The organism is Dokdonella immobilis (assembly GCF_900115085.1).
GTDB classification, from domain to species: Bacteria; Pseudomonadota; Gammaproteobacteria; order Xanthomonadales; family Rhodanobacteraceae; genus Dokdonella; species Dokdonella immobilis.
Genome location: NZ_FOVF01000012.1, coordinates 57,672 through 102,601, shown reverse-complemented (window position 1 = coordinate 102,601; position 44,930 = coordinate 57,672). Strand labels below are relative to the sequence as shown.

The window sequence follows — 44,930 nt, the reverse complement described above, 5'->3', positions numbered from 1 at the left end:
ATAAGTTATTCGATTCCCTTCACCGTCAGCGCGACACGGGTGACAACGGGTCAGACCGACCTGGAGAAAACCTGACTAACTTTCCGGCCGTCACAGCGTGCTTCGACTGATCCTCGAACACCGACGACACCGATGGACGAACGAGGTCTCCGGGTGCGGTTTATACCCTGGTCCGAGTCGGCATCCGCGACTCAACAAGACCGTTTGAGGAAATGCAGTCTGACATCGTTTGGTCTCCGCATCGCACTGACAAATCAGCACGGACCAAAGGAACAACTCGATGACCAGCAAACGCCTAAGAGCTCAGGGCCACAGCCTCACTCACCCGGAGTTGACGGGAAGTCTCTTGAGGACTGGTTAGGGGCGAAGTAGACCTGCACGCTCTGCCACTTGTACATGTAGAACGCGCCGATGCCAACAACCAGCAAGCTGGGAAGAACATACGCTAGCATGCCGACATACGGACATGGTGCTACGAACGCGAGGCCCAGAAAAACCAAATACACAGCGCGAGCATATGGCTGTCTTGAAACCAGCGTCCATGCGGCGAATGGGCCAACGATGCCTAGCAAGGAAGCGAGTACGCCCGCGCCGCTGCTCCACCACTCAGTGTAAGTGACGTGCCGACCTTGTATAGCGTATGAGTCAATTGGAATGACTGATATGACTAAGAATACGAAGCAACATGCCGCATGCGCAGTGAGGAACTTTAGAAGTCTTGGCATGCTGCTAAAGTTTGCCCACATGGCCTAGCCCCTAACGCCAATTCGATCCCACAATGGGATCTATTCCATAAGCCTATCACGGCAAACTGCGCAAATGCCCGGAGAATTTCCTCATGCAAATCAGCGACATTTGCTGACCGAGCGGTCTAATCCATCAGCCTAATCCTGGGGTTTTTCTTCTGGCAAGTTGACGCCCAGAAGATGATGCACTACGCGCGGTTTCCCATCCCATGGCCTAGATGATTGCCCAATGCGGCAGATCCCGAAAATGCGCCTTCATTCGGATCGCCCCGCTCGGTCAAGACCGAATCGGCGGCTGCATGAATCGCACTGCTTCGGGCGATGAAGGACGTGGGAGTCGAAAGGAACTCGGATCGGCGGGATACTTGTCGGCATATTTCCGGCAAGCCCCACATGCTCAATATCGTCCTCCACCGCCCCGAGATCCCGCCGAATACCGGCAATGTCATCCGCCTGTGCGCGAACACGGGTGCGCGGCTGCACTTGATCGGTCCGCTTGGCTTTGCATTGGATGACGCCAAGCTGAAACGCGCCGGGCTCGATTATCACGAGTACGCGGCATTGACCGTGCATGAGGATCTCGGGGCCTTCCTGGCGGCCGTGAAGCCTGCGCGCGTGTTTGCGGTGTCGACGCGGGGAACGGTGCGCTATGACACCGTGCATTACGACGAGGACGATGCCGTGATGTTCGGGTCGGAGACGAGTGGCTTGCCGCAGGCGGTGCTCGAGTCGGTGCCGATGGGGCAGCGCATCCGGTTGCCGATGCGGCCGGAAAACCGCAGCCTCAATCTGTCGAATGCGGTGGCGGTGGTGGCTTATGAGGCGTGGCGGCAGAGGGGGTTTGCGGGGGGTGGGTGATTGCGGGCTGGCGGCGAGGAGCGGATAGGAGGGAGGATCTGAACAGGCGAACACGTCGCGTCAGGAGACGTGAAGCGAAGGGCCCCTCATCCGCCTCCAGCACCTGAACTCGCACCCTCCATGGTGCTCGCCCCTGCGGGCAGCATTCGCGGCGCAAAACGGCAATCCTGCCGTTTGGTCTCCCGCGGGCGGGAGAAGGGAAAAGCGCGGCGTTGGTCCCGGGTAGCTCAAGATGGCCGCGGGGAGGCGTCTCGAGGGTTGTGCTTGATCGTGCGATCGCCTCGTGGGGTGATGCCTTGGGTCTTGGACGGAAAGGCATCGCGCCTGAAGGCGCTCCTACGAGAGGCGGACGAAAGTCTTGAGGGCGGGTGGAGTGGGTTCGCACCGGCGTCGGCGGTGGCCGAAACGCGGGGAGGGAATTGCGAGTCAGTCGGGGTATTCGGGTTTCTGCTCGCGCGCGAGCAGGGCGCGCAGGCCTTCTTCGGGGGTCATGTCCTCGTGCAGGACATGTTGCACGTGTTCGGCGATCGGCAGTTCGATGCCGACGCGCTGGGCGAGGCGGACGACCTCGTCGACCGTGACGATGCTCTCGACGACCTGGCCGATCTCGGCAATGGCCTGTTTGAGCGGGACGCCGCGACCCAGGGCGATGCCGAGGCGGCGGTTGCGCGACAGATCGCCGGTACAGGTAAGGACGAGGTCGCCGAGCCCCGCGAGGCCCATCAGGGTTTCGGGCTTGGCGCCGAGAGCGGTGCCGAGGCGCAGGATCTCGTTCATGCCGCGCGTGATCAGGCCGGCGCGGGCGTTGAGGCCAAGTTCCATGCCATCGGCGACGCCGGTGGCGACCGCGAGCACGTTCTTCATCGCCCCGCCGAGTTCGGCGCCGAGGATGTCGGTACCGGTGTAGGCGCGGAAGGTCGGCGCGTGCAGCAGGCGGGCCAGCTTCCTGGCGAACTCGGGGTCGTTGGACTGCACGGTCAGGGCGGTCGGCAGACCGGCAGCGACTTCCTTGGCGAACGAAGGGCCGGTGACGACAGCGGCCGGATGGCCCGGCAGGCGCTCCTCGACCAGCTCATGCAGGAATCGACCGGAACCCGGGTCGAAGCCCTTGGTCGCCCAGGCAATCCCGACACCGGGACCGACCCACGGCGTGATCGTGTCGAGCAGATCGCGGAAGGCGTGGCTCGGCACGGCAATCAGGACGATGCCGGCATCGCGCACGCAGGTTTCGATGACGCCGGTGATGCCGAGCGCGTCGGGAAATTTCATTTCCGGGAGGTAGCGCGTGTTCGCGCGCGCCGTGGCCATGTCGACCACGGCCTGCGGCGAGCGCCCCCACAACGTGGTGGGGACGCCATTGCGAGCGAGCAGCACGGCCAGCGCCGTGCCCCACGATCCGGCGCCGAGGACCGCAACCGGCGTGCTCATCGATCGGTGGCTCAGGAGTTGAGCGTGGTCGGGCTTTCGGCCGGGGCTTCGGCGCGGCGACGCTGCTGTTCGGCGTAGATCGCATCGAAGTTGATCGGCTGCAGGAACAGGGGCGGGAAGCCGCCGCTCTGGACCAGGTCGGAGACGATCTGGCGCACGTACGGGAACAGCACGTTCGGGCAGTAGGTGTTGAGCACGCCTTCCTGCGAAGCCGCATCGAAGCCGGCGACGCCGAAGATGCCGGCCTGATGCACTTCGCACAGGTAGGCGGTGTTTTCCTCGATCTTGCAGGTCACGGTGACGCTGAGGACCACTTCGAAGATCGAATCGGCGAGCGTGTTGACGCGCTGGCTCAGGTTCAGTTCGACCGCCGGCTGACCCTGCAGCTGGAACACCTTCGGTGCGTTCGGCACTTCGAACGAGACGTCCTTGGTGTAGATCTTCTGCAGGTTGAGCTGGGCCTGGATGGCGCCGCCATCCGGGTTGGGATTGGCCGCGCCGTTCGCGGGGGAATTCTCTGCCATGTTGCGGTTGCTCCAAGAAAAGCGGGGAAAAAAGGACACGGATTATCCCATGCCGGGCAGGGCAACGCACGCTCCGACCCGATGCGGCGATCCGCTGGAATGCAAACGAAGGCCCGGTTCGCGGCTCAGGCGCGGCCCTTGGCCAGCGGCAGCTGGGCCTCGCTCCACGAGCGCAGGCCGCCTTCCAGCGTGTAGACCTGGGTGAAGCCGGCCTTCTTCAGGCGCTTGGCGGCGAGGCCCGAGGTTTGGCCGGACTTGCAGTAGACCGCAACCGGCAGCTCACGGGCCTTGGCCAGGTCCTTGTTCTCGGGATCGAACTGGCTCATGGCGACGTGGCGGGCGCCCGGGATATGCCCCTGCTCGAAGTCCTGGATGCTCGAGACATCGATCAAAAGGGCGTTGTTGCGGTTGATCAGCTGGGTCAGTCCGGCCGGCGTGAGCGCCGTGTAGCCGCGGGTCAGGCGGCCGAACTCGAGGGCGACGAGGGCGACAAGCACGCCGATGAAGCCGAACGAAAGGAAGGGATGATTGCCGATGAATTCGGGCAGACGATGCAGGATTTCGGACACGGTGTTGGCTTGGCCTGAGGCAGCGCGCGCTGGGTGCGCCGGGATGAAATGGGCGCCGATTGTCCGTGAGCAAGGGTGCCGCATGCAAATCGCGGCACTCTTGCGGGGCGTCACTCCGCGCCGGACCCTGGCCCCGAGCGGGGGGCCGGGGCGGAATCGCCGTAGCGACCGGCTCCAGGCGGCCGCATCCGGATGACGACTACTTCCCTTCGCGCTTGACCCGCTCCGCAACCAGGGCCACGGCCGGCATCGTCGCGTAGACCTCGGCGGGCGGATCCTGGTTAGCCAGGACCACGACCGTGTACGGCGATCCCTGCACGAGCAGCAGGTGGGTGCTGACGCCCGGGAACCCGCCATCGTGGCCGACCGCGGTCTCGCCGTAGATGTCGGCGATGCCCATGGCGTAGCCGTAGCCCCAGCCGTCCCCGGCCGGACCGTGCGGCGTGGCCATGTCCTTGAGCCAGGCCATGCTGACCAGACGACCGCTGCGCAGCGCTTCGGCAAAGCGGACGAGATCGTCGGCGCTGGAGACGGCGCCGCCGGCCGGGCTGCCGATGTCGGCCTCGGCGATCTTCCAGTCCGGGGAACCTTCCTTCGTGTACGGCGTGACCAGGGCGGGGCCGGCGAGCGGGACATTGTTGGCCGAGCTGTGCAGCATGCCGGCCGGCTCGAAGATGTGCTTGCGCAGATAGTCCGGATAGCTCTCGCCGGAGACCTTTTCGACGATCGCGCCGGCCAGGGCGAAGCCCGCATTGCTGTACTCGCGTCCGTTGCCCGGTACAAAGCTCGGTTCGTCATTCGCATACAGCGGCACGAACTCGTCTGCGCGGCGAACGCCGTGCTTCATCATCGCCGGCGTGCGCTTGTCGAGGAAGTCGCCCATGCCCGAGGTGTGCGACAGCAACATCGCCACGGTGACCTTCTCGCGCACGGTCTTGTTCGGATAATCGGGAAAGAACTTGCCAACGGTATCGTCGAGGGCGAGCTTGTTGCGGTCGGCGAGCTGGCCAATCGCCACGGCCGTGAACATCTTGCCCATCGAGCCGAGCGTGAACAGGCTCGATCCGGTGAGCGGGGTCTTCTTGGCGCGGTTGGCAAATCCGCCGCTGGCGCGGGCGATGACGGTGTTACCGCGGGCCACCGCGACGATGCCGGAAAACAGGCCCGCGCCGGTGAGGCGCGCCACCATCTGTTTCACTTCGCGGGCTATCGCAGCGTCATCGAGATGGGCCGGGAGGGAAGCCTCTTCGGGCAATGCGGGCCGCAGGCCGCCGCGATCAAGCTGACCCTCCGCATTGGCGATCAGCACCCCTTCGAACCATGCGCCGGTCTTGCGACCCTGCATCCTGAGGGTGATCGACAAGGGCTCGGAACTGGCCACGGCGACCGGATCGAGGCCCCCGTTCGCCGAACAGGTCGCGAACATGTCGGCGGCGCGCGCCTCGGCGGGCATGCGCCCGGCACCACCCGAGGACAGATGCTGGCCGATCCACGCCGTCATGCGGGCGAGGTCGGGGTCGCGACACTGCGCGATCCAGTCGCTCATCAGGTGCCCGGCGGTCGTTTCGGGCAAGGCGACCGGTTGGTCGGTCGCGGTTTGCGCCGACACGGCGCCTGTTACCAGGATCAGTGTGGGAAGGAGAAGGAGCCGGGCAAACGCAATATGGTGGGGCCTGATCATGGCAATGAGTTTCCTTGACGGGGTGCGCGCGATGCGATTCCAGAGGCGAGCGTGTGCGGCGCAAGCCGGACACGTACGGGTTCGAAGAAGGAGATGCGCGAACTTGGCGCCTGGTTGCAGCCTCCTGCGGACGATCGCGATGTCGAATCGATCGCGACAGGGCCCAGCAATCGAGTACCGGTACCGACGGCTACCGCTCAGCGGTTCGTCAATTGCAATTCGATGCGCCGGTTCTTCGCATAGGCCTCGGGCGTGTCGGCGGTATCGATAGGCTGGAACTGGCCGAAACCATTGGCTGACAGGCGATGGGCCGGAATGCCCTGGACGACGAGGTATTTGACGATGGCCACGGCGCGCGCCGTCGACAGCTCCCAGTTCGACGGGAAGCGGTCGGTGTGGATCGGCCGGCGGTCGGTGTGGCCGTCGATGCGCAGCACCCAGTCGATCGACGAGGGGATCTCGGCCGACACTTCACGTACGGTCGCGGCCAGCGAATCGAGCCGTGTCTGCGCCGCCGGGCCGAGTTCGGCCGAAGCCGAATCGAACAGGATGTCGGTCGGCACGATGAAACGGTCGCCGACCACCTGCACGTCGGTGCGGTCGCCGAGCGCTTCGCGCAGCTTACCGAAGAACTCCGAGCGGTAGCGCTCGAGTTCGCCGACCCGGTTGGCCAGGGCGATGTTGAGCTGCTTGCCGAGATCGGCGATCTTCAGATCCTTGGCCTGGATGTCCTTGTTGGCGATGCCGAGGGCCGCCTCGAGCTTGCCGAGCTGTTCGCGGATCGCCGCCATCTGCCGGTTCAGCAGTTCGACCTGGGCGGTCGCGGCATTGCCGAGCTCGGTCTGCTTGACCAGGTCGTCCTGGGTCGTATCGAGTTGCGTGCTCAGGCGCGCCACCTCGGCCTCGAGATCGTGCTTGAGCGCGGTCAGGGCGGCGATGTCGGCGCTCAGGCTGGCCGCCTGCGTGTTCGCCGCGCTCAGTTCGCTGCTCAGCTGGTCGCGCTCGGATTGGGTCGTGCCGAGCGAAGCGCTGAGCTCGGTCACGCGTGCGTCGAGGGCGTGCTTCTGGTCCTCGCTCAACGAAAGCGTGCGCGCGAGTTCGGCAACCTGGGCATTCAGCGCATCGAGCGCCTTGTTCTTGCCGGCCAGGGTATCGGAGAGCACGAACTGGCCGATCGCGAAGATCAGCAGGACGAAGATCATGACCATGATCAGCGAGGTCAGCGCGTCGACGAAACCCGGCCAGATGTCGAAGGCGCGCCGACGCCGGCGCAGGGCGGCACTCATGCGCGCGGCTCGCGACCTGCGCCGACCGAAGCGGCGATCGTGCGCGAAAGCAGGCGCAGTTCGCTGCGCAGCTCATCGGACAGGCGCGATTCCGAAGGCGGATGGCTGGCGATCTGGCGCAGCACGCCCTTCAGTTCGTCCTGCACCTCGGCAGCGGCCTGGCGTTCGCGCGCATCGCGCGCGAGCAGGTCGTTGAGGCGACCGAGCTGGGTCGAGATCTCGGCGAACTGCTCGTTGCTGCCGCGGCGTTCGCGTTCGTTCTCGACGATCGCGCGCTGCATGCGTTCGAGGCCGTCGGCGGTCTGCTCGAGCAGTGCCTGCACGTAGGCCGGCACCGAGGCATCGCCTTCGAGCGCGCTGCCCGAGGACAGATGGGTCATGCCCGACAGCCATTCCTCGAGATCGTTGTAGAAGCGGTTCTGCGCATGCCCGGCCTGGAGGTCGAGAAAGCCGATCACGAGCGAACTGGCGAGGCCGAACAACGAGGTCGAGAAACTGGTCGACATGCCGCCGAGCGGCTCCTTGAGGTTTTCCTTGAGCGCGCTGAACATGGTCAGGGCGTCGTTGCCGACATTCAGCGTGCCGATCGTCTCGGAGACCGAGCGGATCGTCACGAGCAGGCCCCAGAAGGTGCCGAGCAGACCGAGGAAGATGGCCAGGCCAATCAGGTAGCGCGAGAGATCGCGTGATTCCTCGAGGCGCGACTGCACGCTGTCGAGGATCGTGCGCATCGATGGCGCCGACAGGGCGGCCTTGCCGCGCGCGCGATTGCCGAGCATGCGCGCCATCGGCGCGAGCAGGCGCGGCTTGCCTTCGACCGTGCGCTCGGGATTCGAGCGGCGGAACGATTCCATCCAGTGTGATTCGCGACCGAGCACGATGACCTGGCGCAGGTTGACCACGATGCCGGCGACGAGCACGGTCAGGATCACGCCGTTGAAGAACGGATTGGCCGAAAAGATCTCGAGCAGACGGTGTCCGACCAGGGCCGCCAGGGCCGCCACCAGCACCAGAAAGGCGGACATCCAGAGCAGGGCACGGTTGAATCGGGACATGAGGGCCTCGGTTTGCGGGGGATTCGGTTACACGGATGCAGCGAGGCGGCAATGCGTTGTGCACGCTCGCGCCCGGCTACCATGCCACGCGCGCGCTGCGCGCTGCATGCCGGTTGCCGCTTTCGACCCTTGTCGTTGCGGATTGGTTCAGCGTCGCGGCTTGGCCCGGTGGGTCGCGGTTGCCGTCCACGGATCGTCGGGCCAGGGATGTTTCGGGTAGCGGCCCTTCAGTTCCTTTTTCACTTGCGGATAGGTGCGCTCCCAGAATCCACGCAGGTCCTGGGTCACCTGGATCGGGCGTCCGGCCGGCGAGAGCAGGTGCAGGGTGACCGCGACGCGGCCATTGGCGACGCGCGGCGTGTCGGCCAGGCCGAACAGTTCCTGCAGCTTGACCGCGAGCACCGGCGGCGCACCGGCCGCATAGCTGACCCGGCGGGCGAGTCCACTCGGCACCGTGATCGTGGTCGGCGCCTGTTCGTCGAGGGCGCGGCGCAAGGCGTAGTCGAGCTGCCCGGCGAGCGCGTTCGAGAGTTCCTCGGGGCGCAGCGCATCAAGGCGCCGCTTGCCGTCGAGGGCCGGTGCCAGCCAGGTTTCCAGCGTTTCCAGCAAGCGCGCGTCGGAATAGTCGGGCAGGCCGAGTTCGGGCGTCTGCGCGCGCAGGAATTCGACGCGCTGGCGCAGCTCGCTGGCCGCGTCGCTCCAGGGCAGCGCATCGAGTCCGAGCTCGCGGATCGCGGCGAGCAGGGCCGGCACGGCATCCTCCGCGCGTGCCGGCACGCTGCGCCGCTCGAGCACGATCGCCGCAAAGCAGCGTTCCTCGAAGGCCTCGACCGCGCGCGACTCGCGATTCCAGCGCACGCTGCGGCGGGTCGCGAAGCGCTGCGGAAATTCGCGCTCGAGGGCGGCTTCGTCGAACGGGGCGGCGGCCAGGATCAGGCTGTCGCGTTCCTCGAAGCGCAGGTCGATGACGACCAGCCACGGTTCGCCGTACAGGCTGCTCTCCTCGAGCAGGCGCGCGCCACGCCCGTTGGCCAGCTGGTAGCGACGCGGATTGGCCGGATCCTGGCGGGCGACGCGATCGGGGAAGGCGTGGATCAGCAGGTCACCGAGCGCGGTCGATCCAGCATCGGCGCGGTTCGATGCCGGCACGCGCGCACGCCGTCGCCAGGCATCGGCCGATTGTGCGATCGCTGCCAGGGCGCCGCGATCGGCGCCGAGTTCACGCGCGGTCGTGGCATCGCGCTCGCGCCAGGCGCCGAGTGCGCGCTGGCGCAGGCGGAAGTCGTCGTTGCGCGAGGCCTCGCCACGCAGCGGATTGCGCGCCTCGATCAGGGCCACCGCGTCGCAGGCCAGGGCGCGCTGGTCCGGCGCGGCGCGCACTACCGCGGCGGCGAGACGCGGATGGGCGCCGAAGGCCAGCAGCTCGCGTCCGAACGGATTGATCGACGCATTCGCCTCCAGTGCACCGAGGGCGACCAGCAGTTCGACCGCCTGCGCCGATGCGCCGGGCGGCGGCGGATCGAGCCAGCACAACGCTTCGCTGCCCCAGGCCTTGAGTTCGAGCATCAGCTGCGAAAGCTCGACCTGGGCAATCTCGGGTGTGCGCGAAGCATCGAGGCGGCGGCTCTGCGGCCACAGGCGATAGGCGCTACCGGGACCGAGCCGGCCGGCGCGTCCGGCACGCTGATCGGCCGAGGCCTGCGAAATATTTACAGTCTGCAATCGTGAGAATCCCGAACTGGGATCGAAGCGCGGTTCACGGGCGAGGCCGAGGTCGACCACGGCGCGGATGCCGGGCAGGGTCAGGCTCGACTCGGCAACGTTGGTGGCGAGGACGACGCGCCGCGTGCCGGGTGCCGCAGCGGCCAGCGCGGCATGCTGCTCGGCCAGGGCCAGTTCGCCGTGCAGGGCGATCGCTTCGGCGGCGATCCCGGCCAGGGCCTCGCGGGCGCGCTCGATCTCGCGCCGACCAGGCAGGAACACGAGCACGTCACCGTCGCTTTCGGCGAGGGCCTGTTCGACCGCACGGCGGAGATGGGCGATCCAGCCGCGCTCGGGCCAGGCTTCGCCCTGGCGGGCCGGCGGGTGCCCGATGCGCACCGGGTAGCTGCGTCCGGCGCTGCTCAGACGCGGCGCCTCGAACCAGCGCGCGATGCGCTCGCCGTCGAGTGTGGCCGACATGATGACGAGGCGCAGTTCGGGGCGCAGGTTGGCCTGCACGTCAAGGGCCAGTGCGGCGCCGAGATCGCCGTGCAGGTGGCGTTCGTGGAACTCGTCGAACAGGATCGCGCCGACACCGGGCAGTTCGGGGTCGTCCTGCAGCAGGCGCGTCAGGATGCCTTCGGTGATGACCTCGATGCGCGTCGCCGGGGAGATCTTCGACTCGTGGCGTATCCGGTAGCCGACCGTCGCGCCGACGGCCTCGCCGCGCGCGGCAGCCATGAACTCGGCCGCCGCGCGCGCGGCGATGCGGCGCGGTTCGAGCATCAGGATGCGGCGGCCCTCGAGCCAGGCCTCATCGAGCAGGGCCGGTGGCACCTGCGTCGTCTTGCCGGCACCGGGCGGCGCTTCGAGGACGAGCCGCGTGTTCGCCGCCAATAGTGTGCGCAGCTCGGGCAGGACCTCGTCGATCGGGAAGCGCGGTGCGGTCAAGGCGTGTGGCTGTTTCAGGGGACGCGGCATTCTCGCCGATCAGCGCCACGCGCGTCGCCGGTTTGGACTTTGAGGCGAGCGACGGCGAAGCGCGAGTAGTTTGCGATGGGAGGCGCGGGGCTTGATGGTGGTCGATGTGTTGCGTGCACCGTGTCAAAAACATCGAGCCTGAAGGCTCTTCCTGCGAAGGGCGTGTGTGGGCGCGGGTTTTGATGACTGTCGACGCGTTTCCGCTTCGTTGTAGGTTGGTGGTGAGCGCAAGCGAACCCCAACGTCGCGATGTTGGTTCGTTGCGTGCATGGTGTCAAAAGGCATCGAGCCTGAAGGCTCTTCCTACAAAGAACGCGCGTGGATGGAAAGCGGCTTTGACCGCGATACGTTCTATCGCAGCGTGACGAAGTACATCGCGCGTGAACGCGCTCCTACGAGAGCGACAGGAGCGCGAATGGGCGGCGCGGGCGTCGGTGGCCGGCGACGCGCTACTGCTTCGTTGTAGGTTGGCGGTGAGCGCATGCGAACCCCAACGTCGTCATGTCGACGGATCGCGTGTGGGGGCTTGTTGGGGTGCGCTGCAGCGAACCCTAACCTACGAGCCTTGCATGGTGTCAAAAGGTATCGAGCCTGAAGGCTCTTCCTGCAAAGAACGCACGTGGACGGAAAGCGGCTTTGGCCGCGATACGTTCTATCGCAGCGTGACGAAGTGCATCGCGCGTGAATGCGCTCCTGCGAGAGCGGCAGGAGCGCGAATGGGGCGCGGCCTTCGATGGTGGTCGATGCGTTGCGGCTTCGTCGTAGGTTCGCGGTGAGCGCAAGCGAACCCCAACTTCGTGATGTTGGTTCGTTGCGTGCAAAGGTTGTTGGGGTGCGCGTGGAGACCTCGCGGGCTTCGATGGCGCTCCTCGCTGTACTGCCTCGTTGCTGGTGACTTCCGCTCAGCGCCGCAGTGCGGCGTTGAGCGAATAGGTGCCGATGATCTCGGCTTCTGCCAGCACGTGGCCCTCCATCGCCCGGCGCACGTCGCCGATGTCGAAGCGACCGTCGAGGCCGAGACTCGGGATATCGAGCGCGGCGACGCGGAAGTGGTAGCGGTGCAGGCGTTCGTCGTTCCATGGCGGACACGGACCGTCGTAGCCGTAGTAGTCGCCGGCCATGTCGGTATCGCCTGCGAACCAGCCGGTGTAGTCGTTGATGCCCTGCTTCGAACCGGGCGGACCGAACGGTTCCTGCTTGCCGTGCGGGACCACGCCCTCGGCGCAGCTGCCGGCGCCGAACTCGCGGAACTCGGCCGGAATGTCGACCATCAGCCAGTGGACGAATTCGGTCCGCGGCAGGTCGGAGCGCACGCTGCGTCCTTCCTGATTGACGTCGTCGCCGACGCTCGGCACGTCGACGTCGATGCAGGTCAGCACGAACGAGCGCGTCGCATCCGGCACATCGCTCCAGGTCAGATGCGGATTGCGGTTGTCGGCAAAGACGCAGGGTTCGCCGTCGGGCCCGGGCTTGCCGAAGGCAAACTCGGACGGGATCGGCTGCATGTCGTGGAAGCTCTTGCTGCGGATATGCATGCGTGCTCTCCGGTCTCGATCAGGAAGCGGGATTCTCGGCTTCGGGCAGGCTGGCAAAGGCGTCCGCCAGGGTCTGCGCATAGGTCTTCCAGTAGCCGTCGGCGAAACGGTTCGGCAGTCCGCCCGGACCGCTGTCCACACGCGCTGCCATCGCCCCGGGCGTAAGCGAGTCGACGCCAACGAAGCGGGCCAGTTCAGCGCCGGCGCCTGCCGGATCGGCCAGCACCTGCTCGGCATTGACCACGAGACACGGCAGTCTTGCGTGATCGGCGACGAATCGGGTGTGGGCCACGGCGCGACCGAGCCAGCCGGTGCAGGCATCGAAATCATTGAGTCCGGCATACGGCAACCAGCCGAAGGCCAGCCAGTTGAGCAGGCAGTCGCGCGCATCGCGATCGACAATGATGACCCGTGTGCCGGGCAGCAGGCGCTGGGCATAGATGATGTGGTGGGCATCGAAACGCGGAATCCAGTCGACCAGGGTGCGGCTCGGGTCGACGCCGCGGGCACGCAAGGGCGCCAGGTAGGCCTCGCGCTGTTCCGCAATCATCCCGGCCGGGATGTCGCCTTCGGGCACCGCCACCATCGCCGTGTCGAATCCGTCATTGCGCACGCCCTGGATGCGGTCGCGCAGCACGGTCAGCCCGGGCTGGTCGGCGAGCAGGGCGGCGATCCGCTCGACACCGCTACCGGGCACGCCGAGCAGGAGGATCGGCGCCTCGGCCCAGTCGGCGGCCTCGCTGGCAGCCGTCGCGGCCGCGGCTTCGGCCGGCAGCGCTTCGAGTTTCGGCAACATGCCGGGCAGGCCCGCCTGCGACTCGCGGAAGTCCTTGACCGCCTCGGCGGTTTCGCCGACGCGATCATGCAGCTGCCCGGACAGGTTCTGACAGGTGCGAACGACGTCCTTGCCGGCCTTGCGCAGGTTGATGGTCGAGAGCAGTTCGCGGGCGCCGGCGTCTTCGCCCCGGCGCATCCGCGCGCGCACGCGCACCAGGGTCAGGTTCGGATCGGAAGCGGCCAGCTTGACGGTGGCTTCGGCGAGCTCTGCAGCGAGCTCGAACTCGCCGTTGCGTTCGCGGGCCCGCACCAGTTCGACATTCGCTTCGGCGTTTTGCGGATCCCGCTCGCGCAGGGCCTGCCAGTCGGCGGCCGCTTCGGCATGCCGGCCCCGGGCCTCGTGGATGCGCGCCCGGGTCGCGCGCCAGCGGAGTTGTTCGGGGAATCGGGTGATGCGCTCGCCAAGCAAGGCCATCACTTCCTCGCCGCGTCCGAGCTTGCCGGTCGACCAGATCAGGGCCTCGAAGCAGTTTTCGTGCTCGGGCTTCAGGACCAGGGCGCGCTGATAGGCCGCAATCGCCTCCTCGTGCTTGTCCTGCATGCGGGCGGCATCGCCCATGCCGAGTTCGGCCATCAACTCGAATCCGCGGACGCCGTGGAGGGCACGAAAATACGGTTCCGCCTCGGCGGCGCGCTTGTCGTGTATCAGCAACTGTCCGAGCGCATGGCTGGCATGCGGCAGCCCGGGCTTGAGGCGCAGCGCATTGCGGAAGGCCTGTTCGGCGAAGGCGGTCATGCCGCGCTTGGCGAACCCGCGGCCCAGGGCATAGGCGATGCCGGGATCACTCGGCGCCAGATCGGATGCGCGGGCCAGGTACTTCAGGGCATTCTCGTCGTCGCCACGGTCGAGCGCGAGGCTGCCGAGGCCACTGAGCGCCTGCGGATCCTCGGTGACGCGCAAGGCGGTACGGAAATATTGTTCTGCCAGTTTCGCATCGCCCTGCATCATCGCGATGTGGCCGAGCGCGGTATGCGCGCCGGCCAGGTTCGGATCGAGCGCCAGGGCGCGCTCGTAGGCATCGCGCGAGCCCTCGATATTGCCTGACTCGAGCTGGATCGAACCGAGCATGAGCAGCAGCTTCGGTTGTTCCGGAGCGAGTTCGTGGGCGCGCTTGATCAGCTGGGCGCTTTCGGCCAGATCACCGCGCAGGCGGCGCACGGCGCTGAGGCCACGCAGGGCCTCGCTGCTGTCGGGATTGGCAGCCAGTTCCTCGCGATAGCCCTTTTCGGCCTCCTCGAGACGGCCCTGGCGATGGTGTTCGATGGTTTCTCTGAGCATGTTCTTCTATCGTTGGGCGCCGTTTGCGGCGCACGGAAAACGCCAATTATGCCGCATGGCGCCGTGTTAGGCTTCCGCGCCGTGCTGAAGCGGTCGCTGCGGGCGGCCGCGGGGGGAACCAGGAAACGATGAGCGGCAATCAGGATCTCACCACGTTGCTGCGGGCGCGGACGCCGCTGCTGGTCATAGAATCGGCCGAGGAAGGCCGGGTCATCGAGAGTTTCCGGCACGCGATTGCACAGTCGCTGCGGCCCCTGTTCACCTGGAGCATCACCGATGGCCTGCGTCGCATCGACATGGACGACGATGGCGAGCACGCCGTTCCCGACGCGACCATGACCCTGACTTCGATCAAGCAGCGCACCGAGGCCGGCGTCTTCCTGCTGCTCGATTTCCAGCCTTATCTGCGTTACCCGATGACCCTGCGCCTGCTGCGCGAGATCGTCCTGCGCCAGGCCGCGGCCGAGCACACCCTGGTTCTGGTCGGTTCGAAGATCGAACTGCCGGACGACCTGACCGCCCTGGCCACGCCGTTCCAGATGGCCTTGCCGGACGCCCAGGCCATGGCTGCCCTCGTGCGCGAGGAGGCCTTCGCCTATTCGCGCGAAAACAGCGGCCGCCGGGTCGAGGTCGACGCCGATGCGGCGCGCACGATCGTGCGCAACCTGGCCGGGCTGACCCATGCCGACGCACGCCGTATCGTGCGCAAGCTGATCTACGCCGACGGTGCGCTCGGTCCGGCCGACATCCCGGGCCTGGCCCAGGCCAAGTTCGAACTGCTCGACCGCGAGAACCTGCTGCACTTCGAGTACGAGACCGCGCGCTTTGCCGATGTGGCCGGCCTGGCCCGGCTCAAGCGCTGGATCCAGCAGCGCGAACCGGCATTCGTCGGCCGCAAGCAGACGGTCAGGCTCGATCCGCCCAAGGGCATCCTGCTGCTCGGCGTGCAAGGCTGCGGCAAGAGCCTGGCCGCCAAGGCGGTCGCCGGCGGCTTCGGCGTGCCCCTGCTGCGCCTCGACATCGGCACGCTCTACAACAAGTACCACGGTGAGACCGAGCGCAACCTGCGCGCCGCGCTGAAGAACGCGGAGATGCTCTCGCCGTGCGTGCTCTGGCTCGACGAGATCGAGAAGGCGCTGGCGACCGAGGGCAGCGACGACGGCGTTTCGCGGCGCGTACTCGGTTACCTGCTGACCTGGATGGCCGAGCGCAAGGGCAAGGTCTTCCTCGTCGCCACCGCCAACGATGTCAGCGCGCTGCCGGCGGAACTGCTGCGCAAGGGCCGCTTCGACGAGATCTTCTTCGTCGACCTGCCCGGTCCCGAGGCGCGCGCCGAGGTGTTGCGCATCCATCTCACCAAGCGCGAACTGAATGCAGCGGATTTCGATCTCGACATGATCGTCGCCGCCAGCGACGGCTTTTCCGGTGCCGAAATCGAGCAGCTGGTGGTCGCCGCCCTGTACGCGGCGGCCGCGGAGGATCGCCCGCTCGACACTTGGCATCTGCTCGACGAAGCGAAGCTGACCCGACCGCTGTCGGTCATGATGGCCGACCGCGTGTCGGCCCTGCGCGAATGGGCGCGCGAGCGCACGGTGCCGGCCGATTGAGCCCGGTTTACGGGTATCGTCGCAGCGAGCGAAAGTCCGCAGCGCATCGAAGCTCAGCGAAACCCGCGCCATCCACCCGGAACGTCTGCAGGAAGAGCCTTCAGGCTCGATGCCTTTCGTCATGTTGCTGGGAGGGCATCGCGGCTGAAGCCGCTTCCAACAACGAAGCAGCAACGCGGGTACGGTGAGCGAAGCCGGCGTAGTCTCAACGCGCGCTCTTCGTGGGAAGGGCTCGAAGGTCGGGGTAAGCGCCAGCGCACCCCAACCACCTTTGCACGTAACGAACCAACATGACGATGTTGGGGTTCGCATACGCTCACCACCCACCTACAACGAAGCGGGAACGCGCCGACATCCATCGAAACTCGAGCAGCATGATCGCGTCAAGAACGATCGAAACCCCGATCAGGTGCCCAGGGCAGCCGTTTCGGTGCCGGCCTCAACCTCGATCCCGGGCGCCTGGAGGTGGCGCAACATGCGCTCGGCGATGTAGTCCTCGGTCCAACTGGTCAGCGAGAGGCTGCGGATGAAGCCGCAATGGCCGCCGCCCGGGGCGATGTCGAGTTCGACGCATTCGGGTAGCTCGAGCTTGCGGAAATCGGCGACCGGGATGATCGGGTCGTCGACCGAGGTCAGGATGCTGGTCGGTACTGTCAGCGGGGCGAGGCGGTCTCCGGCGATCGAGTAACCGTCGAAATAGTCCTCGAGCGTGGCGAAGCCGGTATGGCGCAGGACCAGCGAACGGGTCAGTTCGCGCAGGTTGCCGCGCATGTCGTCGGCGGTGAACAGCGCCGAATCGGGAAATGCGCGCTGCTTGAGGCCGAGCGAACGCCGCCATTTGCGCAGGAAATAGGCTTCATAGAACCACGGTGCCTGTTCGATCGCGTCCATTGCATCGCGCGGACTGATCGCCGGACAGACCGCCAGCGCATAGGCCAACGGGATGCCGGCCGCCGGTGCGCGCAGGGCCACGCGCAGGGCGAAGTTGCCGCCCAGCGAGAAGCCGGCGATGCCGAGCGGCAGTTGCGGAAAGCGTTCGGCCACGGCCTTGACCGCGCCGACCACCTCGCCGATGCGGCAGGAATGGAACAGCTCGCGATTGAGGTGGTGGGTGGCGCCGTGGTCGCGGAAGTTGAGGCGGAACACATCGTAGCCTTCGGCAAGCAGGCGCGATCCGGTGTGCAGCAGATAGCTCGATTGCACGCTGCCTTCCCAGCCGTGCAGCAGCACGACCAGGCCACGCGCTTGCTCGCGAGCCGTCTGCGCGGTATGCAGGCCGAGCAGGCGCACGCCGTCGCCGCAGTCGAGCAGGTGCTCGGTCGCAGTGCGTTCGAGACGCGACAGGCGACGGCGAAAGAGCAGCCGGCGCACCCCGCTCGAGGCCAGTACCGATTGAACGTGCGCATTGCGCAGCAGGCGCGGCGGTCGATAGTCGGTCGCGTTCACAGGTCACCGTAGCCGAGCGTGCGGACGATGCGCGCACGGCTCTCTTCGGCCATGCGCCGCCTTGCCTCGGGCGTCGCTTCGACGCACTCGAGGAAATGCACCTCGGCGTCCATCGAGGGATTGCCGAGGATCCGCAGCAGGTTGGTGAAGAAACCCTCGTTGGCGCCGAATGGCATCGAGAGATCCTGGCGGCCGTGGCGTCCGTAGCGCAATGCCACCGGTTGCACCGGCACTTCGGCATCGAGGGCGGCCTGGAAGATGCGCGCATGGAATGTGCGTACCTGGTCGCCACGTCCGGTCCCGCCTTCGGGAAAAATACCGACCGGCTCGCCCTGGCGCAGGCGCTCGACCACGCGGCCCATCACCGCGGTCATCGAATCGGAGTTGCCGCGACGGTGGTAGATGGTGCCGGCGCGCGTCGCCAGCCAGCCGACCAGGGGCCACTGGGCGATCTCGCTCTTGGCCACGAAGCTGATCGCGCGCTGGCTGTGCATGAGCTCGATGTCGAGCCAGGAAACGTGGTTGGCGACATACATCACGGCACCGGACTGCGGTGTGCCGAAGGCGCGGACGCGGAAGCCGAACAGGCGCACCAGGGTGCCCGACCACCAGCTGATCATGAACTGGTCGAAGCGCCGCCGGCCGACCGGAATGCGCGCGACCAGCGGATTCAGGGCGATCACGGCCAGCGGCAGGGCGAACACGATGTGGAGGAGCACGAACGGGGTGCGCACCAGGTAGCGCAACGGACGCATGGCGTCCCTGCGAGCGGTCTCCCCTGTCCTGTCGGTGGCTGAATTCATCGAACCCCAATCCTACCGGATGCCCGGGCATGGTCGCCGATAGGCATTGATCGATTGCTCTAAAGCGTGATGGCGCTGGCCTGTCAGGATATCAATGACGCAGGATCGGGTGGATTTCTGGCAGGACCGGCGGCGCCGGATGGGGCCAGGGAGGCTCTGCGCCGGCGGCGCAACCCAGACTACTGCAACTGCTCGCTGGCCTCGTCGAGATCGTTGCAGTGCTGCTCCCACCAGCGCGCCTCGCCGACATGGGCAAAGGCCATCGGGAAGGCCGGATCGTGCCAGCGCATTGCCACCCAGCCGGCCCAGTGCACCTGGCGCATGATGCGCAGCGGTTCGATCATGGCCACTTCGGCGAAGTCGAATTCGCGGAATTCGGCATAGCCCTCGAGCAGGATCGCGAGCGCGTCGGGCGAGGGCGCGAGCATCCACAGGTCCTGCACGGCGGGTCCCATGCGCGCGTCGTCGAGATCGACGAAATGTGGACCGGCATCGGTCCAGAGCACGTTGCCGAGATGGCAGTCGCCGTGCAGTCGAATCTGGCGCAGTGGTCCGATCGCCTCGATGCGCGCCTCGAGCAGGTCGGCCAGGCGCGCGGTCGATTCGCGATAGCGCCGCTGCAGGGTCGCCGGCAGCAGATCGGAGGCCAGCACCGCGCGCGCCGGCATGCGCACGAACGACTCGAGGTCGATGCGACCGCGTTCGAGGAACACGCCGCGCGAGCCGACCCCGTGGATGCGCGCGAGCAGGCGGCCCATCCATTCCAGGTTCTCGCGCGACTCGAGCTCGGGCGAACGCCCGCCCTGGCGTGGATACAGGCTGTAGCGGAAGCCGGCATGCTCGAGCAGGCTGCGACCGCCAAGGATCAGCGGCGCCACCATCGGCAGCTCGGCCGCGGCGAGCTCATGGGCGAAGGCGTGTTCCTCGGCAATCGCGGCGTTGCTCCAGCGCGCCGGGCGATAGAACTTGGCGACCAGCGGCGTCGCCTCCTCGATGCCGACCTGGAACACGCGATTCTCATAACTGCCGAGCGCGAGCATGCGCCCATCCGGTTCGAACCCGGCCGCGGCCACGGCATCGAGAATGAGGTCCGGGCTCAGCTCCGCATACGGTGCGTCGGCGGTCGGCACGCCTCAGACCGGCTTCGGCGAACGCCGCGGCACCACCGACACGGTCAGCCGCGAAATGCAGATCAGGCGCTCGTCCTCGTCGACGATGCGGATTTCCCAGACCTGGGTCGAGCGACCCAGATGCAGCGGGCGAGCGCTGCCGGTGACCAGGCCCGACGTCGCCGCGCGCACATGGTTGGCGTTGATGTCGAGGCCGACCGCCATTTCCCGCTCGGAATCCAGGGTCAGGTTGGCGGCAAGGCTGCCGAGCGATTCGGCCAGGGCGACCGAGGCGCCGCCGTGCAGCAGGCCGAAGGGTTGCACGGTGCGCGCATCGACCGGCATCGTGCCACTGACATGGTCTTCGCCGATCGCGGTCACGCGCATGCCGAGGTGTTCGACCAGCGTATTCGCGTTCCAGGCGTTGATCCGGTCGAGGTCGATGGACTGCTTCCAGATAGCCATGGCAAGGCTCCACGATTGGACGGTGGGGGACTATAGCAAGGCCGGCCGCCGTATCGCGGTCCATCAGGTCGGATGAACCACTGCCACTCGGCGTCGGTCGAATGATATAGATGATCGGGGACAATGCCGGGGTGCGTTGCGACCGGAGCAGCCTTTCCAGCGGAGCCGAACCTGATGAACCGACTGTTGTGTTTCCTGATCCTGCTGGTGGCCACGGCGCCGGTGCTCGCGGCCACGCGTTGCGGCGGCCGCCTGGTCGATGAGGGCGATCGTGATTTCCGCGTCCGCGAGCGCTGCGGGGAACCGTTCTGGTCGGAGTCGTGGCTGGGTGTCGACGTCAGCAACCGCGGCAGCGTCTACGAACAGCAACGCGAGGTCGAGTGGAGCGTCTGGTACTACAACTTCGGGCCGCGCGCCCTGATGCTGCGGCTGGTCTTCCAGGATGGCGTCCTGCACAGCAGCGAGACGCTCGGTTACGGCGTGACCCGGATCGGCGAGAGCTGCCGCGCCAACATGAACTTCACGGGCCTGACCAGCGGTGAACTGGTGGCCCGTTGCGGCGAGCCGGCGCACCGCCGTGAAGCGCGCGACAGCGTCGTATTCCGGCCTGGTCCCGGCATCGAGAACTGGCGCGAGCGGCGCCGCGAGGAGTGGGTTTACGATTTCGGTGGCAGCCAGTTCCAGCGCGTCCTGACGATCGTCAACGGCCGCGTGTTCTCGGCCGAACCGCTGTCGCGCTGAAAACAACAGCGGAGCAGGGTCACGGCCAAGGTCATCGGAGCCCGCACCCCCACACGCTCTCCACGCAGGAAGAGCCTTCAGGCTCGATGGCGTTCGAAACCACGCACGCAAGGCATCGCGGCTGAAGCCGCTTCCAACAACGAAGCAGCAACGCGAGCACGCTGAGCGAAGCCCGCGCCCAACATCGCCGGTCAAGGCAGCGCGTCAGTCACCATCGAAACCCGCCCGCGTCGGCGAACCGCTAACCGGTCTTCGGCAGGCGCGGCACGCCGTGGCTGTCGCGCTCCTCGACGATCAGCGCGCGCGTGTCGACGCGGGCGGATATCTGGCCGGCCAGCGGCAGGGGCTGCTTGCCGCGCAGGATCGACAAGGCGTTGCTGTAGCAGCGATTGGCGCGGCTCTCGTCGCCGGCGCCGGCGTGGCAATCGCCGAGCGCTTCCCAGGCCGGGGCCAGGGCCGAAATTTCCACTGCCCGATCGAGATACTGGATACCCTTGCCCCAGAGCTTCTGATCGCGACACAGGCGCCCGAGCGTGGTCAGCAGCGCCGCGCTGTTCGGCGCGATCGTCAGCCAGGCTTCGGCGTGGCGCGTGCGCGTAGCCAGTTCGGCCGGTCCGATCTCGCTGTAGCAGAGTGCGAGTTCCTCACTCCACTCGCGCCGCTGTGCCGACTCGATCTCGTCCATGGCGGCGAGGGCCTGGCCGAAGCTCGCAGCCCGCCGGGCAAAGGCGGCAATGATCGGCGCCTGCCTGCGCCGCCCGCGCGGTGTCGCATTCCACAAGGTATTCAGGCGCGCCTGCGAAGCCGCGGTCGAGAGCGCGGCCACCAGCACGCGCGTTTCGAGCACGCCGAGTGCAGCTGGGGCGAGCGATTGCGACTTGGCCAGTGGCGGCAGCGCATCGAGTGCGGTCTGCGCATCGCCCTGGGCCAGCGCCGCCTCGATCAGGGCCTGCCAGCCGACTGGCGGCAGGCCGCCCGCGGTTGCCTTGGGCTTGAGCAGGGCCAGGGCCTCGGCATGGCGACCGCGTTCGATCAGGAACTTCGCGCGCTGGGCCAGGGCCGCCGCAGCGACGTCGGCAGATGCATGGTCGAGCGCCCTGGCCGCGGCCTCGTCGTCGCCGCGGGCATGTGCGGCGCGGGCCATGGCCAGAAAGGCCGGACCACGCACCGCGTCCTGCCGCGTGGCCTTGGCCAGGCAGCGTTCCGCGTGCAGATAACGGCCCTCGGCGAACGCGGCCAGGCCGGCGGCCAGGTTCTCGCGTGCGCGCCGGCGCTGGGCGCGGACCCAGGCCCGCGCCGGCCAGCGCAGCAGGCGCCAGAGAATGCTGAGCACGCCCCAGGCGAGGAACAGGGCGACCGCGGCAAACACGAGGCTGGTCTCGATCGAGGTGCCGCGCAGGCGCACCAGCACGTAGCCCGGATCTTCGACGACCCACTGCCAGCCGAACGCGGCCGCCGCCGCGAGCAGCAGCAACAGCAGGATGCCGATCCAGATTCTCACGGGGTGGCCCCGTTCTTCGTTTCGGTGGCGGTCGCGGCTGGCCGGGCCGGCTGCGACAGGGCGCGCGTCGTGCGCAGGTTGCGCAGCTCGTTGAGTGCCGTTCCGAGTTCGGGAAGTGCCGGGGCGAGGGGTGTCGCGGCGAGTTGATCCAGCGTTGACAGGGCTTCGCGCACGGCCGGCGCGTCGTTGTCGAAGGCCGCTTCGATGCCGCTGCGGGCGCGCTTGAGCGCGGCTTCGAACTCGCTCTGGTCGCGCACGAAGAGCGCTGCCTCGGCGGCGCGCAGGTCGAGGGCGGCCAGCGATCGGGTCAGCTTTTCGTCGCGCAGGGAGAGCATCGCGGCGGCGTCATCGTGGCTGATGCGCACGAACTGCGAAAGGATCTGGCGCAAGCGTGAACGCTGTTCCGGCGTATTGGCCGGGCCGTCCGCCGGGCCCGCCTTGAGCGGCAGGCTGGCCAGGCTCGCGCGCAACGTGGCCAGGGCATTCAGCGTCGCCCGGGTCTGCATCGGCTTCGCCGCCTCGATCGCCTGCATCTCGGCGCTGATGGTCTGGCGCACGTTGGCGAACAGCGGATCCTCGGCCGAAGCCAGGGCGCTGTCGGCGAGCCGGTAGGCGGCCAGGGTGCCGCTCGCGTCACGGAACAGGGCGAGGCGCTCGCCGGCCAGTTGCAGGATGAATTCGGCTTCGTTGAGGGCCATCGCATCGCGATTGCTCAGGCGCTGGTCGGCCAGGTTGGCGACCGCGTCCTCGAGTGCCCGCGAGCGTTCGTTGAATCCGAGGACCTCCTCGCGGATGCCGCGATTCATCGATTCGGAATCGGTGTAGCGCGAGCGCAGGCTGTCGATGTCGCGGCGCAATTGCTCATTGCCGCGCGCGAGCTGATCGACCTGGGCGGCCAGTGCATCGAGGCGCGAAGCATCGCGCTCGCGCGTCTGGCGGTTGAAATACCACCAGGCGAATGCGGCTGCGAGTGCAAGCACGACAAGCAGGACAAGCGCGCCGGTCAGGCGCCCGCGGCCGGAACGCGAAGCGGCCTTGGCGTCCATGCCGCGACGCTCGGGCGCCGGCAGCTTTGCGGGATTCTCGGGTTCCATGACGCTCATGCTAGCGGAAGACGTCCGTCCAGGGCAGGAAGAGTTTACAGCCGATGCCGGGCCAAAACGGCACAGGCGCTGTCGAGCAGATCGCCGGTGAGAGCGGAACGCGCGACATGCACGTCGACGAAGCCACAACCGGCAACTTCGCGGGCCAGGCGCTCGCTGCTGACGATCATCGCTTCCTGCCGCCAGCGCTCAATCAGCGCGCCCGGCAACGTCGCCAGCAGATACCGCAGGGCGAGGCCGCTCGACAGCAGGCTGAGCCAGGGTCGCTGGGCGCGCTGCAGCGCCTCGAGATGCCGACCGGTCAGGCGCGGCGGCAGGCGTCGATAGACGGCGATGCTTTCGACCTCGGCACCGCGCTCGCGCAGGACCGGTGCGAGCAGGTCGCGGCCGCCCGGTGCCTCGATGATGGCGATCCTCCAGCCACGCGGATCGGCCAGGACCGGCTCTTCGAGCAGACCCTCGCTGTTCTGTGCGCCCGCAGGCGCCAGCGAAGCGACGCCGCAGCGAGCCAGCGCGCGCGCCGTCGCGCCGCCGACCGCCAGCACCCGCTTCGCCATTGCCAGCCGCCCCGGCGGAGCCAGGCGGAAGAAGAATTCGACCGAAGCCGGGCTGGTGAAGACCCAGGCGTGCACGGTACGTGTGGTGGCCAGGGAATTGGCCACGGCAGCCGCATCCTCGGCGGCAGCCAGGCGCATGCCGGGCAGGCGCACGGCACTACCGCCACGCGCCTGCACGCCGCGCACCAGCGGGCCCGAGGTGGCCGCCGGGCGCGTCACGATGACGCTGGCGCCGGCCAGGGCGTGTGATCCGGGCAGCTTGCTTGCGGGCATCGGTCGGTCCTGCGGTGAGGCAATGCGATGATAGGCCATGCGTGCCGGGCGCTTGAATCAGCACCACGCCCATGCGCACACTCGGCGGTCCCGTTTCCTGACGAGTTCCGCATGCGATCGCCGAAAACCCCGACCGACGCGGCATCGTCGCGCCGCGACGCTCTGCGCGACGCCGCGCAGGCGCATATCCTGGCCGATATTCCGCTGAGCCGCTTCATGCATCTGGCGATCACCGCTTGGGACGGCGATTCGCTGCACATGAGCGCGCCGTTGGCGCCGAACATCAATGACAAGGGTTGCGCCTTCGGCGGCAGCCTGGCCAGCGTCATGACCCTGGCTTGCTGGTCGCTGATCAAGCTGGCCGCCGACGAGCGCGAACTCGAATGCGACATCTACGTGCAGGACAGCAGCCTGCACTACCTGGCGCCGGTCTGGGAGGACTTCACGGCCGAGGCCAGGCTGGTCGAAAACCAGTCCTTCGAGACCTTCTTCGCCACCCTCGGCGGGCGTGGCAAGGCGCGCCTGACCGTGCATTGCGCGGTCCGCCTTGCCGATGGCACGCTGGCTTGCAGCCTGAACGCGCGGTTCGTGGCCCTAAGGAGGCTCTGAACACGTGGCGCAATCGTCATGACGCCTGGCTGCATGCAGATCGCGTCGCGCCGACGCAGACAGACTGGCCGTCTTTCAAGGCGGCGCAACAACGAGCTGCGCGCAGGCAGGCGTCGCCCAAATCGATTGATCCAGTGGAACAAGGGTGGCGTCCAGAAGGTCCGCCACAGGCACCGTGCGGCTCGTCAAGGCAACCAGCCTTCACTTCGCCACGCAGCACTTGTGGCGAGCCTTCCGAACGCCATGACGATTGCGCCACGTGTTCAGAGCCTCCTCAACACGTTCCGCTTTGGCCGGCGCCTCCGATGCGGCACAATTGGACTCCGCCGGTCCGAGCTGAGGAATCGTCATGCTGCGTGCGAGCCCCGAACCACGTCGATTCTCGACCCTGGCGCTGACTGCCCTGCTGCTCCTGGTCGTGGTCCAGCCGGCACTGGCCAAGTCGCGCGAGAAGATCCTCACCGAAACCCTGCGCACCTACGCGGCGACGATCCGTTGGGGCTCGATCGAACAGGCCGAAAGCTTCGTCGACCCGGCCTACCGGGCGGCCCATCCGCTGACCCAGCTCGAACTCGATCGCTACAAGCAAGTGCGCTTCACCAACTACAACGACACCGCGCCGGTCCCGGTCAACGACGACGAAGTGCGGCAGACGGTCGAGATCGGCATCGTCAACATCCATACCCAGGAAGCGCGCAGCATCATCGATCGCCAGGTCTGGAAGTACGACAAGAAGACCAAGGTCTGGCTGCTCAGCAGCGGATTGCCCGACATCACGCGTCACGACTGACCCCGTCCATGCAAACCCTCTCCACTGAATGCATCGCATCGCGATGCGCGGGCTGCCGGCCGTGAACGCAAGCGCCGCGCGTTCCCCGGCCTGGCAGCTGTTCGTGCCCAAGCTGGTCACGGTGCTGCGTCACGGCTACGGTGCCGCCGACCTGCGCCAGGATCTGCTCGCCGGCCTGACCGTGGCGATCGTCGCGCTGCCGCTCTCGATGGCCCTGGCGATCGCCTCGGGCGCCTCGCCGGCGACCGGCCTGCACACGGCGATCGTCGCCGGGTTCCTCATTTCCGCGCTGGGCGGGTCGCGCGTGCAGATCGGTGGACCGACCGCGGCGTTCATTCCGGTGGTTTTCAACGTCATCGACAAGTTCGGCATGGATGGCCTGATCATCGCCACCCTGATGGCTGGCGCGATGCTGGTGCTGGCGGGCCTGCTGCGCCTCGGCACGCTGATGAAGTTCATGCCGCAGCCGGTCATTACGGGCTTCACCGCCGGCATCGCCGTGAGCATCTTCACCAGCCAGATCAAGGACCTGCTCGGCCTCGATATCGACAAGCTGCCAGCCGAGTTCGTGGCCCGCTGGGAGGCCTATTTCGGGCACATCTCGAGTTTCAGCCTGGCTGCGACCGGGCTGGCCCTGGCCACGCTCACCCTGCTGGTGCTGATCCGGCGCTTCCGGCCGCGCTGGCCGGTGTTCCTGATCGGCGTCAGCGTGGCCTCGCTGGCAACGCTGCTTTTGCAACTGCCGGTCGAGACCATCGGTACGCGCTTCGGCGGTGTACCGACCAGCTTGCCGATACCGCACCTGCCGAGCTTCGAATTGGCGCGCCTGCACGAACTGCTGCCGGCGGCGTTCACGATTGCCTTCCTCGGCGGCGTCGAGTCGCTGCTCTCGGCCGTGGTCGCAGACGGCATGATCGGCGGGCGCCATCGATCGAACGGCGAACTGGTCGCGCAAGGCGTGGCCAACACCGCATCCGCGCTGATCGGCGGCCTGCCGGCCACCGGCGCCATCGTGCGCACGGCCACCAACGTGCGCGCTGGCGGGCGTACCCCGATCGCCGGCATGGCGCATGCCCTGTTCATCCTGCTGTTCGTGCTGGTCGCCGCGCCGCTGGCCAACTACGTGCCGCTGCCGGCGATGGCCGCGCTGCTCGTGCTGGTCGCCTGGAACATGAGCGAGATCGAACGCATTCGCCAGCTCATGCGCGCGCCGCATGGCGACCGCGCGGTTCTCGTCGTCACTTTCCTGCTGACCGTGATGTTCGACCTGACCGTGGCCGTCGAAGTCGGCGTGGTTCTCGCCGCATTCCTGTTCATGCACCGCATGAGCGAGGTGGTCGCGCTCGAATCGCATGTCGACCTGGTCGAGGAAGATCGCGAGGAGAGCGCCAGCGATCTCGACGCGAACCAGCGCGCGAGCCTGCCCGAGGGCGTCGAGGCCTATCGCGTGTCGGGTCCGCTGTTCTTCGCCGTCGCCAACCGCATCGAGGACGTGCTGCGCGCGTTCGGGCGGCCACCGCGCGTATTCATCCTGCGCATGCGCCTGGTGCCGCTGGTCGACGCCTCGGGCGTGACCGCGATCGAGAACCTGATCGCGCGCTGCCGCCGCGACGGCACCCGGCTGATCCTGTCCGGGCTGCAGAGCCAGCCACGCGAAATCCTCAGCCAGATGGGCATCGTCAGCGATTCCCAACACGTGCAATTCGCCGCCGATTTCAGCGAAGCAGTGCGCCTGGCCGGAGCGCCCGCCGCCGCGGAAGGTGGCTGAGGGTCCGGTCTCCTTTGTCGCGGTGGCTGCGAATGGAATGCGCGGCATCACCTTTGAAGCGGGAGAGATGAGTATGCACAAGAGCCGCCTGGCCGGATTCATCATCGATTGCCAGACCGAGAACCTCGACGCTGCCGCGCACTTCTGGGGCGGCGCGCTCGGCATGCGTGTCGGTGCGACCTCGGGAGCCAACGACACCTACATCAAGCTCGACGATGGCGCGCGCGGCCTGATCATCGAAGTGCAGTCGGTCGACCACGCCAGCCGCGTCCATCTCGATATCGAGACCGACGATATCGAAGCGGAGGTGCGGCGGCTCGAGGCGCTCGGTGCCACCCGCGTCAAGCAGGTGCAATCCTGGTGGGTCATGCAGGCACCGACCGGCCAACGCTTCTGCGTCGTGCGTCCGCAGGCGGCCGACTTTGCCGAACACGCCAACGTCTGGGACGAGGACGCCACTCGCCCAGTGGCCCCCTGAATGGTCTGAACACGCGAAATCTGGGGCGAACTCCGGTCGGCGCAGCGACTAGGGAGGGTCTGAACAAGTGGCACAACCGTCACGACACCTGCCTGCGTGCAGATCGCGACGCGCCGACGCAGACAGACTGGCCGTCTTTCAAGGCGGCGCAACAACGAGCTGCGCGCAGGCAGGCGTCGCCCAATCGATTGATTCAATGGAACACGGGTGGCGTCCAGAAGGCCCGCCACAGGCACCGCGCGGCTCGTCAAGGCAACCAGCCTTCACGTCGCCACGCAGCACCTTTGGCGAGCCTTCTGAACGCCATGACGATTGTGCCACTTGTTCAGACCTTCCCTACACGCGCCCGCAATGGAGATGGAGATCCCAGCGCACCGAACGCACGCGCTCGGGCGCGCCCCAGGCCTCGCGCAGTGGCGCTTCGATCAGGCTGACCGGATCCTCGTCGCGGTCGCGCAGGTAGGCCTGGCTCGCCGACCACGAACGCAGATAGGCCAGGTAGCGATCCACGGTCCATTCCATGCGCAGCTCGAACGCGGGCGTGCGGATACGCTCGAACGGAAACGGCAGGTCGACGTAACCGCTTTCGACGAGCGCGCGTTCCGGTGGCCAGTACGGTCCGGTGAGGTCGATGTAGAGACGATCCTTGTGCCGGTCGACCGGGTCGCTGACCCGGCAATCGGCGTAGCTCCAGAAGGCGACCACGCCGCGCGGCCTGAGGACGCGACGGACCTCGGCGTGGAAGCGTTCCAGGTCGAGCCAGTGCAGCGCCTGGGCGACGCAGACCAGGTCGATGCTGGCGGCGGCGAGGGACGAATGCTCGGCCGCCTCGACCCGATAGTCGACATTGGCGCAGCGCTGCGCATGGGCGATCTGTTCGGCGCTCGGGTCAGTGGCGACGACCGCCCGAAAATGGCGGGCCAGCGCGACGCTGGCCTGGCCGTTGCCGCAACCGGCGTCCCAGGCGCGTTCACCTGCGGGCGCCTGCGCGCGCAGGAATTCGAAAAGCGCGTCCGGATACTGCGGACGCGCCTCGCGATAGATCGCCGCGTGTGCGGAAAAATGATCCTTGAAGCTCATTCGCACCTTTCCCTCAGGCGTTCGCCAGCACGCGACTCTGTCCCGGTTGCAGGTCACCCAGCGCGTGTTCGCCGACTCGCGTCCTGACCAGGCGCAAGGTCGGCAACCCGACCGCCGCGGTCATGCGCCGGACCTGCCGGTTGCGACCCTCGCGGATGGTCAACTCGAGCCACGCGGTTGGCACGCGTTTGCGGAAACGCACCGGCGGATCGCGCGGCCACAGCCATTCGGGCTCGCCGGCGAGGGCAGTGACCCGGGCCGGCAGGGTCGGGCCGTCGCGAAGGCGGACGCCCGCACGCAGGGCGGCGAGCGCCTCGGCTCCCGGTACGCCTTCGACCTGGACCAGGTAGGTCTTGTCCTGTCGATGGCGCGGGTCGGTGATGCGATGGGCCAGGGCGCCGTCATCGGTCAACAGCAACAGGCCCTCGGAATCCTGGTCGAGACGGCCGGCCGCATAGACGTTCTTCTGTGTCACATGATCGGCCAGGGTCGGCCGGCCGTCCCGATCGGTGAACTGGCACAACACGCCGTACGGCTTGTTGAGCAGGATCAGCATGCAGGATGTCGCCGCGCAGCGGTCGCCGGGGCGACCGCTGCGCGGCTTCGACGATCAGTTGCCGGAGGGCGCCGGAGCGCTCTTGTCCGTGCCCTGCTCGAAGATCTGGTCGCCCTTCGGCTTGACGAACTTGAGGGTCATGCGATCGGACTCGCCGATGGCCAGGTACTTGTCGCGATCGACATCGCCGAGGGTCAGCGTCGGCGGCAGGGTCCAGACACCCTTCTCGTAGTCCCGGGTGTCCTTCGGATTGGCGTTGATCTCGCTCTGTTCGGCCAGCTCGAAGCCGGCATCGGTGGCCAGCTTGATTATCGCGTCGGTGCGCATGTAGCCGGACTTCTTCAGTGATTCGGGATCCGCGTTGTCGGCGGCGCGATGATCGACCACGCCGAGCGTGCCGCCCGGCTTGAGCACGGCATTGAAGGCCTTGAACATGAGCGGCGCCTTGTCGCCCCAGTTGTGCACGTTGCGGAAGGTCAGGACCACGTCGGCCGAACCATCAGGCCCGAGTTTTGGCGCATCGACGTCGTATTCGACCGTCTTCGCTTCGCCGAGATGCTCCGGGTCGGACACCAGCATGGCGCGGAACTTCTCGTTGTTGCGCTTGGCGTAATCCGACGTCGAGTCGGCAGGATAGGCGGCGATGTAGGTGCCGTTTCCGTGCAGCAGCGGGGCGAGGATCTCGGTGTACCAGCCGCCACCGGGGGTGATCTCGACGACGGTCTGGCCGGGCTTGACGCCGAAGAACTCGAGCGTGGCCTTGGGGTGGCGATATTCGTCGCGCGCCTTGTCGCCCGCGGAGCGCCAGCTTCCGGCGAGGACATTGGCGAGGGCGTCCTCGGCCAGCGCATCGGCGGCCTTGGGCGCTACCGCCTCGGCAGGCTGGTCGGAGGCGGCTTCGGGGGCGGGCGCCTGTTGAGCGGTCGGGCCGCAGGCAGTCAGCACCAGGGTCAGGGCGAGACCGAGAGAGAGCTGTTTCATGATCGACTCCAGTTCGATACCGGCAAGGCGGCAGGGGGACCGCAAAGCCTACAGCAATGCCGGCGAAAATGAACGGCAACCCCCTGTTCATCCCGCAGTCGGGAAAACCTTAGGCGCAATTCATGCGCGCCGGTCTAGCTTTGACCGTGTCGGGCAGGAAGGGTTCACCACGACCGCCTGCACCGTGCGCCCCAGCACTCAAGGAGATCCGTCATGCTGCACTACGCCATCGTCTTTCTCGTCATCGCCCTGATCGCGGCCGTCCTCGGCTTCGGCGGCATCGCCGGCGCCTCGGCCGGCATCGCCAAGATCCTGTTCCTGGTCTTCCTCGTGCTGTTCATCGCCTCGCTGATCTTCGGTCGCAAGCGACTCTAGTCGCTTCGCCAGAACGAAAACACGGCTTGGAAAATGGGCCGGTGCGTTCGACGCACCGGCCCATTACGTTTCGCGCGCGTGCAGACGGACCGATTGCGGATACGGCGGGATATCGCTGTAGTCGCCACGCGCCAGGCCCTGCTGGACCTCGCGCCACCATTCGGCGTCGAAGATTTCCCCGTGGCGCGCGATCAGGGCCTCGCGCAGTCGCGCCGGAACGCCGAGAAAGCGTGGAAACATTTCCGGAAAGACATCACCTTCGCGCACCGTCAGCCATTCTTCCAGCGGGCGGGTCTCGTCCTCGTCGCGCGCTTCCGGCAGGTGCCGGAAGCAGCAGGTGTCGAGCAGGCACAGTTCGTCGTAGTCGTAGAAGATCGCGCGACCGCCACGGGTCAGGCCGAAGTTCTTCAGCAGCAGGTCGCCGGGAAAGATGTTGCTGCGGGCGAGATCCTTGATCGACTGCCCGTAGTCGAGCATCGCGCGCACGGCGGCCTCGTCGTCGGCCTCGCGCACGAACAGGTTGAGCGGGCGCAGGCGCCGTTCGACGTAGCAGTGACGGACCAGTACCTCCTCGCCGACGAGCACGACCGTCTCGGCGCATTCGCCGAGCAGTTCCTCGAGCATGCTCTCCTCGAACTGGCGCCGCGGAAAGCGCAGGTGGCGGTATTCCTGGGCATCGACGAGGCGGCCGATGCGGTCGTAGCGGAACACCAGGCGGTATTTCTCCTCGACCTGGCGCCGGGCGATGTCCTTCGGGTAGGCAAATCGGTCGCGGATCACCTTGAACACCAGCGGATAGGCCTTCGGCGTGAACACCGCCATGACCATGCCGCGCTCGCCGTCGGCACGCACCAGACGCTCCTCGGGGTGAGCCTCGAGATGGCGGAAGAGGTGGCGATAGCGTTCGGTCTTGCCCTGCTTGGCGCGACCGAGCACGGTGTAGATCTCCTCGACCGGCTTGTGCGGCAGCAGGCCGCCGAGGAACACGACGTTGTCGGCGATCGTCGGCAGGTCGACATGGAAATAGCTGCGCGTGTAGCTGAACAGCAGCGAGACCTGGTCGACTTCGGTGATCACGGCATCGGCGCGCACCCCGTCCTCGGCGCTGACCAGGGCGATGACCAGCGGCGTGATCCCGCTGCGAGCGACGGCGCGGCCGACCAGGTAGGCGCGGCGTTCGCGGAAAAAGGCGGTCCTGATCAACTCGATCGTGTGCGGGCGGTCGCCGCCGCGGGCGCGCATGCGCTGGCCGAGCGTGCGCGCGATGGCCTTCACGCAACCGCCGATGTCGGCATAGCCATTGGCGAACGGATAGTCGGCAAGGATGCGTTCGCAGACCGCATCGAGGCCGTCCGCGGCCGAGTAGCGATGCAGGTCGACGGCGTCCTCGATGCCCGCGGTCGGTTCCTGGTCGAGGGCCACGAACTCGATGTCGGCGGCGACGCCGGAGGTATGGAAATAGCGCCGTGACAATGAATTGAAGAAAGTCTTGGGCAGCTCGCGATCGAGCATCGGCCCGATCAGCGCCTCGAATTCGCCGCGCATCGAGGCCCAGATCTGGCGCGAACGCACGCGCTCTTCGAGCAGCAGTTCGAGCCGGCCGAGGGTTTCCTTCAGGCAGACGTCATAGAGGTCGATGCGCGCGTGCGCATCGACGCGCACGTACTTCCAGTCGCGCCGCTCGAAGCGCCGCTTGGCCCGCCGCGTGATGTCCGAGAAGCGCGCGTTGTAGTCGAGGAACGCATCGAGGATCAGCGCGGCGGCGCGCGACTGGATAGTGGCGGTCACGGCGTGACTGCCGGGATTCGAGATTCGAGATTCGGGATTCGGCAAGCACACGCCGCGGCGTGATGCGAATCGCATTGAGGCAAAGGTCGGACTGGCTGGGGATCAGAAATGCGCATTGTCAGCTCTTGCGAATCCCCAATCCCCAATCCCCAATCCCGAATCCCGAATCCCGTCTCTCCCAATCACATCGCCGCGATCAACCGATCGGCGAACTCCGAACATTTCACTTCGGTGGCGCCTTCCATCAGGCGGGCGAAGTCGTAGGTGACCTGCTTCTGGCCGATCGCCTTGTCCATGGCCGCGATGATCGCATCGGCGGCTTCGTGCCAGCCCATGTAGCGCAGCATCATTTCGCCGGAAAGGATCACCGAGCCCGGGTTGACCTTGTCGAGACCGGCGTATTTCGGTGCGGTGCCGTGGGTCGCCTCGAACACGGCGTGGCCGGTCACGTAGTTGATGTTGCCGCCCGGAGCGATGCCGATACCGCCGACCTGGGCGGCCAGGGCGTCGGACAGGTAGTCGCCGTTGAGGTTGAGCGTGGCGACCACGTCGTATTCGGACGGGCGCAGCAGGATCTGCTGCAGGAAGGCGTCGGCGATCGCGTCCTTGACGATGATCTCCTTGCCGGTCTTGGGGTTCTTGAACTTCGACCACGGGCCACCGTCGATCTCGACCGCGCCGAATTCGGTGTGCGCGAGCGCATAGCCCCAGTCACGGAAACCGCCCTCGGTGAACTTCATGATGTTGCCCTTGTGCACCAGGGTCACCGAATCGCGGTCGTTGTCGATCGCGTAGAGGATGGCCGCGCGCACGAGGCGTTCGGTGCCTTCCTTCGAAACCGGCTTGATGCCGAAGCCCGAGCTGTCCGGGAAGCGGATCTTCTTGTAGCGGTCGGGGAAGTGCTCCTTGATCAGGGCGGCGAACTTCCTCGCGTCGTCGGTGCCTTGCTGGAATTCGATGCCGGCGTAGATGTCCTCGGTGTTCTCGCGGTAGATCGTCATGTCGACCTTGCCTGGATCCTTGACCGGCGAGGGCACGCCGTTGAACCAGCGCACCGGGCGCACGCAGGCGTACAGGTCGAGCATCTGGCGCAGGGCGACGTTGAGCGAGCGGATGCCGCCGCCGACCGGCGTGGTCAGCGGGCCCTTGATCGAGACGAGGTAGTCACGGCAGGCGGTGACCGTGTCATCGGGCAGCCAGTTGCCGGTCTCGTTGAAGGCCTTCTCGCCCGCCAGCACTTCCATCCAGTGGATCTTGCGCTTGCCGCCGTAGGTCTTGGCGACCACCGCATCGAACACGCGCACCGAGGCGTTCCAGATGTCGGGCCCGGTGCCGTCACCCTCGATGTACGGGATGACCGGATGGTCCGGAACCGTGAGCTTGCCGTTGGCGATGGTGATTTTCTCGCCACCGGCGGGCGGCGTGAGTTTGGTGTCGGCCATGAAGGTCTCCGCTGGAAGGGTGGATGCGCAGGGGGGCCACCGGCGGGCGGCGGCGTGGCGCGGGTCGCCGCTATTGTCTCCGGAATGCGCCGGCGGTGCCAATGTCGCGTACGGCGCGGCATCCCCAAATGCAACGAGGCGCGGATTGCTCCGCGCCTCGTCGGGGTGCTGCCGGCAGGTGGAGCGCTTGCTACTTGACCTCGAACTCCTGGCTTGCGACCGGATTGCCGTCGATGCTGATGTCGACCTTGTATTTGCCGACCGGCCAGCCGTCCGGCTTGGCGATGTGGAAGGTCGTGGTGGCCGGACCGGTCGGCGCGATCGACTCGTCGCTCTCGTCGACCAGCTGGCCGTCGCCGAACGTCCAGCGGGCGACGATCGCCGCGTTCGGCGCGGCACCGGTGGTCGCGACGGCGGCATAGATCGTGTCGGTCGGTGCGAAGGTGGTCGCCGGTGCAGTGACCTTCTGTTCGGCGTCGACCGCGGTGCCGAGAGTGAGGCCTGCGAAGCTGACCCCTTCCGGGGCCGGCGGGGGTGCCACCTCGGCCGCAACCGGCGGTGGTGCGGGCGCAACGGTCGGGGCCGGAGCCTCTTCCTTCTTGCCGCAGGCCGACAGGGCCAGGGCGATAGCGAACGTGCTGGCGAGCGAAACGCTGTGCATGGCTTTCATGATGGTGAGCCTCCTTGGGGTCAGGACTTGGATGGCGGAATCTTCAGGACCTGGCCGATCTGGATCAGGTCGGGATTGCTGATGCGATCGCGGTTGGCCTCGAAAATCACGCGCCACTGGTTGGCGTTGCCATAGAACTTCTTGGCAATCTTCGACAGGCTGTCGCCCTTGGCCACGGTATAGGTCTGCAGGGTGCTGGCGGCGGGTGCCGCGGTCGAGGCGACGCCGCTGCTGACATTGCCGAAATCGGGTTTCGCCTTGGCCGGCTCGGCGCTTGAGCTGCTGCCGCTCTTGACGTTGGAGAAATCCGGCTTGCCGGGATCGTTGGCCATGGTCGTCGCCTCCAGAGGGAATCAAGCGGCCAAGGTACACCGGACTCGCGTTAATAAATCGTTTTTCGGACGTCCGTTTGCCAACAGTGGTTACGCCGCGTTCACGCGGCTCGCCGCTACTGGCGAAGCAGGCGCGGATTGTCCGCCCGGCGCTGCGGGTCGTTGCTGCGCCACGGATTGATGTCGAGGCCGCCGCGCCGCGTGTAGCGCGCGCTCACGGTCAGGCGGGTCGGCGCGCAGCGCGCGAGCAGGTCGCGGAAGATGCGCTCGACGCATTGTTCGTGGAAGTCGTCATGGTCACGGTAGGAGACCAGATAGCGCAGCAGACCCTCGCGGTCGATCGGTGCGCCGGCATAGGCGATCTGCACACTGGCCCAGTCCGGCTGCCCGGTGACCGGACAGTTCGACTTGAGCAGGTGCGAAACGAGCGTTTCCTCGACCAGCGATTCGCCCGAGCGCACGGCGAGCTCTTGCACCTGCGGCGGGCCATAGCAATCGATGGCGACCGGCAACCCGTCGATGCATTCTCCCGCGAACGCACCCTGCATCGAGGCCAGCGGCTGGTCGACCTCGGCCATGCTCACTCCGATCCTTGCACCAGCGGCCGCCGAAAGATCGTCGGCGATCCGATCCCGGACCGCTGCCGGGTCGGAAAAACGCGTCTGGTTGAGGCTGTTCAGATAGAGCTTGAAGGATTTCGATTCGATCAGGTTCGGCGTCGACGCCGGCACACGGAACTCGGCAATGGCGACGACCGGCTTGCCGCGCGGGTCGAGCCAGGACAGCTCGTAGGCGTTCCAGATGTCGACGCCCTCGAACGGCAGCACGGAGCCAAAGCCGAGTTGCTCGCGCCCATGCGCCCGCGCGATGGGAAACAGCAGGCCCGGATCAAGCTGCCTGCTGCCGGTGACGGCGCGGCCGAGCGGGGAATCGGTGATGCGATGGGTCATGCCGGCATTCCAGGGGGGTTCTGATCCAGGCACTGAACAAAAGCGCTGCGCGCCGGCAGGCGGTGCCTGACCGACTCACTCCCGGGGCGCGGCAACGAGTTCGTCGCCGCGCCGCAGGGTTCAGGCCGGCACACCATCCGCTGCCGGCGGATGCGATTCGCCGTTCTCGAGCTGCTTGGCCGCCTCGCCGTGATGGTCGTCGGCCAGCAACATGTAGAACGCCGGCACCACGAACAGCGTGAACATCGTGCCGATGGTCAGTCCGGTGGTGATGACGAGGCCCATGTTGAAGCGGCCGGCGGCGCCAGCGCCGCTGGCGATCACCAGCGGCATGACGCCGAGCACCATCGCCGCGGTGGTCATCAGGATCGGCCGCAGACGCGTTGCCGCGGCCTGCTCGATCGCCTCGCGCTTGGTCTTGCCGGCACGCTGCAGCTCGTTGGCGAACTCGACGATCAGGATGCCATGCTTGGAGATCAGACCCATCAGGGTGACCAGGCCGACCTGGGTGTAGATGTTGAGCGAGGTCGCCCAGCGCGAGGACAGGGCGCCCATGCCGACGAAACCCGGCAACAGGTTGATGAAGATCATCGCGCCGAACATCGCCATCGGCACCGAGACCAGGATCACGATCGGATCACGCAGGCTGTTGAACTGCGCGGCCAGGGCCAGGTAGACGATGATCACGGCGAACAGCAGGGTCAGGGCGAATCCGCCGGTCTCGTTCATGAACTGCCGTGACTGGCCCGAATAGTCGACCTGGTAGCCGGCCGGGGCGATCTCGCGGATCGTGTTGCGGACGAACTCGATCGCTTCACCCTGGGTCACGCTCGGTACCCCGGAGAAGGTCACCGCATTGAGCTGCTGGAAACGCGTCAGCGACTGCGGCACGACCGAATCGCGGATGCTGGCGACCGTGGAGGCCTGCACCAACGATCCGTCGCCGGTGCGGACGTAATAGTCGAGGACCTGGTCGGGATTCAGGCGATCCTTCTGCAGGACCTGCGGGATCACCCGGTAGGAGCGGCCGGCGATCGAGAAGTAGTTGACGTAGCCGCCGCCGAGGGCGGCGCCGAGCGAGGCGCCGACATCCTGCTGGGTCAGGCCGAGCGCGGTGATCATGTCGCGATCGACCTCGAGCGTGCTCTGCGGCTTGTCGATCTTGAGGTCCATGTCGATGAACCAGAACTTGCCGCTGGACTGCAGCTTGGCCAGCACGTTCTTCGAGACCTCGTAGAGATTCTCGAATGGCTCGGTGGTCGAGAGCACGACCCCGACCGGCTGGCCCTGGGCACCGGGCAGCGAGGGAAACTGGAAGGCGAAGGCGTTGGTCGCGGCCATGCTGCCCCACTTCCCTTGCAGTTCGTTCTGGATCTCGGTAGCGCTGCGCGAGCGTTCGCTCCATGGCACGAGCTTGGCGCCGGTCAGCACCGAGTTCGGCCCGTTCACGCCGCTGATCTGGAAGGTCTGCTTGACCTCGGGAATGGACTTGGTGATCGCCTGCATCTCGGTCATGTAGCTCTTGACCTGGGCCGGCGAGGCATTCGGCGCGCCGGTGGCGATGCCGACGACGAAGCCCTGGTCCTCCTGCGGAGCCAGTTCGGATTGCGAATTCATGAACAGGAAGATCGTGCCGCCAAAGATCATCGCGCCCATGACGACGAGCACGATCCACGTATCGAGGATGCCGTGCAGGCGCCGCTGGTAACCGTTGTGCAGGCGATCGAACTGGCGGTCGATGAAGGCGACGAAGCGGCTGCCCTCGTGGGTGTCGCGCAGGAAGCGCGAACACAACATCGGACTAAGGAACAGCGCGATGATCGCCGATACCGTGACCGCGCCGGCCAGGGTGAAGGCGAACTCGGTGAACAACGCGCCGGTCAGCCCGCCCTGGAATCCGATCGGCACGTAGACTGCGACCAGCACGATGGTCATGGCGATGATCGGCCCGGTCAGTTCGCGCGCAGCGACCAGGGCCGCCTGCAGCGGCGTCTTGCCCTCCTCGGTAATGTGGCGATCGACGTTCTCGACGACGATGATGGCATCGTCGACGACCAGGCCAATGGCCAGGACCAGGGCGAGCAGGGTGATCAGGTTGATGGTGTAGCCGAGCACCAGCATGATGAAGAACGCGCCGATCAGCGACAGCGGCATGGCGATGACCGGGATCATCACCGCGCGAATGCTGCCCATGAACAGGAAGATGACCAGGGTGACGATGACCAGTGCCTCGATCAGGGTCTTGACGACCTCCTCGATCGAGGTCGTGATGAACTGGGTGGCGTCGTAGGCGATGTTCGCGGTCAGGCCGGTCGGCAGCTGCGCCTGGATGTCCGGAAAGGCGTTGCGCACGCGTTCGGCGACATCGAGCACGTTCGCGTCTGGCGCCGTCTTGATGCCGACGAACACGGACTGGTTGCCGTCGAAGGCGACGAACGAGTCGTAGTCCTCGGCGCCGAGGACGACATTGGCGACGTCTTCGAGACGCACGATCGCGCCTTCCTTCGACTTCACCGCGAGCTTGCGGAATTCGTCGACCGAATGCAGGTCGGTGGCGGCGGTCAGGGCGACGGTGACGGCATTGCCCTTGGTCGCGCCGACGGCGGCCAGGTAGTTGTTCGACGAGAGCGCCTGCGAGACATCCGCGGCGGTGACGCCCTGAGCGGCCATGCGCACCGGGTCGAGCCAGGCGCGCAAGGCAAAGCGGCGACCACCGATGACCTGCGCTTCCTGCACGCCATCGATGGCATCGAGCTGCGGCTTGATCACGCGGATCATGTAGTCGGTGATGTTGTTGGTCGGCAGCGTGTCGCTGTAGAAGCCGAGGTACATCGAGGCTGTGGTCTCGCCGACCTGCACCGAGACGACCGGTTGCTGCGCCTGCGGCGGCAACTGGTTGGTCACCGAGCTGATCTGGGTCTGGATCTCGGTCAGGGCGCGATTGGAGTCGTAATTGAGCTTGAGGGTGGCGGTGATCGTCGACACGCCGGTCACGCTCGAGGACGACAGGTAGTCGATGCCCTGGGCCTGCGCGATCGCCGATTCGAGCGGCTGGGTGATGAAGCCGGCCACGGTCTGCGCGTCGGCGCCGTAATAGGCCGTGCTGACCGTGACCACCGCATTCTCGGTCTTCGGAAACTGGCGTACGGTCATGTCGATGACCGAACGCAGGCCTAGGACGAGGATGACCAGGCTGACGACGATCGCCCAGACCGGCTTGTTGATGAAGGAGTCGGTGAATTTCATGAGGTTCCGCTTCGCTGGATTTGGATGGAGCGACCGGGTCGGTCGGGCGGCGCCGACTGGGCGCCGCTGGCCGTCGCCAGGTTCACGACATCGCTACTGTTCCTGGGGCGTCGGGGCCGGGTCATTCGGCGGCTGCTTGCTGTTGTCGATGATCAGCGGCGTACCGTTCTTGATCTTGAGCTGACCGCTGGTGACCACTTCGTCGCCCTCCTGGATGCCACTCAGCACGGCGATCTGGTCGCCACGCTTGAGGCCGGTGGTGACGAACACCGACTGTGCGGTCGGCTTCTCGGGCTTGCCCTGGGCGTCCTTCTTGTCCGAGGGTTTGACCAGGAACACCGTCTCGCCATACGGGTTGAAGGTGATCGCGGTCTGCGGCAGGGTCAGGAACTCCTGCTGCTGGCCAACCTGGATCGCGACGTTGGCGAACATGCCGGGCTTCAGCATCTTGTCCGGGTTCGGCACGCTGGCTTCGACCTGCACGTTGCGCGTCGCCGTGTCGAGCTTTGGACTGATCGCGGTTACTTCGCCGATGAACGGATGCTCGGCAAAGGCGTCCAGGGACAGGATCGCGGTCTGGCCAACCTTTATTTCAGCCAGGCTGTCCTGCGGCACGTTGAGATCGACGAAGACCGGATCGACCTGCTGCAGGGTCATGACGACATCGCCTGAATTCACGTAGCTGCCGGGATTGAGGCTGACGATGCCGATGCGTCCGTCGAACGGCGCGCGCAACTGGCGCTTGTCGATCAGCGCCTGCTGCTGGGCGACGCCGGCCTGGGCGGCCTTGTAGCTGGCTTCGGCACTATCGAAGTCGGCCTGGCTGATGCCCTTGTAGGCAAGCTGCTGGCGGGAGCGCTCGAGATTGGTCTTGAGCAGTACTGCATTGGCTTCGAGCTGACGGCGCTGGGCGATCAGATCATCGGCATTCAGTTCGACCAGCAACTGGCCCTGCTTGACCTCCTCGCCGGACTTCACGCGCACGGCGCTGACCAGGCCGCTGACGTCAAAGGCCAGGTCGGCACCGCGGGCGGCGCGCAAGGAGCCGACACTGGTCCGCTCGGGTTGCCAGAAATCCTTGCCGACCTTCATCGAGGTCACCGTCTGCGGCGGCACATGCGCCTGCAGGGCGGCCTGGCTGGCCATGTACTGGCCGAACAGGTTCCAGGCGATCAACAGGGCCAGGAAGCCGCCGACGAAGATGCCCATGATGATCATGCGCTTGGTGGTGCTCGGTTTGCGTTCGCTGCGCGATTTCATGCGCAATCCTCTTCTTCTTTAGGTCTGGATCGGAACCGGTCCGCGTGTTGCCATCGACCGGCTGTGGATGGATTCTGCGCCGTCCGGCGACTAGCGCGCAGTCTGGGCCTCGGCTGGCGCAGGAGCATCGCCGGCGTCGGCGAAGCCGCCGCCGAGGGCGGCGTACAGGGCCGCCGTGTCGGCCAGGCGCGTGGCCCTCGCGTCGATCACGGCAAGCCGTGTTTGCTGATAGAGCCGGGTCGCGTCGAGCACCTGCAGGTAGGCCACCGAGCCGTCCTCGTATTGGCGGCGGGTCAGGGCGAGGCTGTTCGACGTCGCCTCCTGCGCGGCGCTCTGCGAGGCCAGGCTTTCGGCATCGAGCTCGAGCGCGCGCAGACTGTCGGCGACGTTCTGGAACGCGGTCAGCACGGTCGTGCGGTAGTCCGCCGCGGCCTGGTCGAGCCCGGCTTGGGCCGCGCGTTTCTGCGCGCGCAGGCTGCCGCCACGGAAGATCGGCTGCAGCAGGTTCAAACCGAGGCTCCAGGCTTCGGCGGAACTGCCGAACAGGTCGCCGCGATCAAGCGCCTGCGAGCCGAACGAGGCGGACAGGCCGATGTTCGGGAACAGGTTCGCGGTGGCGACGCCGACGCGCGCGGTCGCCTCGTGCAAGCGTGCTTCGGCCGCGCGGATGTCCGGCCGCTGGCGCACCAGCACCGAAGGCAGGCTGACCGGAACCTCGCCCGGCAGGGTCAGCGCATCGAGATCGAGTGCTTCCAGTTCGGCCTGTGACGGAAAGCGGCCGAGATAGACGGCAAGCTGGGTGCGGCTGCGCTCGAGCGCCTTGCGCAGGGCCGGCAGGCCGGCGCGTGCGGTCGCCACCTGGCTCTGCGCGAGGAGCACGTCGCCTTGTGATTTGGCCCCGGTTGCAAACTGCTTGTCGACCAGATCGTACTGCTGGCGATAGGCCTCGACGATTTCCTCGGTGGCGCGAATCTGCTCGCGCAGCGAGGCTTCGAGAATGCTGGTCGTGACCACGTTCGAAGCGAGGCTCAGGTAGGTGCCTTCGAGCTGGAACTGCTGGTAGTCGGCGAGCGCCCGCTGCGCCTCGACGCCGCGGCGAATGCCACCGAACAGATCGAGCGTGTAGCCGATATCGACCGAGGCGTTGTAGACCGTGTAGGGCGAGGTCGAGAAGCCGCCGCCGGTCGCCACCGGGCTCTTCTGCCGGTTCGCGCCGAGCGCGGCGTCCAGCGACGGAAACAGCTGGCCGCGGGCGACCCCGGCTTCTTCCTGCGCCTTGCGCAAGGCAGCCTGGGCCGACGCCACGGTCGGACTGTTCGCCAGGGCCTCGGTGACACGCCGGTTCAGTTCCTCGCTGCCGAAGCCGGTCCACCATAGCGCGGGAACCTGTTCGCCTTCGAGGAAGCGCTGCGCATCACCGGTCGGGCCGTCCGTCGAGGCGGTCGACGCCGGCAAGGCCGTGGCGCGATAGCCGGCCTCGTCCGCCAGTGTCGGCGCACGGAAATCGGGTCCGGCCGCACACCCGGCGAGGACGAGGGCAAGGCCGACGGAGCAGGCCACGAGGCTTGGCCGGACAGGCGCGCCGCGGGGGCGCGATCGACCATCCGGCTCGCGGAAAGGTTGCACATTCATGGGCAGGGGAGTCCGAAAATACAAAACTTATCGGTTCAATAATAGGTGTTTGGCGGCGAATCACGCAAGCCCCATGGAGACGAACGGGGGCGGCGGAATTCGACACTCTGTCGGTCGATCACATTGTGCACAAGCCCCGGAAGTCACCCCGGGGCGTGGATTCCCCGTCCGTCAGCGGTCGAGCAAGGCCATCATGCCAGCCGGGTAGCGCGTTCCGGCGACCGCGGCGGCCGGGAACGCCGCGTCGATCGCGGCGAGGTCTGCTGCATTCAGGACGATCTCGACAGCCGAAATATTCTGATCGAGATAGCGTCTCCGCTTGGTCCCCGGAATCGGTACGATGTCCTCGCCCTGGGCCAGTACCCAGGCCAGGGCCAGTTGCGCCGGGGTCACCCCTTTCGCTTCGGCCACGGCGCGCACGGCGTCGACGAGGGCCAGGTTGCGGGCGAAGTTTTCGCCCTGGAAGCGCGGCTGCCGGCGCCGGTAGTCGTCCTCGGCGAAATCCTCGAAGGAACGGATTTCTCCGCTCAGGAAGCCGCGACCGAGCGGACTGTAGGCGACCAGGGTGACGCCGAGTTCGCGGCAGGTGTCGAGGACCGCGCCCTCGGGATCGCGCGTCCACAGCGAATACTCGCTTTGCAGGGCGCTGATCGGGTGTACGGCATGTGCGCGCTGCAGGGTCGCCGCGCCGACTTCGGACAGGCCGAGCCAACGTACCTTGCCGGCGGCCACGAGATCGGCCATCGCGCCGACGGTGTCCTCGATGGGGACGCGGGCATCGATACGATGCAGATAGTAGAGGTCGATCGTGTCCACGCCGAGCCGGCGCAGGCTGCCCTCGCAGGCTTCGCGCACGTGCGCCGGCGAGCCATCGATGACGCGCTTGTCGGGATCGGCCGGATCGCGCACGAAGCCGAACTTGGTGGCCAGCAGGACTTCATCGCGGCGCCCCTGGATCGCGCGACCGACCAACGCTTCGTTGATGTAGGGCCCGTACATGTCGGCGGTATCGAGCAGGTTGATGCCGCGGTCGAGCGCGTGCCGGATCGTCGCGATCGATTCGGCATCCTCGCGCGGCCCATAGAATTCGCTCATGCCCATGCAGCCGAGCCCGATCGCGGACACTGCCGGGCCATCGCGGCCGATCTTTCGCATCTTCATGGTCTGGCTCCGTCATTGGTGGCATGCCGCCGCCCGACATCGGGTGGACCCCGGCGCGGAAATGCACTGCCAGGAACTTCGCCGGCAGCCGCAGTCGCTCAGCCGTGCGCGGCGAGAAAATAGATGGTCAGGCTGAAGATGACGATCATCGTCGTCGTTTCAAGCCAGTTGACCGTGCCATCGTCCTGGATCGCCTTCCAGAGGATCAGCATCGACGGGAAGCCGAGCAGCAGCACGCTGACCGTGTCGAGGTCGATCGGCAATACACCACCGCTGGATGTCAGCGGGATGACACCGGCCTGGCCGAACGCGGCAAGCAGGATCAGGGCGAAAGGAAGGACCACGAACGGCACCTGGGTGACCTGGCCCGACGCATTGGCCAGGGCCACGTCGATCATGCCCTTGGCATGCGCGGAGGCCATCACCACCAAGGCACCGGCCGAGGCGAATACGCTGAGCACGAGCGCGCCGACCATCTTCGGATAGCCGGCCCGATCGAGGGCGCTGACGAGGACATCGGCGAACTGGCCGACGGCATGCCCGCCGAATACGCTGGCGACGATGCCGAGCAGGCCGAACGCGACGATCGCCGTGAACGTCGGCGCGTCGCCTTCCTTTGCCGCAGGTTGGGCCGTGGTCGGCCCTGCGGATACCTCGTGCTCACCGCTGAAGCGCTTCACCAGGCGCGCGATCGCGACCACCTGGACGCTGAGCAGGGCGGCACCGAGCACGTAGAGGTCGGTCGCATTGAGGGCATTGCCGTGGTGCACGCCGGCGTCGAAGACATACATCAGCAGCATGATCGCGCCGGTCGCGAAAAAGGCACCGCCGGCGCAGGCATACAGATCGGTGCTGAGCAGGACCAGCGGCTTCGGCATCGCCGCATTGCCGCGCGCGTCGCGCGGCAGCAGCGCACTGTAGATGCCGAAGGCCGCCGCACTGACGTGCACGGTGACGACGGTGACCAGGAATCCGACCCGAGGCGTCGCCGCAAGCACGAAACCGAGCATGACCAGTTCGGGAATGTTGCTGGCCAGTCCGGCCATGGTGCCGGCGACGTAGCGGTTCATGTGCAGGCGCAGGCCGATACCGTCGACGGCCAGGATCATCAGCTCGCAGGCGGCGAACACGACCAGCAATCCACCGAGCCCGAGCAGGCCGGTCGACAGCCAGCCTGGCGTCGTCGAACGTCCGATCAGCATCTCGGCCACGATCAGGGCGCTGCCTGCGAGCCCGGTCGTCTGCCAGACCCAGTGGCCGTTTGCGCCTTTCGACATGCCTGCCTCCTCCCTGACGTCGCCGTTGCGAGCGCGGCGATTGCGCGTTGTGTCCTGCCCGAGTGTGTGGCGGGATGGCGCGGCTGTACAGCCCCGCGCGCCCGAACTGTGGCACGCTTGCGCCCCTCGCCTCCCGTCCGGATTGGCCCGCATGTCATTGACCGCGAATCCCCCGCCCGCCGCGGCGACGCTCGAAGGCGAGGCGGCCCTGGTCCGTGCCGTCGGCGGCGTCTCGCTGGCTGCGGCGATCATCAACATCATCGTCGGCTCGGGCATCTTCCTGCTGCCGGCCCTGCTGTTCACGCGCATGGGCTCGTCGGCGCCGATCGCATTCCTTGCTGGCGCCATGGCGATCGTGCCGATTGCGCTGTGCTTTGCCGCGATCGGCAGTCGTGCCGCCACCACCGGCGGACCCTATACCTATGTCGCCGCGGCTTTCGGCCCGTTTCC

38 protein-coding genes (1 of these 38 only partly in view) are annotated in these 44,930 nt (G+C 66.8%); 9 read left to right on the top strand and 29 right to left on the bottom strand.

Annotation, left to right across the window (positions count from 1 at the left end):
- Positions 1-1,139: 1,139 nt before the first annotated feature.
- The gene (trmL, locus tag BM125_RS10360) at positions 1,140-1,604 is read left to right on the top strand and encodes a tRNA (uridine(34)/cytosine(34)/5-carboxymethylaminomethyluridine(34)-2'-O)-methyltransferase TrmL (RefSeq protein ID WP_092407650.1); all 465 of its coding nucleotides are present in this window, start codon (positions 1,140-1,142) and stop codon (positions 1,602-1,604) included.
- Positions 1,605-2,030: 426 nt separating this feature from the next.
- On the opposite strand, the gene BM125_RS10355 is transcribed toward trmL, so the two are convergent.
- The 9 genes from BM125_RS10355 to BM125_RS10315 form a co-directional block, all read right to left on the bottom strand.
- Positions 2,031-3,032 carry an NAD(P)H-dependent glycerol-3-phosphate dehydrogenase gene (locus BM125_RS10355; RefSeq protein ID WP_092407626.1) on the bottom strand — a complete coding sequence of 334 codons (1,002 nt, stop codon included), beginning with the start codon at positions 3,030-3,032 and terminating at the stop codon, positions 2,031-2,033.
- Between the two features lie 11 nt (positions 3,033-3,043).
- Positions 3,044-3,556: a protein-export chaperone SecB gene (gene secB, locus BM125_RS10350; RefSeq protein ID WP_092407624.1), complete on the bottom strand. Its 513-nt coding sequence runs from the start codon at positions 3,554-3,556 to the stop codon at positions 3,044-3,046.
- Positions 3,557-3,681: 125 nt separating this feature from the next.
- Positions 3,682-4,125 (bottom strand): rhodanese-like domain-containing protein, encoded by a 444-nt coding sequence (locus tag BM125_RS10345; protein WP_092407622.1) that lies wholly within the window; start codon positions 4,123-4,125, stop codon positions 3,682-3,684.
- A 199-nt stretch (positions 4,126-4,324) separates the two neighbouring features.
- On the bottom strand, positions 4,325-5,734 hold the full coding sequence (locus tag BM125_RS10340; RefSeq protein ID WP_175498008.1) for a serine hydrolase domain-containing protein: 1,410 nt from the start codon (positions 5,732-5,734) through the stop codon (positions 4,325-4,327).
- Positions 5,735-6,003: 269 nt separating this feature from the next.
- A complete protein-coding gene (locus BM125_RS10335; RefSeq protein WP_092407618.1) occupies positions 6,004-7,092 on the bottom strand; it encodes a peptidoglycan -binding protein in 1,089 nt (362 codons plus the stop codon).
- Positions 7,089-8,147 carry a MotA/TolQ/ExbB proton channel family protein gene (locus BM125_RS10330; RefSeq protein WP_092407616.1) on the bottom strand — a complete coding sequence of 353 codons (1,059 nt, stop codon included), beginning with the start codon at positions 8,145-8,147 and terminating at the stop codon, positions 7,089-7,091. The genes BM125_RS10335 and BM125_RS10330 overlap by 4 nt, the downstream gene beginning before the upstream one ends.
- Positions 8,148-8,294: 147 nt before the next feature.
- Positions 8,295-10,829, bottom strand: a complete 2,535-nt coding sequence (gene hrpB, locus BM125_RS10325) for an ATP-dependent helicase HrpB (RefSeq protein WP_092407614.1) — start codon at positions 10,827-10,829, stop codon at positions 8,295-8,297.
- Between the two features lie 902 nt (positions 10,830-11,731).
- Positions 11,732-12,364 carry a YbhB/YbcL family Raf kinase inhibitor-like protein gene (locus BM125_RS10320; RefSeq protein WP_092407612.1) on the bottom strand — a complete coding sequence of 211 codons (633 nt, stop codon included), beginning with the start codon at positions 12,362-12,364 and terminating at the stop codon, positions 11,732-11,734.
- 19 nt (positions 12,365-12,383) lie between these two features.
- A complete protein-coding gene (locus BM125_RS10315) occupies positions 12,384-14,480 on the bottom strand; it encodes a tetratricopeptide repeat protein (protein WP_092407610.1) in 2,097 nt (698 codons plus the stop codon).
- 128 nt (positions 14,481-14,608) lie between these two features.
- Between BM125_RS10315 and BM125_RS10310 the strand changes: the two genes are divergently transcribed.
- Positions 14,609-16,087, top strand: coding sequence for an AAA family ATPase (locus BM125_RS10310; protein WP_092407608.1), 1,479 nt, complete (start codon positions 14,609-14,611; stop codon positions 16,085-16,087).
- Positions 16,088-16,492: 405 nt separating this feature from the next.
- On the opposite strand, the gene BM125_RS10305 is transcribed toward BM125_RS10310, so the two are convergent.
- The 4 genes from BM125_RS10305 to BM125_RS10290 all read right to left on the bottom strand — a co-directional run bounded on the left by BM125_RS10305 (position 16,493) and on the right by BM125_RS10290 (position 19,910).
- A complete protein-coding gene (locus tag BM125_RS10305) occupies positions 16,493-17,533 on the bottom strand; it encodes a YheT family hydrolase (protein ID WP_092407606.1) in 1,041 nt (346 codons plus the stop codon).
- Positions 17,530-18,336, bottom strand: coding sequence for a lysophospholipid acyltransferase family protein (locus tag BM125_RS10300; RefSeq protein WP_245778882.1), 807 nt, complete (start codon positions 18,334-18,336; stop codon positions 17,530-17,532). Before BM125_RS10300 ends, BM125_RS10305 begins: the two co-directional genes overlap by 4 nt.
- A 179-nt stretch (positions 18,337-18,515) precedes the next feature.
- Complete coding sequence (locus BM125_RS10295) at positions 18,516-19,466, bottom strand: serine/threonine protein kinase (RefSeq protein WP_092407604.1); 951 nt, start codon at positions 19,464-19,466, stop codon at positions 18,516-18,518.
- A gap of 3 nt (positions 19,467-19,469) precedes the next feature.
- The gene (locus tag BM125_RS10290; protein ID WP_092407602.1) at positions 19,470-19,910 is read right to left on the bottom strand and encodes a hotdog fold thioesterase; all 441 of its coding nucleotides are present in this window, start codon (positions 19,908-19,910) and stop codon (positions 19,470-19,472) included.
- Between the two features lie 174 nt (positions 19,911-20,084).
- Here BM125_RS10290 and BM125_RS10285 point away from each other — a divergent pair, with 174 nt between their 5' ends.
- Positions 20,085-20,651 carry a DUF2845 domain-containing protein gene (locus BM125_RS10285; RefSeq protein WP_175498007.1) on the top strand — a complete coding sequence of 189 codons (567 nt, stop codon included), beginning with the start codon at positions 20,085-20,087 and terminating at the stop codon, positions 20,649-20,651.
- Positions 20,652-20,892: 241 nt separating this feature from the next.
- Here the strand turns inward: BM125_RS10285 and BM125_RS10280 are convergent, their stop codons facing one another.
- Genes BM125_RS10280 through BM125_RS10270 form a run of 3 tightly spaced genes read right to left on the bottom strand, consistent with a single transcriptional unit; the run spans position 20,893 to position 24,085 of the window.
- Positions 20,893-22,152, bottom strand: coding sequence for a heme biosynthesis HemY N-terminal domain-containing protein (locus tag BM125_RS10280; protein ID WP_092407598.1), 1,260 nt, complete (start codon positions 22,150-22,152; stop codon positions 20,893-20,895).
- Positions 22,149-23,255: a uroporphyrinogen-III C-methyltransferase gene (locus BM125_RS10275; protein ID WP_092407596.1), complete on the bottom strand. Its 1,107-nt coding sequence runs from the start codon at positions 23,253-23,255 to the stop codon at positions 22,149-22,151. The genes BM125_RS10280 and BM125_RS10275 overlap by 4 nt, the downstream gene beginning before the upstream one ends.
- 35 nt (positions 23,256-23,290) lie before the next feature.
- Complete coding sequence (locus BM125_RS10270) at positions 23,291-24,085, bottom strand: uroporphyrinogen-III synthase (protein WP_175498006.1); 795 nt, start codon at positions 24,083-24,085, stop codon at positions 23,291-23,293.
- A 111-nt stretch (positions 24,086-24,196) separates the two neighbouring features.
- Here BM125_RS10270 and BM125_RS10265 point away from each other — a divergent pair, with 111 nt between their 5' ends.
- From BM125_RS10265 to BM125_RS10250, 4 genes are all read left to right on the top strand, one after another.
- On the top strand, positions 24,197-24,694 hold the full coding sequence (locus BM125_RS10265) for a YiiD C-terminal domain-containing protein (protein ID WP_092407592.1): 498 nt from the start codon (positions 24,197-24,199) through the stop codon (positions 24,692-24,694).
- A gap of 349 nt (positions 24,695-25,043) precedes the next feature.
- Entirely contained in the window at positions 25,044-25,484 is a 441-nt protein-coding gene (locus tag BM125_RS10260) for a hypothetical protein (RefSeq protein WP_092407590.1), read from the top strand.
- 61 nt (positions 25,485-25,545) lie between these two features.
- Positions 25,546-27,252, top strand: a complete 1,707-nt coding sequence (locus BM125_RS10255; protein WP_217647850.1) for a SulP family inorganic anion transporter — start codon at positions 25,546-25,548, stop codon at positions 27,250-27,252.
- A 73-nt stretch (positions 27,253-27,325) separates the two neighbouring features.
- A complete protein-coding gene (locus BM125_RS10250; RefSeq protein ID WP_092407644.1) occupies positions 27,326-27,730 on the top strand; it encodes a VOC family protein in 405 nt (134 codons plus the stop codon).
- A gap of 336 nt (positions 27,731-28,066) precedes the next feature.
- On the opposite strand, the gene BM125_RS10245 is transcribed toward BM125_RS10250, so the two are convergent.
- The 3 genes from BM125_RS10245 to BM125_RS10235 are packed head-to-tail and all read right to left on the bottom strand — an operon-like array spanning position 28,067 to position 30,347.
- Positions 28,067-28,810, bottom strand: coding sequence for a class I SAM-dependent methyltransferase (locus BM125_RS10245; RefSeq protein WP_092407588.1), 744 nt, complete (start codon positions 28,808-28,810; stop codon positions 28,067-28,069).
- A 13-nt stretch (positions 28,811-28,823) separates the two neighbouring features.
- A complete protein-coding gene (locus BM125_RS10240) occupies positions 28,824-29,366 on the bottom strand; it encodes a pseudouridine synthase (RefSeq protein ID WP_092407586.1) in 543 nt (180 codons plus the stop codon).
- A 54-nt stretch (positions 29,367-29,420) separates the two neighbouring features.
- Complete coding sequence (locus tag BM125_RS10235; RefSeq protein WP_092407642.1) at positions 29,421-30,347, bottom strand: class I SAM-dependent methyltransferase; 927 nt, start codon at positions 30,345-30,347, stop codon at positions 29,421-29,423.
- Positions 30,348-30,560: 213 nt separating this feature from the next.
- Between BM125_RS10235 and BM125_RS10230 the strand changes: the two genes are divergently transcribed.
- Positions 30,561-30,722: a DUF1328 domain-containing protein gene (locus BM125_RS10230; RefSeq protein ID WP_092407584.1), complete on the top strand. Its 162-nt coding sequence runs from the start codon at positions 30,561-30,563 to the stop codon at positions 30,720-30,722.
- Positions 30,723-30,785: 63 nt separating this feature from the next.
- Here the strand turns inward: BM125_RS10230 and aceK are convergent, their stop codons facing one another.
- From aceK to BM125_RS10180, 10 genes are all read right to left on the bottom strand, one after another.
- On the bottom strand, positions 30,786-32,585 hold the full coding sequence (gene aceK / locus BM125_RS10225) for a bifunctional isocitrate dehydrogenase kinase/phosphatase (protein WP_092407582.1): 1,800 nt from the start codon (positions 32,583-32,585) through the stop codon (positions 30,786-30,788).
- A gap of 107 nt (positions 32,586-32,692) precedes the next feature.
- Positions 32,693-33,952 carry an NADP-dependent isocitrate dehydrogenase gene (gene icd, locus BM125_RS10220; RefSeq protein WP_092407580.1) on the bottom strand — a complete coding sequence of 420 codons (1,260 nt, stop codon included), beginning with the start codon at positions 33,950-33,952 and terminating at the stop codon, positions 32,693-32,695.
- A 190-nt stretch (positions 33,953-34,142) separates the two neighbouring features.
- Positions 34,143-34,622 (bottom strand): hypothetical protein, encoded by a 480-nt coding sequence (locus tag BM125_RS10215; protein WP_092407578.1) that lies wholly within the window; start codon positions 34,620-34,622, stop codon positions 34,143-34,145.
- A 20-nt stretch (positions 34,623-34,642) separates the two neighbouring features.
- Positions 34,643-34,954, bottom strand: a complete 312-nt coding sequence (locus BM125_RS10210; RefSeq protein WP_092407576.1) for a LysM peptidoglycan-binding domain-containing protein — start codon at positions 34,952-34,954, stop codon at positions 34,643-34,645.
- Between the two features lie 116 nt (positions 34,955-35,070).
- Positions 35,071-35,904 carry an NADPH-dependent 7-cyano-7-deazaguanine reductase QueF gene (gene queF, locus BM125_RS10205; protein WP_092407574.1) on the bottom strand — a complete coding sequence of 278 codons (834 nt, stop codon included), beginning with the start codon at positions 35,902-35,904 and terminating at the stop codon, positions 35,071-35,073.
- Positions 35,905-36,024: 120 nt separating this feature from the next.
- Positions 36,025-39,150, bottom strand: coding sequence for an efflux RND transporter permease subunit (locus BM125_RS10200; protein ID WP_092407572.1), 3,126 nt, complete (start codon positions 39,148-39,150; stop codon positions 36,025-36,027).
- 93 nt (positions 39,151-39,243) lie between these two features.
- Positions 39,244-40,410: an efflux RND transporter periplasmic adaptor subunit gene (locus BM125_RS10195; protein ID WP_092407570.1), complete on the bottom strand. Its 1,167-nt coding sequence runs from the start codon at positions 40,408-40,410 to the stop codon at positions 39,244-39,246.
- Positions 40,411-40,500: 90 nt separating this feature from the next.
- The gene (locus BM125_RS10190; RefSeq protein WP_245778880.1) at positions 40,501-41,970 is read right to left on the bottom strand and encodes an efflux transporter outer membrane subunit; all 1,470 of its coding nucleotides are present in this window, start codon (positions 41,968-41,970) and stop codon (positions 40,501-40,503) included.
- Between the two features lie 243 nt (positions 41,971-42,213).
- On the bottom strand, positions 42,214-43,203 hold the full coding sequence (locus BM125_RS10185; protein WP_092407567.1) for an aldo/keto reductase: 990 nt from the start codon (positions 43,201-43,203) through the stop codon (positions 42,214-42,216).
- Between the two features lie 98 nt (positions 43,204-43,301).
- Complete coding sequence (locus BM125_RS10180; RefSeq protein ID WP_175498005.1) at positions 43,302-44,480, bottom strand: hypothetical protein; 1,179 nt, start codon at positions 44,478-44,480, stop codon at positions 43,302-43,304.
- Between the two features lie 151 nt (positions 44,481-44,631).
- Here BM125_RS10180 and BM125_RS10175 point away from each other — a divergent pair, with 151 nt between their 5' ends.
- On the top strand, positions 44,632-44,930 hold the beginning of the coding sequence (locus BM125_RS10175; protein ID WP_175498004.1) for an APC family permease. It continues 1,030 nt past the right edge of the window; 299 of the gene's 1,329 nt are visible here — the first part of the coding sequence; the start codon lies at positions 44,632-44,634; the stop codon falls past the right edge of the window.

Bases quoted from the DNA above. Each gene is read 5' to 3' on its own strand.
- BM125_RS10210 (WP_092407576.1), bottom strand. From the start codon at position 34,954: ATGGCCAACGATCCCGGCAAGCCGGATTTCTCCAACGTCAAGAGCGGC.
- BM125_RS10260 (WP_092407590.1), top strand. From the start codon at position 25,044: ATGCTGCGTGCGAGCCCCGAACCACGTCGATTCTCGACCCTGGCGCTG.
- BM125_RS10315 (WP_092407610.1), bottom strand. From the start codon at position 14,480: ATGCTCAGAGAAACCATCGAACACCATCGCCAGGGCCGTCTCGAGGAG.
- BM125_RS10330 (WP_092407616.1), bottom strand. From the start codon at position 8,147: ATGTCCCGATTCAACCGTGCCCTGCTCTGGATGTCCGCCTTTCTGGTG.
- BM125_RS10265 (WP_092407592.1), top strand. From the start codon at position 24,197: ATGCGATCGCCGAAAACCCCGACCGACGCGGCATCGTCGCGCCGCGAC.
- BM125_RS10300 (WP_245778882.1), bottom strand. From the start codon at position 18,336: ATGAATTCAGCCACCGACAGGACAGGGGAGACCGCTCGCAGGGACGCC.
- BM125_RS10235 (WP_092407642.1), bottom strand. From the start codon at position 30,347: ATGAAACAGCTCTCTCTCGGTCTCGCCCTGACCCTGGTGCTGACTGCC.
- BM125_RS10185 (WP_092407567.1), bottom strand. From the start codon at position 43,203: ATGAAGATGCGAAAGATCGGCCGCGATGGCCCGGCAGTGTCCGCGATC.
- BM125_RS10270 (WP_175498006.1), bottom strand. From the start codon at position 24,085: ATGCCCGCAAGCAAGCTGCCCGGATCACACGCCCTGGCCGGCGCCAGC.
- BM125_RS10195 (WP_092407570.1), bottom strand. From the start codon at position 40,410: ATGAAATCGCGCAGCGAACGCAAACCGAGCACCACCAAGCGCATGATC.
- BM125_RS10335 (WP_092407618.1), bottom strand. From the start codon at position 7,092: ATGAGTGCCGCCCTGCGCCGGCGTCGGCGCGCCTTCGACATCTGGCCG.
- BM125_RS10215 (WP_092407578.1), bottom strand. From the start codon at position 34,622: ATGAAAGCCATGCACAGCGTTTCGCTCGCCAGCACGTTCGCTATCGCC.
- BM125_RS10320 (WP_092407612.1), bottom strand. From the start codon at position 12,364: ATGCATATCCGCAGCAAGAGCTTCCACGACATGCAGCCGATCCCGTCC.
- BM125_RS10355 (WP_092407626.1), bottom strand. From the start codon at position 3,032: ATGAGCACGCCGGTTGCGGTCCTCGGCGCCGGATCGTGGGGCACGGCG.
- aceK (WP_092407582.1), bottom strand. From the start codon at position 32,585: ATGCGATTCGCATCACGCCGCGGCGTGTGCTTGCCGAATCCCGAATCT.
- BM125_RS10245 (WP_092407588.1), bottom strand. From the start codon at position 28,810: ATGAGCTTCAAGGATCATTTTTCCGCACACGCGGCGATCTATCGCGAG.
- trmL (WP_092407650.1), top strand. From the start codon at position 1,140: ATGCTCAATATCGTCCTCCACCGCCCCGAGATCCCGCCGAATACCGGC.
- BM125_RS10200 (WP_092407572.1), bottom strand. From the start codon at position 39,150: ATGAAATTCACCGACTCCTTCATCAACAAGCCGGTCTGGGCGATCGTC.
- icd (WP_092407580.1), bottom strand. From the start codon at position 33,952: ATGGCCGACACCAAACTCACGCCGCCCGCCGGTGGCGAGAAAATCACC.
- BM125_RS10275 (WP_092407596.1), bottom strand. From the start codon at position 23,255: ATGAGCGTCATGGAACCCGAGAATCCCGCAAAGCTGCCGGCGCCCGAG.
- BM125_RS10230 (WP_092407584.1), top strand. From the start codon at position 30,561: ATGCTGCACTACGCCATCGTCTTTCTCGTCATCGCCCTGATCGCGGCC.
- BM125_RS10250 (WP_092407644.1), top strand. From the start codon at position 27,326: ATGCACAAGAGCCGCCTGGCCGGATTCATCATCGATTGCCAGACCGAG.
- hrpB (WP_092407614.1), bottom strand. From the start codon at position 10,829: ATGCCGCGTCCCCTGAAACAGCCACACGCCTTGACCGCACCGCGCTTC.
- BM125_RS10285 (WP_175498007.1), top strand. From the start codon at position 20,085: ATGAACCGACTGTTGTGTTTCCTGATCCTGCTGGTGGCCACGGCGCCG.
- BM125_RS10240 (WP_092407586.1), bottom strand. From the start codon at position 29,366: ATGCTGATCCTGCTCAACAAGCCGTACGGCGTGTTGTGCCAGTTCACC.
- BM125_RS10310 (WP_092407608.1), top strand. From the start codon at position 14,609: ATGAGCGGCAATCAGGATCTCACCACGTTGCTGCGGGCGCGGACGCCG.
- secB (WP_092407624.1), bottom strand. From the start codon at position 3,556: ATGGCAGAGAATTCCCCCGCGAACGGCGCGGCCAATCCCAACCCGGAT.
- queF (WP_092407574.1), bottom strand. From the start codon at position 35,904: ATGACCCATCGCATCACCGATTCCCCGCTCGGCCGCGCCGTCACCGGC.
- BM125_RS10180 (WP_175498005.1), bottom strand. From the start codon at position 44,480: ATGTCGAAAGGCGCAAACGGCCACTGGGTCTGGCAGACGACCGGGCTC.
- BM125_RS10290 (WP_092407602.1), bottom strand. From the start codon at position 19,910: ATGGCTATCTGGAAGCAGTCCATCGACCTCGACCGGATCAACGCCTGG.